The organism is Sinomonas halotolerans, assembly GCF_039615075.1.
Classification (GTDB): Bacteria; Actinomycetota; Actinomycetes; order Actinomycetales; family Micrococcaceae; genus Sinomonas; species Sinomonas halotolerans.
In genome coordinates this window covers 119553-176028 of record NZ_JBDFRB010000004.1, presented here as the reverse complement: position 1 = coordinate 176028, position 56476 = coordinate 119553, and the positions used below count along the sequence as shown (strand labels likewise).

Genomic DNA, 56476 nt, shown 5'->3' with positions numbered 1-56476 from the left:
CGGGACGGGATGATCTTCGCCGTGAAGATGTCCTTGTCGCTCGTCTTGTCGGCGGTGCGCTCGAAGTACGCGCCCGGGGAGCGGACGAGCTGGGAGACCACGACGCGCTCGGTGCCGTTGACGACGAACGTGCCCTTGTCGGTCATGAGCGGGAAGTCGCCCATGAAGACGGTCTGCTGCTTGATCTCGCCCGTGTTGTTGTTCATGAACTCGGCCTTGACGTACAGCGGGGCCGAGTAGGTGGCGTCGCGGTCCTTGCACTCTGCGACGGTGTACTTCGGGTCGGCGAACTCCGGCTCGGAGAAGCTCAGGGACATGGTGCCCTGGAAGTCCTCGATCGGGGAGATCTCCTCGAAGATGTCCGAGAGGCCGGACGTCGTGGCCACGCTGTCGTCACCCTCGGCCTGGGCCTGGGCCACCCGGGCCTGCCAGCGCTCGTGGCCGACGAGCCAGTCGAAGCTCTCGGTCTGGAGGGCGAGAAGATTCGGAACGTCGAGCGGTTCGTGAATCTTGGCGAATGAGAGCCGGCGGTTCGCACCGTCGGTGCTAGCGGTTTGGTAGTCAGAGGTGCTCGAGGCGACCAAGAGGGATCCTTCCACAGACCTTCAGGATTGTCCGCACCCTCCCGACACGCGGCCGCCCACGTACTTCTTGAGGACCGCCGCCCACGAGCCCACCGCTATATGAAGGCTGGAGGTGACAAGGGAGAACGCAAAGATCCAAGATACCCCAAACGGGCGCGCGTGTCTAGCGCACGGTGAGCTGCCGGTCAAGTGCCGGGTGGAAGGCCGGCAGGGCCCGGGACGCCGCGAGCGCCCTGCCGAGGGCTCGGCCGGAAAGGCGTCCCAAGAGGCTCGGGCGGAACCGCAGCATCACTCTACACCGGCGGGCGCGCCCCGGGCTGGCCGCGCGCAGAGACCCCCGGTGCGTGAGACCCCCGGTGCGTGGGCCGCCCCGCCGGCTGTAGCCTGTGTCACAGAGAACCTAGGCGCACAGATGGTACGCACAAAGGAGAGATCCCCATGCCCTCAGACGCCAGCGACGTCGTCATCCTCTCGGCAGCACGCACGCCCCAGGGCCGGCTCAACGGCCAGCTCGCGCCGTTCACCGCGGTGGAGCTCGGGGCGCACGCCATCACCGCCGCGATCGGGCGCAGCGGCGTCGGCGCAGATGCGGTCGATGCAGTGATCATGGGCCAGGTGCTGCAGGCCGGCGCCGGCCAGAACCCCGCCCGGCAGAGCGCCATCGCGGCCGGCGTCGGCTGGAACGTGCCCTGCGTGACCATCAACAAGGTGTGCCTCTCGGGCCTCACCGCGGTGATCGACGCCGCCCGCATGATCCGCGCCGGCGACGCGACCGTCGTCGTCGCCGGCGGGCAGGAGTCCATGACGCGCGCGCCGCACGTGCTCCCCGGCTCGCGCCAGGGCTGGACCTACGGCACGGTCGCGGCGCTCGACGTCGCCGCGCACGACGGCCTGACGGACGCCTTCGACGGCCAGTCGATGGGCCTCTCCACCGAGTCCCGGAACCTGACCCTCGGCATCGACCGGACATCGCAGGACGAGGTGGCCGCGGCATCCCACGTGCGCGCCGCGGTCGCCCAGAAGGAGGGCGTCTTCGAGGACGAGATCGTCCCCGTCGAGATCCCGCAGCGCAAGGGCGAGCCGCTCACAGTCTCGGAGGACGAGGGCGTCCGCCCGAACACGAGCCTCGAGACCCTCGCGCCCCTCAAGCCGGCCTTCGCCTCGGACGGCACCATCACGGCCGGCAACTCGTCGCCGCTCTCCGACGGCGCGGCGGCGCTCGTCCTGACGACCCGCGCCTACGCCGAGGAGCACGGCCTCACGTGGCTCGCCGTCGTCGGACGCCCCGGGCAGGTGGCCGGACCGGACAACTCGCTGCACTCGCAGCCCTCCCGCGCCATTGCGGACGCCCTCGAGCGCGCCGGCTGGACCACCGCGGACCTCGACTTCATCGAGATCAACGAGGCCTTCGGCTCGGTGGCCGTGCAGTCGCTGAAGGATCTCGGCTACCCGCTCGAGAAGTGCAACATCCACGGGGGCGCGATCGCGCTCGGCCACCCCATCGGCGCGTCGGGCGCACGGCTCGCGGGGCACGCGGCGCACGAGCTCGCCCGGCGCGGCTCGGGCCGCGCTGCCGTCGCGCTGTGCGGCGGCGGCGGGCAGGGCGAGGCGCTCCTGCTCTTCCGGGACTGACGGACATGGCTCGGGAGGCGGGGGCGCACGACGCCGGCACGCACCAGGACGCGGACGGCCACGCGCGCTTCCTCGCGGCTGCGCGCGAGCACGGGATCCGGGTCGAGGTGGCTGAGCGGGCGGCCGCCCGGACGCTCGAGGAGGCAGCTGCCATCCTGGGGATCACGCCGGGCGAGATCGTGAAGTCCCTTGTGGTCAAGCACTCGGACGGGTCGTTCCTGTTCGCGCTCATTCCCGGGGACCGCCAGATCTCCTGGCCCAAGCTGCGGGCGCTTCTCGGGGTCAACCGGCTCTCGATGCCCGCAGCGGATGTGGCCCTCGCGGCCACGGGTTACGAGCGCGGCACGATCACCCCGCTCGGCTCGTCCACGGCATGGCCGGTGGTGGCGGACGCCGCGATCGCCGGCCGCGTGTCGATGGGCGCGGGGGCACACGGGCGCAGCGCGTTCCTGGACTCCGGCGAGCTCGTGCGGGCCCTCGGGGCGACGGTCGCGGACATCAGCGACCCCCTCTGACGATACGGGGTCCCTGCCACCGCGATACGGGGTCCCTGCCACCCCCACACGGGGTCCCTGCCACCGCGGTACGGGGTCCCTGCCACCGCGATACGGGGTCCCTGCCACCCCCACACGGGGTCCCTGCCACCGCGGTACGGGGTCCCTGCCAGCGCGATACGGGGTCCCTGCCACCGCTGGCGGCCAGGGACCCCGCAACGAGCGGCCAGGGACCCCGCAACAGCGAAGGGCCCCCGGTTCCAGACGGAACCGGGGGCCCTTCGTGCACGCGGTGCAGGCGCGGAGCCTGCGTGCGGGGGGGAACTACTTGAGGGTGACCGTGGCGCCGGCGGCCTCGAGGACCTCCTTGGCCTTCTCGGCAGTCTCCTTGTTGGCGCCCTCGAGGACAGCCTTCGGAGCGGCGTCGACGAGGTCCTTGGCCTCCTTGAGGCCGAGCGACGTGAGGCCACGGACCTCCTTGATGACCGCGATCTTCTTGTCGCCAGCAGCCTCGAGGATGACGTCGAAGGAGTCCTTCTCCTCCTCGGCAGCAGCCTCGCCGGCACCGCCGGCCGGGCCCGCGACGGCAACGGCAGCAGCCGTGACCTCGAAGACCTCCTCGAACTTCTTCACGAACTCGGAGAGCTCGATGATGGTGAGCTCCTTGAAGGCCTCGATCAGCTCGTCCTGGGTGAGCTTCGCCATGGTTGGCGTCCTTTCGCTAGGTGATGCCCGCCGTCAGATCGGGCGGGGCATCGAGAATGTGGGTTGGGGAAGAGGATCAGTTCTCTTCGGCGGGGGCCTCGGCCGGAGCCGCAGCCTCCTCAGCGACGGCCTCGGCCGGAGCAGCATCAGCCTCAGCAGCGGGAGCCTCGGCGGCCGCCGGAGCGCCACCCTCCTCCTCGAGCTTGAGACGCAGGGCGTCGATGATGCGCGCAGCCGCGGCCATGGGCGCCTTGAGGACGCCGGCAACCTTGGCGAGCTGCAGCTCGCGGGACTCCAGGGCTGCCAGGGCGGCAACCTCGCTCGCGTTGAGCGCCTTGCCCTCGAAGTAGCCGGTCTTGATGATCAGCTGCTTGTTGTCCTTGGCAAAGTCGGTCAGGCTCTTGGCGGCCGCGACAGCGTCACCCTTGATGAACGCGATCGCGGTCGGGCCGGCCAGCTGGCCGTCGAATGCCTCGACGCCGGCCTCCTTCGCCGCGATGGCGGTCAGGGAGTTCTTGACGACCGAGAACTTGTTCTCGGTGCCGAGCGAACGACGCAGCTGCTTGAGCTGGGCGACGGTGAGCCCGCGGTATTCGGTCAGGACTGCAGCGTTCGACTCCTGGAAATCCTTGGTGATCTCCTCGACTGCTGCCACCTTGGTAGGCGTTGCCATAACCCTCCTTCCGGGGAATTGAGCGCCGGAGGGGGCAGGTCCGCTACAGAAAACGCCCCGCGCAGATGCACGGGGCGTGGCGGTCATGGCCGTGGGCCAGAAGCGTTTCGCTCAGTTCACCTGCGCAGGCCGCCCCGTTCGGGGACCTTCAGCTGGAGCAGCGCGCCGCCTTTCGGCACACAGCATCCAACGACCGGCGGTCTTTGGTCCTTCCACTGTACGGGAGGGGGCGCGCCCGGACAAATCGAGGTGCGCACGACGCCGGGTTCCCGGCCCGCGCGGGTCGGGACCCCGCCGTCGTGCGCGCCGCCCCGACGTGCCTGCGCATCAGTCCGGTCGCGATCCGGCCGCCCTCCCGTCCTCGACCGCCGCCGCGACGTTCCGCGTGAGGAACACGAGCCACACGAGGATGACCCCGGCCACGACCAGCTCCATCCCGGTCATGTTGTAGTAGCCCAGCGGCCACCACAGGAGCACAGAGAGCACTGCGGCGCCGAGCATGGCGTAGCCCACCGCGTAGAACGTCCAGCCGAGCCCGGGCAGCCAGGCCCGGGCCCCGAGGACGAGGGCGATGTAGGCGGCGGTCATGGCAGTGGCGAGCGAGTTGTGCACCGGCATGAGGACGTCCACGGGCACGAGGCCGGATCCCGCGAGGAAGATCCCCGTGAGGGCCACGCACACGATGATGGGCCGCTCGCGTGTCGGGGCCGTGCCGCCGCCCGAGCGGGCCCGGTACAGGTCCAGGGCGCGGAGGTCCCGGGTCATGTACTCCGCGAGGAGTGCGATGACCGCCCCCGCGGTCACGAGGGTCCCATTGAACGTCCAGGCCACCCCGTGGTCGGCCGCCCCCAGGACGCTGAAGTTCACCTCCCACCAGTCCGACCGGCTCGTGGTGACCATGGAGGTCAGGACCCCGGCCGCGAGCAGTGCCGCGAGCAGGTTCGAGAGGGCGTAGCTGTCCATACGGGAGCCCGACTGGAAGCCCCCGTACGCGGCGAGCGCCGCTGCGACGGCGACGAGCAGCGCCCCGGCGAACGCATCGAGGGCCACCCCGCGGAAGACCCCCTGGAAGATCTGGAAGCTCGCCCAGGCCACCATGAACGCGATGGATGCATGAGCGAAGGACATCGCCACGAGACCGAGGACGCGGCGCCAGAGCGGCCGTTCGGCGAGCCAGCGCCGGTCCGGGTCCGCGTAGGAGCGTCGGTAGGCGAACCCGAAGGCAGAGAGCGCGGCCACGCCGGCCACGAGCGCCGCGAGGTCTCCCACCCCCTGGTCCCCCGAGAGCTGCGGCCGCCGCCCCGCGAACGCCGAGAGCGCCACCGCGAAGCCCACCGCGGCCGCCACTGCGCCCGCGTGGACGGCCTGCGCCTCGGTCGCGCTCGCCGAGGCGCGTGGACGGGGACGCGGGGGCGGACCCTGCCTGCCGTCGTCGGCCTCCCCGAGCCGAGCCCCCGCCCGGCCGCTCATGCGAGCCTCCTGAACCACTCGCCGTCGTACCCCGCCGGCCGGAACCCGATCGCCTCGTTGATCGCGAGCATGTGCGCGTTCTCCGCGGCGTTGAACGTCACGACCTTGCGCGCCTGGGGGAACCTCTCCCGGTAGGCGCGGATGTTGGCGAGCTTGATCCACAGGCCGAGGGAGCGTCCGCGGTGGCCGGCGCGGACGAGCGTGTCGTCCTGGTCCGCCACGTCCTCCTTGCCGCCGCGCACCCACAGGGCCGTGTACGCCGCGAAGGCCCCGCTCGCGCGGTGCCGCGCCACCGCGTAGAGCGGCACCGTGTCCGCCGCGGCGAGCATCGCGTCCAGCGCCGCCACCCGGTCCGCGTCCCAGTGCTCGGGCTCGTAGCGGTCCTCGCCCTGTGGGGCGTCCGTGGACATGCGGGCGAACAGCGCTGCCATGCCCTCGCGGTGCTCGGGCGGGACTCCCTCCCAGAGGAGCAGCTCGTAGGCCCCGGCCCCGCGCGCCGCCGCACCCTCCTCGAGCGCCGACCACGCGCCGTCGTCCGCCCATCCCCCGGCCGGGCTCCACGGCGGGAGCACGAGCTCGCTGAAGCGCGTCACCTGGCTCAGCGAGAACCCCGCGGCGCGTGCGAACCGCACCGAGCGCGCGTCGCCGGGCACCGCGCCCGTCCCGGTGGAGGGCACGACGGCGAATGGCCCGCCGCCCGCCGGCACGGTCTCCGCCGGGTGCTCGGTGAACGTGTCCAGCACCGTCCTGCCGTGCGCCCGGGCCTCTTCCACCGCGGCAGCCAGCAGGAGCCGGCCGATTCCCCGGCCCGCGTGGCTGTCGAGGACTTCCGCGCGCACCTGCGCCCTCGCGAGGTCCTCCTTGAGCGGCATCCGGCACCACGCGCGGCCCACCATCCGCCCGGCCTCGCGGACGAAGAACAGGGAGGTCGAATCGTACGGCGACTCCCGCCACACGCGCAGGCGGTAGGACGGCGGCGAGCACCGGTCCTCGTGGCCCCAGATCTGCCGCTGGACCGCGTCCGTGAGCGCGCTGAACTCGAGGAAGTCCACGGCGTCCGCGCCGTCGGGCGACTCCGGCAGGCGCAGGCGCTCGACCCGCAGGCCGCCGGCAGGCGCGGCGCCGACCGCCCTCGCACCTGCAGGGCGCGTGCTGCTCGCTGTCGCTCGGCTGTCGGAGCTCATGGGCCGAGTGTACTTCCGCCTCTCCCGCCCGGAGCCGGACCGCGATGACGCCGGGGGCGGCAGCAGCAGGGGCCCGGACGCACGAGTGCCCCCGCCCGGGAACCGGGAGGGGGCACTCGCCAGGACCGTGCAGCACTCACGCGCGCACCTTCCTCAAGGCCATAAGGGCTTCAGACCCGTGCGGGCCTCACGCGTCGAGGATGACCTTCGTCGCGTTCGGGTCCACGGGGATGCCCGGGCCGAACGTGGTGGCGACGGTCGCCTTCTGGATGTAGCGGCCCTTCGACGCCGACGGCTTGAGGCGGAGGATCTCCTCGAGCGCTGCGGCGTAGTTCTCGGCCAGCTGGCGCGCCTCGAAGGACGTGCGGCCGATGATGAAGTGCAGGTTCGAGTGCTTGTCGACGCGGAAGTCGATCTTGCCGCCCTTGATGTCGTTGACGGCCTTCGCGACATCCGGGGTCACCGTGCCGGTCTTCGGGTTCGGCATGAGGTTGCGGGGACCGAGGACCTTGCCGAGACGGCCGACCTTGCCCATGAGCTCCGGCGTCGCGACCGCGGCGTCGAAGTCCGTCCAGCCGCCGGCGATCTTCTCGATGAGGTCGTCCGAGCCGACGAAGTCCGCACCCGCGGCCTCAGCGGCCGCAGCCTTGTCACCGGTCGCGAACACGACGACGCGGGCGGTCTTGCCCGTGCCGTGCGGGAGGTTCACGGTGCCGCGGACCATCTGGTCCGCCTTGCGGGGGTCGACGCCCAGGCGGAAGGCAACCTCGACGGTCGCCTCCGACTTGGACGGGTTGATCTCCTTGGCCAGGGCGACGCCCTCGGCCGGGGCGTACAGCTTGCCAGCCTCGATCTTCGCTGCGGCGGCCTCGTATGCTTTGCTGCGCTTTGCCATGCTGCTTCCGTTTCTCCTTGTGCAGTTGTGGTCACTGTGGGCCGCGCTCGGCCCTGCCACGGACGACGGCGGGGATCGCCGGCGTCATTGATGTTCTGGTGTCAGCCCGGAGGCGACGGGGGTGAGGGCCTCAGCCCTCGAGGTGCCTCAGCCCTCGACGTGCTTCATCTTCCGAGGGCCTGCGGTGCTTGCTGCGGGCGAGTCCTTGTTCCTCGGCCTCACCCTTCGCGAGCTCCTCAGCCCTCGACGGTGATGCCCATCGAGCGGGCCGTGCCCGCGATGATCTTCTTCGCGGCCTCGACGTCGTTCGCGTTGAGGTCCTCGAGCTTGGACTTCGCGATCTCCTCGACCTGCGCGTCGGTGAGCTTGGCGACCTTCACGGTGTGCGGGGTCGCGGAGCCCTTCTGGACGCCCGCAGCCTTCTTGATGAGCTCAGCGGCCGGCGGGGTCTTGGTGATGAACGTGAAGGAGCGGTCCTCGTAGACCGTGATCTCCACGGGGATGACGTTTCCACGCTGGGATTCCGTCGCGGCGTTGTACGCCTTGCAGAACTCCATGATGTTCACGCCGTGCTGACCGAGCGCAGGGCCGATCGGCGGGGCCGGGTTGGCGGCGCCTGCCTGGATCTGCAGCTTGATCAGGCCGGTGACCTTCTTCTTGGGAGCCAATGTGGGTCCTTCTTTCCAGTGCTTCCTGGGCAGCAGGAGCGCCGCCCAGGTGATGACTGCCCTGGCGAGGCAGTCGGCCGCCCCGGCACCGGCAAAGCATCCGGTGCCGGGGCGAAGTCTTCAGTTGTGCACCCGTCGGCGCGGCCCCTCGGAAAGGGACGTCAGATCTTGGAGACCTGGTTGAACGCGAGGGTCACCGGGGTCTCCCGCTCGAAGATCGAGACGAGGACCACGAGGGTCTGGGATTCCGGCTTGATCTCGGAGATCGTGGCCGGCAGGGTCTCGAACGGGCCCTCCTTGACGATGACCGACTCGCCGACCTCGAAGTCGACCGCGACCGGCGCGGCAGAGGCCTTCTGGCCGGCCTTGCCCGCAGCCTTGGCCTCGGCAGCCTGCTCCTGCTCGAACACCGGCGCGAGCATGGAGAAGACCTCGTCGAGGGTGAGCGGGACCGGATTGTGGGCGTTGCCCACGAAGCCCGTGACGCCGGGCGTGTGGCGGACCGCGCCCCACGAGGCGTCGGTGAGGTCCATCCGCACGAGCACGTAGCCCGGGATGCGCACGCGGTTGACCACCTTGCGCTGGGCGTTCTTGATCTCGACGACTTCCTCCATCGGGACCTGGATCTCGAAGATGTAGTCTTCCATGTCCAGCGTCTGGATGCGGGTCTCGAGGTTGGCCTTCACGCGGTTCTCGTAGCCCGCGTAGGAGTGGATCACGTACCAGTCGCCGGGCTGGCGGCGGAGCTTGGCCTTGAACTCCTCGGCGGCAACGGCCGGATCGACCTCCTCGGCAGCGGCAGGCACGGCTTCTCCGGCCTCGTCGCCCTCGACGGCGGGCTCTGCCTGCTCGCCGTCTGCCTCGTCGGCCGGCGCCGCCTCCTCAGCGGACTCGAGGTCCTCGTCAGCCGGCGTGGCCTCTTCTGCGGACTCGGACTCTGCCGCATCGGCGAAGGAGGGTGCAGCCTCAGAGGACTCGACGTCCGAGAACGCCGGCTCGAACGCGCCCTGGTCCTTCGGCTCCTCGTGCTCGGTCCCGCGATCCTCGAGCTCGTGCTCAGACACTTAGTCTCCTGCTTTCCTCAATGCGACTTAAATGAGTCATCCGCACACCCTGCTCCCGCCTGGAGAATCTCCGTTGGCGGTCCTCGGCTGCGCGGACCCCGGCCTAGCTGTCGGTGGACGACCCTCCGAAGAGCCAGCCGACGCCGAGCCCGAAGAGGAAGTCAAGGGCGAAGACGATCACCATGACCACTGCCACGAAGGCCAGCACCACGGTCGTGTAGGTCAGAAGCTCCTTACGCGTGGGAGTGACGACCTTGCGGAGTTCGCCGACCACCTGCCGGATGAAGAGTGCGATGCGTCCGAAGAAGCCGAGCTTCCTGGCCTGCTTGGGGCGGCCCGCCGAGCTGCTGGCAGCTGTTTCGGTCACCGATTCCTCGCTCATCCGTCTCGCCCGCAGGACTTCCCCGCCGGATCCGTTCTGTGGGTGCCGGAATGGCCCGGACATGCCGGGCCTTCCTTGCGCAGGGCAGACAGGACTCGAACCTGCAACCTGCGGTTTTGGAGACCGCTGCGCTACCAATTGCGCCACTACCCTTCGGTGCGTCGGACACCGCTGGACAACTCTACCAAGGATCCGCAGCACTCTCGTCGAGCCCCGGTCCACGGCAGGCGCCATCGGCGTTCCGATACCGAGGATCAAGTCTACGCACATTCGGGCCCGACGTCGAACCGGGCTGCGCGCACGGCTCGGGCGCCGCCCTTCATGGCGGGACGTGCGCCTAGAGTAGGAGGGTCATCGCCCCCTCTGCAGACAGGACTGCCCATGACCTCCGCCCGTGTCTCCCAGCGCATCGGATCCATCGCCGAATCCGCCACCCTGGCCGTGGATGCGAAGGCGAAGGCGCTCAAGGCGGCAGGCCGCCCGGTGATCGGCTTCGGCGCGGGCGAGCCGGACTTCCCCACGCCGCAGTACATCGTGGACGCAGCAATCGAGGCCGCGCGCCAGCCCAAGTACCACCGCTACTCGCCGGCGGCCGGCCTGCCCGAGCTGCGCGAGGCCATTGCCGCCAAGACGATGCGCGACTCCGGCTACGAGGCCGCCGCCTCCCAGGTGCTCGTGACCAATGGCGGCAAGCAGGCCGTGTACAACTCCTTCGCGACCCTCCTGGACCCGGGCGACGAGGTGATCGTCCCCACCCCGTACTGGACCACGTACCCCGAGGCCATCCGGCTCGCCGGTGGGGTCCCGGTCGAGGTGTTCGCCGGCCCGGAGCAGGGCTACCTCGTCACGGTCGACCAGCTCGAGGCCGCACTCACCGAGCGCACCAAGATCCTCCTCTTCGTCTCCCCCTCCAACCCGACCGGCGCCGTGTACTCGCCCGAGCAGGTCAGAGAGATCGGCCAGTGGGCGGCGTCGAAGGGCCTGTGGGTCATCACCGACGAGATCTACGAGCACCTGACCTATGACGGCGTCCCCTTCACCTCGATCGCGACTGCCGCCCCCGAGCTCGGCGACAAGGTCGTCATCCTCAACGGCGTGGCGAAGACCTACGCGATGACCGGGTGGCGCGTGGGCTGGATGATCGGCCCCTCGGACGTCATCAAGGCAGCGACGAACCTGCAGTCCCACGCCACGAGCAACGTGGCCAACGTCTCCCAGATCGCCGCGCTCGCCGCCGTCTCCGGCCCCCTCGACGCGGTCGACGAGATGAAGGTCGCGTTCGACCGCCGCCGCAAGGCGATGGTCACGGCGCTCAACACGATCGACGGCGTCGACTGCCCGACTCCGCACGGCGCCTTCTACGCCTACGCGGACGTGCGCGGGCTCCTCGGCCGCGAGATCGGCGGGATCCGCCCCGCGACCTCGGCCGAGCTCGCCGCGCTCGTGCTGGACAAGGTTGAGGTCGCGATCGTGCCGGGCGAGGCCTTCGGTCCGAGCGGCTTCGTCCGCCTCTCCTACGCCCTCGGCGACGAGGACCTCGCAGAGGGCGTCGGCCGTCTCCAGGAGTTCCTCGGGACCGCCCGGTAGCGTCCGGCGGAGGACCCATCGGCGGCGCCTGCCCCTCAGGGGCGGGCGCCGCCGTCGTATGCCCGGTCCCGGACGGGGCTTTCGTCCGTAGCGGCGGCTGAGGGGGACGCGAAGCATGGAGGCATGAGCACCGAACCAGTCCCCGGGGGCGGGGCACGTCCCGGCCCGTCCCCTCTGGGGCCCGTCCCGGCGGGCTCCGAGTTCTTCAGCTGGGTCAGAGGACTCGGCATCGTCCGCGGCCGCGACCGCTGGGCCGGCGGGGTCGCAAGCGGCCTCGCCCACCGCTGGGGCGCAAGCCCAGTGCTCGTCCGCGTGCTGTTCGTCCTCGCGGGCGCGCTCGGCGGCATCGGGCTGCTCGCGTACGGGGTCCTGTGGATGATCCTGCCTGAACCGGACGGAAGGATCCACGTCGAGAGCGCCCTGCACGGCCGCTGGACCGCCGGGATGACGGGGGCGCTCGTCGCCGCCGTCCTCGGCCTGGGCGGCACGCCCACCACCGTATGGTTCGGCGACCAAGGCTGGGCCGGGCCGCTGTGGGCAGTCGTCTGGGTGTCCGCGCTCGTGCTGGTCGTCTACGCGATAGCCGTCTCGCGGCGCAGCCCCGTGGCGGCCGGCGCCACGCCTCCCGGTGCCCCCTCGCACCCCGGCACCGCAGACACGGCCGCCGCCAGCGCCGGGCACCCCAGCTCCCCCGCTCCGCTGCTGGCGCCTGCCGCGCCCGCCCGGCGCGGACCGAGTGGTCCCTACACGGCCGTTGTCGTGGGCGGGGCGATCGTCGCGGTCGCCCTGCTGCTCTCGTTCGAACGCGCCGGGAGCATCTGGGCCGGGGCGGGCCCGGCGACGCTCTGGGCGGCCGCTGCGGCGGTGGTCGGCATCGGCATCGTCGTCGCGGGCCTCCGGGGGCGGACCGCCGGCGTCCTGTCCCTCTTCGCCGTCGTCGCACTGGCCTCGGGAGCCCTCACACAGCAGGTCTCGCGGTGGGGCCCGCCCCAGGGCCCGACCACGTCGTCACCGGCCTCCGTGCAGGAGGCCGCGCAGGGGTACCGCCTCACGGGCGCCTCGGCCGAGCTCGACTTCCGCGCGCTCGACGACGCCGGTCCGCTCTCCGCCGAGGCAACCATTCCCGTGGAGACGGCGATGAGCAGCGTGCGCATTACGGTCCCCGAGGGCGTCCCCGTCCGCGTGACGGTCGAAGGCGCCATGAGCAGCGTCGACTTCGGCGGCAGGACGGCCTCCGGCCTGGCCCTGGGCGACTCGCAGGCCTACAACGCCGGGAGCCCGGGCCAGACCCTCGTCATCGCCTTGGACGCCGCAATGAGCAGCATCGAGATCGAGCAGGAGCGCTGAGATGAGCGAGCACAACCCCGGCCGGGACACACAGCCGCACGCGCCCGGAGTGCCGGACACCAGCACCGTCGGCTGGGGCACGGTCGTCTGGGGCGCCGTCATTGTGGCGCTCGCAGCCCTCCTCCTCGTCGCCGACGCTGGGTGGCTGGTCGTCGACCCGCGCACGGCCGCGATCACCTTCCTGGTGGTCCTCGGCGTTGGGCTCATGGTCGGCGGCGGCCTGGCCTCGCTGCGCCGGAGGGGTCCCCGCCAGAGCTAGAGGATCCGGCGGTCGGCGGCCCAGCGCGAGAGCTCATGCCGGTTCGCGAGCTGCAGCTTCCGCAGCACGGCGGACACGTGCGTCTCCACGGTCTTGACCGAGATGAACAGCTCCTTCGCGGTCTCCCTATAGGTGTAGCCCCGCGCGATGAGGCGCATGACGTCGAGCTCGCGCGCCGAGAGCTTCCCGAGCTCGTCGTCGGCCACGGAGGCGGTGCCGAACGCGTCCAGTACGAAGCCGGCCAGCCGCGGCGAGAACACGGCGTCCCCCTCGGCCACCCGCAGGACGGCGTCGGTGATCTCCCGGCCCGAGGCGGTCTTCGTGACGTAGCCGCGCGCGCCGGCGCGGATGGTCGAGACGACGTCCTCGGCGGCGTCGGAGACGCTCAGGGCGAGGAACCGCACCTCGCCGAGGAGGGCGGTGGAGCGCGTGAGCACCTCGCGCCCCCCGCCGCCCAGGCCCCCGGGGAGGTGCACGTCGAGGAGCACGACGCGCGGCCGCAGTGCAGCGATGGCGGTGACCGCCTCCTCGACCGTCCCGGCTTCCCCGACCACCCGGACGCGCTCGTCGAGGTCCGCCTTGAGGCCCGAGCGGAAGACGGCGTGGTCGTCCACGACGACCACCGTGACAGGGGCGCCGGGCAGCGGTGCCTCGCTCATGGTTCCTCCGTTCCCGGCATCCGCAGGCGCACCTCGGTGCCGTCCTCGCTGCTGACAATCACGGCCTCGCCGCCGTGCCGGCGCATGCGGCCGATGATGGACTCGCGCACCCCGAGCCGGTCCGCGGGGACGCCCTCGGGGTCGAACCCGGGGCCCCGGTCGCGCACGAACAGCTCGATCCCGCCGCCCCGCGCCTCGGCGTACACCGAGACGGGCCCCCCTCCCCCGTGCCGTGCCGCGTTGAGCATGGCCTCCCGCGCGGCCTGGAGGAGCGCGTCCTGCCGCTCGAGCGCGCCGGGGGCATCGGCGTCGTGCGCCTCCCCCACGAGCACGACGTCGATCGGGGCACCCAGTGCGCCCTCCAGCTCCGCCGCGAGCGCCGCGAGCCGGTCGCCGAACGAGCCCGCCGCGGACCGGGAGTCCCGGTAGAGCCACTCGCGCAGCTCTCGCTCCTGGGCGCGGGCGAGGCGCGTGACGTCGGCCTCGCTGCCCGCGCGGCGCTGGATGAGCGCGAGGGTCTGGAGCACCGAGTCGTGCAGGTGCGCCGCGATCTCGGCGCGTTCCTCCTCCCGCACCCGGGCAGCCCGCTCGGCGCCGAACTCGCGCCAGAACTTCAGGCCCCACGGGAGCAGCACCAGGGCAACTCCGGCGAGGACGGCGAACGAGGCCAGCAGGGCCGTGCCGAGGACGTCCCACTGGGTGCCTGAGACCGCGAGCGCAACGCCGGCCACGACGAGCACGAGCCCCGCGCCCAGGCGCAGCCATCCCGTCCACCGTTCGGCGCCCGCACCGCGGACGAGCCGTTCGCGGCGGGCCTCGTCGAGCTGCATCCACGCGAGCGCGGCGCCGCCGAGGATCGCGGCCGCGGGCACGACCGTGTCCAGCGGCACGTCGATGCCCACGAGGGAACCGCCGAGCGCGAGCGCGCCCAGGAGCAGGACGATGCCGAGGAGGATCTCGCGGGCGTGGCGGGGCACCAGGCTCGTCCGGGGCGCGCCGTCGGCGGCGGCTGGCGCGCCGGGGGCTCCAGCGGCGCGCGGGTCCGCGCTCACGGCGGGCGCGATGGACGACGCCGGCCGCTGGGCTGAGCGGCGCGCCGCCTCTCCCGCCGTGGGCACGAGGGCCCACAGCCACGCATAGAGGACGAGGCCCGCGCCGCCGAGCAGCGCGGAGGCGGCCATGGACCAGCGCACTGTCTCCACGCGCAGGCCGAGGTGCCGGGCCAGGCCCGAGCAGACGCCCGCGACGAGCCGGTCCTCGCCCCGGACGAGCGGCGGTCGGATGGGCGGGGCTTGCATGCTCCTATCCAAGCACTCCGGGGCCGCCTCGGGGCCCCTCCGGGGCGCATCCCCGGGTCAGTTCAGGGTCCGTTCAGGGTGTCCCCCCATGGGTCGGCGCCGGACGGGCCGGAAGGATGGAGGCATGAGCACAGAGAGCACCCCCGGCGGGGCCGAGCGCCCCGCGCCTGACCAGTCCGGCCCCACAGCGCCCGGCCCCACGGGAGCCAGCCGGCCCGGCCCACCTCCCCCTCCCGAGCCCGGCAAGCCGGGCCCGCCGCCGTCGGACTTCTTCAGCCGCATCAGGGCCACGGGCCTGGTGCGGGGCTCCGACCGCTGGGCGGGCGGCGTGGCGAGCGGGCTCGCGCACCGCTGGGGCGTCGACCCGGTCCTCGTGCGCGGCCTGTTCGTCGTCGCTGCCCTGTTCCTGGGCATCGGCGTGCTCGCCTACGGCCTCGCGTGGCTGTTCCTCCCCGAGCCGGACGGACGGATCCATGTCCAGGAGGCCGGCCGCGGGCGGTGGACCGCCGGGATGACCGGGGCGCTCATCGTGACGTTCCTGGGCCTCGGCGGGGGCCGCGTCGGGTTCTGGTTCGGTGAGGACGGGTTCGGCGCGACCTTCTGGGGCCTGTTCTGGCTCGGGGTCATCGGCCTCGCCGTCTACAGCATCGTGCGCGGCAGCCGGCGCAGGGGCCAGCTGCCCCCAGAACCGGCCAGGGCCGACTCCGCCTCCACGAAGCCGACCGGGACGGCCTCCAGCCACGCGGGGCCGGACGCAGGCGCCTACGGCGCGGGGTACGCCGGCAGCCAGCCCGACGCCGGCGGGCCGTACGCTTCTGGGCCGTACGCTGCTAGGCCGTACGCCGGACCGGTCCACACCACCCAGCCGTACCCAGAGGGCCCGTACTCAGCAGGTCCGCCCTCGGTCGGCGGGACTCCCGCGGGACAGCCGCGCCGGGCCGGCGTCCCCGGGTCGTTCACCGCGGTCGTCGTGGGCGCCGCCGTCCTGACCATGGGCGCCTTCATCGTCCTCGGGATCACGGGTGCCGGGGTGCTCGGCACGGCGGCCTGGGCCGCTGGCGCCGTGGTCCTCGGAGCCGGCATCGTTGCCGCCGGGTTCCGGGGGCGCACGGCCGGGATCCTGACGTTCGTCTCGATCATCGCCCTCGTGGGCGCCGTGACGAGCCAGGGAATGAGCCGGTTCGCCGACCGGTGGGACGGACCCGGGCGCTCCGGCGAGCGCGTGGCACTCTCCCCCGCGAGCGTGGGCGAGGCCAGTGCCGGCTACCGGCTCACAGGCTCGAGCGGGAGCCTCGACCTGACGCGGCTGGACGACGGCGGCCCCCTCGCCGACGATGCGACCGTCACGGTGGACACGACCTTTTCCTCCCTCGCCATCCGCATCCCGGACGGCGTCCCGGTCGAGGTGCGGACCGACGCGACCCTCGCCGACGTCCGCTTCGGGAACCGCTCGGTGAACGGCATCTCCCAGCGCGACACCCAGACCTACAACGCGGACCGCCCCGGCGGGACCCTCGTCGTCGAACTCGACGCGACGATGAGCAGCATCACGATCGACGAGGAGGACTGACATGAGCACGAGCGGCGCACAGGAACACGGCACGCACGGGCGGGCAGGGCACGGGACGGCTGCGCAGAAGGGCGCCGTGGCACAGAGGCCGGGTCCGGCCGTGGGCACGATCGTCTGGGGAGCAGTGGTGATGGCGGCAGGGGCGCTCATGCTGGCGGACCGGCTAGGCTGGTTGGACGTGGAACCGGGGTACGCGGCGGCAGGGATCCTGCTTCTCGCGGGGGTGGGGCTCGTGGTCGGGGGCCTCCTCTCCGCCCGCCGCACGCGGCCGGCGGCGCACGACGGCGATGCCTCGGCGCCGGGCGACGGCGGCCCCGGACGCGCACCGACCGTGACGGACTGAGCAAGCGGACACAAAGCCATCCCAGGAGGAAGACACCATGGACAAGTTCTTCTCGGCCATCCGTTCCAGCGGCCTCAGGCGCGGCCCGCGGCGCATGCTCGGCGGGGTCCTCGCAGGGCTCGCGGCCAAGGCGAATGTGGACGTCGCATTCGTCCGCATCGGCTTCCTGCTCCTGTGCCTGCTGCCCGGGCCGGCCTTCGTCGCCTACCTCGCCGCGTGGATCCTCATCCCGGCCCAGGACGGACACATCATCCTCGAGGACTTCCTCGCAAAGCGCAGCATCGGCAGGGGGCCCGGGCCCACCGCCTGACCAGGCTCCCGCCTGGTCCTCGGCCCCGCAGCGACCGTCGCGACGGGGCCTCGCCCATGGCAGATGACGGGCGCCCACTGTGGTGTGAATCACGGCCCGGTGGCGCGTGGCTAGAATACCGGTGGGCTCAAAGGGGCGCTCGTCACACATCCACCGGTCGCGCACCCACCTGGCACTGTCAGGCCGCCTGGCACGCACGCGACCGTCACGCGAGAAGGGCCTCCATGAAGATCGGCATCCTCACCTCCGGCGGCGACTGCCCCGGCCTCAACGCCGTCATCCGCGGCGCGGTGCTCAAGGGCATCGCCGTCCACGGCCAGTCGTTCGTCGGGTTCCGCGACGGCTGGCGCGGCGTCGTGGAGGGGGACATCGTGGAGATCCCCCGCACCATGGTGCGCGGCATCGCCAAGCAGGGCGGAACCATCCTCGGCACCTCGCGGACCAACCCGTTCGAGAACGGCGGGGGCCCCGACGTCATCAAGGGCCACATGGAGCGCCTCGGCATCGACGCGATGATCGCGATCGGCGGCGAGGGCACGCTCGCGGCCGCGAAGCGCCTCACGGACGCCGGGCTCAAGATCGTCGGCGTCCCGAAGACCGTGGACAACGACCTCGACGCGACGGACTACACCTTCGGCTTCGACACCGCGGTGGAGATCGCGACCGAGGCGATCGACCGCCTCCGCACCACCGGCGAGTCGCACCACCGCTGCATGATCGCCGAGGTCATGGGCCGACACGTCGGCTGGATCGCGCTCCACGCCGGCATGGCCTCGGGCGCGCACGCCATCCTCATCCCCGAGCAGAAGGCCAGCATCGAGCAGATCTGCCATTGGGTGGAGCAGGCCCGCGACCGCGGGCGCGCGCCGCTCGTCGTCGTCGCCGAGGGCTTCGTGCTCGAGGGCATGGACGAGCCCCACTCCGAGCGGGGCCTGGACACCTTCGGGCGCCCGCGGCTCGGCGGGATCGCCGAGCAGCTGGCCCCGGAAATCGAGGCGCGCACCGGCATCGAGACCCGGGCGACCATCCTCGGGCACATCCAGCGCGGCGGCGTCCCCACCGCCTTCGACCGCGTCCTCGCCACCCGCCTCGGCATGGCGGCGATCGACGCCGTGGTCGAGGGCCGCTGGGGCCGCATGGTCTCGCTCAACGGCACCGAGATCGTCCACGTCGGCTTCGAGGCGGCCCTCGGGCGGCTCAAGACGGTGCCGCAGCACCGGTACGACGAGGCTGCGGTCCTCTTCGGCTGAGCCGGGACCGAGGACACATGGCAGCAGGGGACGCGGAGGGCACCTTCCATGAGGGCAGTCGAGGGATCGTCCGCCTTGCCTGGGCCCGCCGGCTCGGCCTGCCGGACCTGAGCTTCTCGGACGACGGCGGGCGCCTCCTGGGGTGCGACGACGACGCGGGCCGGCTGGTCGCCGTCGAGCTCTTCGGCCAGCTCGCCCTGTGCGGGCCGACCGCGATGGTCGAGGCCGGGGCGGAGCTCGACGACGATTCGCTCCTCGGGGGCGGCGCCCTCCTGCGGCTCGCGGGGCCCGGGGCGCACGGCCTCGAGACGGGCGTGCTCGGCTTCGCGGACCACCTCCCGCTCGACCAGCCCGAATCCGAGCCCGAGGTCTCGAGGGCGGGCCCCGAGGCCGTGGAGCTGGAGATGCAGTGCCCGCCGGACGATGTCAGCTCAGCTGGCCTCGCTCGGCGGGATCAGCGGTTCACCCTCATGGTGGACGGCCGGGCCGCCGCATGCGCCGCCTACGCCGAGCGGGAAGGCCTGCTCGCGGACCTCGGCGTGCTCACCGCTCCGGCGCTCCGGCGCCGAGGGCTGGGCAGGCTGATCGCCTCGATCGCTGCCCACGAGGCGCTCGCCGAGGGCCTGATCGTCCAAGTCGAGGCGCACACGCACGACGCCGCGGCGCTCGCCCTCGCAGACTCGCTCGGGATCGTCCCGTCGGGCCGGTTCGCGGAAGTCAGGCTCCCGCGTCCCGGGGCGCGCTGACCTCCTGCGACGCGCTTGCCTCCGGGACCGGGCCCGTACCCGGAACCGGCCCGGCGTCGCGCGGCGCCGTGGCGCTCTGGGGCGCCCTCACGAAGAAGAGCGCGACCGCCGCCCCCGCCACGACTACCGCTGCGGGCAGGAGGACGGACTGGCCCATGGCGGCGGCGAAGCCCGCGTGGAGTTCCTCTGGCAGCGCCCCCACGGCGAACTCGCCCGAGGGCGCCGCTCCGCCGGCCGCAGGCAGTTCCGCGGCAAGCCGAGCCTGCATGAGGGCCGCGATCGCCGCGCTGCCGAGGACCGAGCCCACCTGCCGGGTCGTGTTGTACACCCCCGCGCCGGCGCCGGCCTGGTGCGGGGCGAGGTTCCGCGTCGCGAGGGTTGCGAGCGGCGCCCAGATCCCCGCGTTCGCCAGACCCAGCACCGCGCCGGGGACCAAGAGCAGCCAGATGGGCGTCTCCGGGGTGAGGAGCACGGCGTAGAGCGCGAGCGAGAGGGCGAACAGGAGCATGCCGGCGACGTTCATGGGCTTCGCGTGCCCGCGGTCCACGACCTTCCCCGCGAGCGGTGCGAGCACGAGGGAGAGCACGGCCATGGGGATCATCATGAGGGCCGACTGCGTGGGCGTCATGCCCCGCACGAGCTGGTAGTAGAAGATGGTGGGCAGCCCGAACGAGGTGACGGCGAAGCCCACCGTGGAGATCCCGAGGGTGGCCAGCGAGAAGTTCCGGTCGCGGAACAGGCCCAGCGGGAGCAGCGGCTCAGCCCGGTTGAGCGCCTGCCACACCACGAACGCGGCCATCACCGCGATGCCCGCGATGATGAGCCCCCATACCGTGACCGGGCCCGCAATGGGGCCCCAGTTATAGGTGTTCCCCTCCTGGATCCCGAAGACGAGCAGGAACATGCCGACGGCGCTGAGCACCACGCCGAGCACGTCGAACCGGTGCGCGTGCGTCGAGAGGCGGGGGACGTACCGGAGCGCGGCGAGGAAGCCCAGGATCCCGATCGGCACGTTCACGAAGAAGATCCACTCCCAGCCGAGGCCGTCGACGAGCAGCCCGCCCAGGATGGGGCCCACGAGCATCGCCACGCCCGCGGTGGCGCCCCACAGGCCCATCGCCGCGCCGCGGCGGTCCGGCGGGAAGATCCGGGTGATGACGGCCATGGTCTGCGGCGTCATGAGCGCTGCCCCGAGCCCCTGCACGGCGCGGGCGGCGATGAGGGAGCCGATCGTCGTCGAGAATCCGCACCACGCCGAGGCGAGGGTGAACACCACGAGCCCGGCGAGGTACAGGTTCTTGGGACCGTACCGGTCGCCGAGCCGTCCCGTGATGAGCAGGGGCACGGCGTAGGCCAGGAGGTAGGAGCTCGTGGCCCAGATGACGGCGTTCATGTCCGCGGCGAGGCCGCGCATGATCGCGGGGTTCGCGACCGAGACGATGGTCGTGTCGATCAGGATCATGAAGAACCCGATCACGAGCGACCACAGCGCGGGCCACGGCCGCTCCATCGCCTCCGGCTGGGCTGGCAGCGCCTGACCGCCTGCAGTCACGCCCGTCATCCGCCCATGCCCGTGGTCACCACGAGCACCGCGACCACGAGCACCGTCACCATGAGACACGGTTCGACTCCACAGTCACCGAGCCGTCGCTGGCCGTCACCCACTGCTCGGTCCAGAGGTTCCCCGAGAGGGAGCTCTTGCCGAGGAAGCAGTTGTCGGTGTTGCGGAAGTAGCCGTTGCCGTCGGTCTGCCGCGTGAACTGGGCGAACACGTGGGCCCCTTGCCCGTTGTTCCAGCACTTGACCGTGACGGTGCGGTTCGGGTGGAAGTTCCGGGCCGTCACGTCGAAGTAGAAGCACTCGTTCGTGTAGCAGCTGTCTCCCGCCTTCGCCGGGACCTTGGGGCCCTTCTGGAGGTTCACCGACGCGGACGCGGTGCGCGCCGAGTCGGAGGTGCTCGTGCAGTTGGTCGGCTCGATCTCGACGCAGGCCGTCACCCGGATGGAGTGCGCCTGGTCGGGGCCGTCGCCCACGGTCTGGGCGCCGTCGTTCTGCGTCCTGCTGCCGTCGATCGTGACCGTGACGACCGTGTTGCGCCCGTTGTCATACCCTCCCGTGTTCCAGGCCATGTTCACGCGGATGCCATCCGAGGACGCGGACACGACCGGGGGCTTGGGCTGCCCGTACGGCCTCGCCGAGTCGGCGTTGCTCGCCGGGCCCGGCCCGGCCGAGTTCACGGCGCGCACGGCGAAGCTGTACGCGGTTCCGTTGGCGAGCCCCCGGACAATCCGGTCCGCGGCGAGGTTCTCCCATGTCCCGCCGTTGAGCGCGTACTGGTAGACCGTGACGGCACTGCCGTTGTCCGCGGCCTGGCCGAAGGAGAGCTGGACCTGCTCGCCCGCGTTCCTCGTGTTCGTCGGGGCCGCGGTGAGGTTCGTCGGCGCACCGGGACGTCCGTACGGGGTCACGGCATTGCTCTGCGTGCCCTCGGGCGAGGGCCCGACGACGTTGTGGGAGACCAGCGAGAACGTGTAGCTCGAGGAGCTGTCCAGGCCGGTGACCTGCTGGGATGTCCCTGTCACGCCGGTCACGGTCTTGGCGAGGGTGCCGTTGCGGTACACGTGCACGTCGTACGAGGTCACCGGCTCTCCGTTGTTCTTGAGCGGCTCCGAGGCCCACGTGACGTCCACGACGCCGCCGTTGACTGCGGAGGTCGTGCGCGTCGCCGAGGGCGCCGCCGGGGCGAGCGGCGCGCCCGCGGGCTTGGCGGCCGCGGAGAGCTCAGACCACTCCGACGGGTCCTTGGCTCCGTTCGCAGCCTGGATCCTCGCCCGGTACTCGACCCCGTTCGTGAGGCCCTCCCAGACGAGCTTGGTGACATTTCCGACCGTCCGCGTCTCGAGGCCCTGCGCCGACGAGAGCTCGAGGGTGTAGCCCTTGATCGGGGTGCCCTCGTTGGCCGGCGCCGTCCACGCGAGCGTGATCTTCCCGTCGCCGCGCGTGAGCACCGGCGGTGCGGGCTGCTCGGGCCGCGCGTCGGGGGTCACGGGGGCGGAGGCGGGGCTCGGAGCGGACTCGCCGACCCTGTTGGCCGCGACCACCGTGAAGGTGTACTCGGTGCCGTTGGCGAGCCCGGTGACGGTGCACGTGTTGGTCGGGCAGGCCTGGCTTCCCCCATTGAAGAGGACCTTGTACCCCGTGATCTCGGAGCCGTTGTTGGCCGGCGGCGTCCAGTGGAGGACCACCTGGCGGCTCGCCATCGAGTCCACGACCGGGGCGCTCGGGGCGTCCGGCGCGTCCTGGACCGTGACCGTGAACGTCCCCTCGACCTCGCGGTCGCCGTCCCCGGTCGCGTCCTGGACACGGTAGGACCCGGTCAGCTGGCCGTGGAAGCCTGCGGCCGGCGTGACCACCACGCGGTCGCCCTCGACCCGTGCCGTGCCGGAGCCGTTGATGGACGCGCGCAGGACTGCCAGCGGCGCGTCGGGGAACGGGTTGGCGTCGTTCGCGAGCACGTCGATCTCCACGGGCTCCCCGGCGGCCGCCTCGGGCACCGAGTCCGGATTGGCGACGGCGAGCGGCCTGGTCGAGCCGACGACGCGCAGCGTCACCGCTCCGGTCACCTTCTCCCTGCCGTCGTCGACCTCGACAGAGACCTGCCCGGCAGTCCCCTTCGCCGCGCTCCCGGCGCTGGCGGTGAGCACCGAGCCTTCGAGGCGGACCTCGATCCCCGCGGGGGCCGGAGACGTGAGCCGGTAGGACATCCGGTCTATGTCCCCAGGGTCCGGGTCACGGGTCGCGGCGCGCAGGTCGAGTCGCGCCTCGCCCTCGCGCTGGGCCACCTCGAGCACGCTCGTGGCGAACGTGGGGGCGCTGTTGGGCTTGTCCGCGGTCGGCTGGACGTCGATCGGCACGGTCAGGATGCTCTTGAGGCCCTCGGGGTCGTCCGGGCCCGCGCCGTCAGTGACCTCGAACGTGACCGAGGCCAGTCCCCCGTACTCCCGCAGCGCCGTGTAGACGAGGGTCTTGGCGTCCTTGACGAGCGGCGAGCCGTCCGAGGCGATCGCGGAGACCGAGCCCTCGGTGGTGATCCGCGGGGCCCGCCCGGGCCGGACGGCCACGTGGTCGGAGAGCCGCAGCTCGAGCGGCTCCCCCGCCGTGGCCTTGACGGGGGCGAGGGTCTTGAGCACGGGGCGCTGGTCCTTGAGGCCGGGCACCCACAGGATCGCGGTGGCCGAGAGCCCGTCCGCGTCCCGGACCGTGTAGGGGATGACCTGCGCCTCCTGCGCGAGCGCGACATTGACGGTCTGTCCGCTCACGGTCGTCCCCGCGCCCACCGCGCTGGGCGGGACGGTGACGGAGAGGCTGCCGGCCACGCCGTCCGGATCCTCGTCGTTGGCCAGGACGTCGACCGCGAAGGTCGTCCGGCCCGCGACGTCCATCGCGTTGACGCGGTCGTCGCGTGCGATCGGCGCCTTGAGCTCGGCGTCCGGAGTGACCTCGACGACGATGCTGCCGACCGCGCGGGCGCCCCGGCCGTCGTCGACCGTGTACCGCACGGTCACGGTGCCCGCGGCGCCCGGGGGCGTGACGACGACGCGCCCGGCGTCCACCCGCGCCTCGGCACCCTCGGGCACCTCGAAGCCGTCCACGAGCCGCACCGTGTCCCCGTCCGGGTCCGTGTCATTGGCGAGGACGTCGACTGAGACGGGCCTTCCGGGGCGCACCGTCACCTTGTCGTCGCCCGGGAGGGGCTTCTGGTTCGAGTTGGGCACCGCTGCGATGCCGACCAGGACCGTCGCGACGCCCCGCCCGCCGAACCGGTCCTCGACCACGTAGGTGAAGGTGTCCTTGCCGCTTGCGTTGTTCGCCGCGCTGTACTCGAGGTAGCCGTCCCTGACGATCGCAGTGCCGCGCTCGGGGGCCTTCTCGATGCCCGTGACCGTCACGGAATCGCCGTCGGGGTCCACCCCGTCCAACGGCACGGCGACCTTGGCCGTGTGCCCGGCGAGCACCCGCGCCGTGAGGTTCTTGGGCACCGGCATGGCGTTCTGCTCGGGGTCCGCGGCGCGGACCGTGATGGTGACCTTGGCGGAGTCCTTCTGCCCGGACGGGTCGGCCACCTCGTAGATGCCGTAGACGGTCCCGGCCGTGGGCCCGGCGGAGAACCGCAGCCGGTCCTGGTCCACGAAGAGGTGGCCGGCGGCCGGGTCCGGGACCTCGACCAGGTCCGGGTCGAGGCTGATCGGTGCGCCGTTCGGGTGCGTGTCGTTGGCGAGGACGGGGATCGTCACGGTGTCCCCCGCGCGCACCACCACCTGGTCGTTCTTGGCCACGGGCGGTTCGAGCTTCTCGGGTGCCGGCACGGGGGTGACGGTCACAGTGGAGCTGGCCGTCCGGTCCCCGTTGGAGACCACGTAGCCGATCGAGAGGGGCTCGGTGAGGCCCTGCGTGTCCGTGATGCGCAGCACCGCGTGGTTGATGATGGACACGCTCACGGGCGCGCCGGAGGGCAGGGAGACGGACTGCACCACGAGCACGCCGCCAGCGGGGTCCGTGTCATTGGCCAGGGGGTCCACGAGCACGTTGCCGCCAGCGGGCAGGAGACCCACGTCCCGCACCGCGATGGGCGCACCCGTGTCCTCCGTGCTGGGCTCGACGTCGATCCGCACGAGCCCCTGCGAGGTCGCCGAGCCGTTGGACGCGAGGTACACGGCGTAATAGACCTTGGGTTCCGCTGCCTTCGCCGAGAACGTGCCGTCCTCGGAGTTCATGACGACGTCGAGCCCCGCCACGGGTTCCACCTTGAGCAGCCGCAGGCCCGTGCCCGAGGGGTCGACGTCGTTCACGAGCGGTGAGACCACGATCGGCTCGCCCACGCCTGTGCGCACGTGGTCGGGTGTGGTCTGCGGCGGCAGCGTGCCGCGGGGCCGGACGTCGACGGCGATCGTCGCCTCGGTCGTCTCGCGCCCGTCCGAGACCCGGACGGTGAGCTCCTTCTTGCCCACGGACTTGCCGCCGTCCTGGAAGATCACGGTGCCGTCGGCCTGGAAGCGGGCGGAGTCGCCGTCGCCCGCCGTGGCGGCCCCGGCGAGGAACAGCTCGTCCCCGTCGGGGTCGACGAAGTCGCCGAGGATGTTCTGCGAGACGGTCGTGCCCTGCTCGGCCGCGATCGTGTTGACGCGCACCTGCCGGGGCGCCGAGTTCGCGGTGCTCTCCTTGACCGAGAGGTTCACGCGTGCGGTTGCCGTCCCACCGCGGCCGTCGGAGACCTCGTACTCGAAGGACTCCGCCCCCGAGGCACCGGCCGCGACCACCACTTGGAGGGCCGCGCCGTTGAAGATGGGCTGGACCTGGCCCACCCGGGGGTCGCCGAGCGCCCGCACGGTGAGGACGTCGCCGTCCGGGTCCGTGTCGTTGAGCAGGACGGGCAGGATCACGGTCCGGCCGGGCCGCACGCCGAAGTCGTCCGCGGCGGCCGTGGGCGGTTCGTTCTCCTCGGACCGGTCCGGCAGCTCCTTCTGGAGCATGATCTCGGCCGAGTCCTCCTGGTCCCCCGTCTTGGTCTGCTTCTGGGGGACGATCTCCTGCCAGTTGTCCACGAGCTGCATCTGGTCGGTCACGAGCCACACGTTGCCGCCGCGGACGTCGTTGAGCACCACGAGGTCGCGGTTCGTGCGGAACACGAGCTCGGAGTCCGCCCGTGCGGAGGGGATCTCCTTGGCCTCGGGCCCGGCGTCGCCGCATACCCGCAGGTAGACCGACGTCCCGGCCCACGCGCCGTGGACGCAGCCGCCCTGCTGGACGGGGGCAGCTGGCACGCCGCTGCGCCCGCCCGCCGCCTCGAGGACGCGGGGCTCCCCGCCGCCGAGCGGCTGGAGGAGAAGGCCCTCGGCCGTCCCGACGGCCACTGCGCCGGCCTCCGGTCCGCTCTCCTGCAGCCGGGCGCCGCGCAGGTCCTCGCGCGTCACGCGCGCTCCGCCGGGCAGGTAGAGGGTGCCGGCAGCGGGGTCGAGCACGACGGCGTCGCTCCCCACCGTGGTGAGCTGCGGCTTCGCGGTGGTCGGCAGTCCCTCGACCGTGGCGAATTCCGGCTGCCCGGATTCGGGGACCCGCACGATCTCGCTGCGGGCGGCGGAGATCCCCACCACCTCGTTGGCGCTCGTGACGGTCGCGACGATGCCGGGCACGTCCTGCACGGTCGGCTCGGTGGTCTCAGGGTTGAATCCGCTCAGGCCGGAGAGGCCGAGCGCCCACAGGCGGCCCCGCCCGGGGTCCGCGAGGGCTGCCGTGGTGGTGCCGAAGGCGGTGGTGCCGGTGCCGCCGAACGAGAGGTCAGCGGTGAGGCGGACCTCGGCGGCATCGACCGGGCTGAGCGTGCCCACGCCCCGGTCCTGCACGGCGACCGAGCGGCCCTCCTGGACCACGTCGAAGTCCGCCGATCGGGCGGCCACTCCGCCGTCGAGGACCTTGGAGGAGAAGTTGAGGTGCCCCACCATGTTCAGGGAGCTGTTCGTGACCCACACGCCGCCGTCGTTGAGCTCGGCGGAGACGGACCTGAATCCCGGGTAGACGACCGCCGCCGCGATGAGGACTGCCGCCGCGAGCACGAGGGCGGTCCCGGCCAGGGCCCTGGCTGTCACCGCCCTTGCCGCAGCGCCTGCCCATCGTGCCCACGCCTCGCGGCCCGGCCCCTGCTGGTGGTCTCGCCCCGTCTGGCGCCTGTTCCCCCCGGATCGCACGTCAGTTCTCCCCACTTCTCCTCGGCGCGCAGGAGCGGGCGCACGGCAGTGCCCGCCCTCTCTGATCTCTGCGCTGTCCGGGCCTCCCCGAGAGGCTCATCGGCACCACGAGGCTACCGCAGGGTCGCATGGTGGGCCCAGTCCGAGGGGAGTCCTCCCCATCGGCACAGGGGCGCCGCGCCCGGTCCAGCCGAAAGCCGCGCCGGCCGGCTCAGCCGGCTGCCCGGCCCCACCCCCGGGCTCAGCCGGCGGTGCCGAAGAGGTCCAGGATCTCCGAGCGCGCGAACATGTGCGCCGCCTGCCGGGCCGTCGGCGTTCCGGCATCCGGGTCGGCCCCCAGGGCGAGGAGCACCTCGACCACGTCGGTGTAGCCCTTGAAGACGGCACCGGCGAGAGGGGTCTGGCCGCGGTCGTTCGCCGCCTCGACGTCCGCGCCGTGCTCCCCGAGCACCCGCACGGTGCCGGCATGCCCGTGGTAGGCGGCGAGCATGACGAGCGTGTCCCCGGCCTGGTTCGCGAGGGTCGCCGGCGCTCCGGCCCCGAGGTAGGCGCCGAGCACGGCGGCATCCCCGGCCCGGGCGGCATCGAAGAGCTTCGCGGCCAGCTCGAGGACGTCCTCTCCCGGTTCGTCGTGGCTGCTCATGCGTTCCTCCTGAGGAATCCGGTGGGGCGGCTGACCACGGAGCCTGCGTCCGGGGCGACGATGGGCTCCTGGCCGGCCGAGTAGAGCTCGCCGTCGTCGGCGCCGCGGACCACGAGGGTGGCCGCAGGATCAGTGCTGCGCTTGAGGACGGCGAGCGCGATCGGCCCCATCTCCCAGTGCAGCGCCGCGGAGGTGACCCTGCCGACCGGCCGCGCACCGGCGTCGGGCGTCCCGTCTTCTCCCCGCGGGAAGACCTCGCTGCCGGCCGCCGGCAGGGTGTGGGCCGAGCCGTCGAGCTGCAGGAGGGTGAGGCGCCGCGGCGGATGCCCGAGGTTGTGCACGCGCGCCACTGTCTCCTGGCCCTTGTAGCAGCCCTTGGAGAGGTGGACGGCGGTCCGGAGCAGGTCGAGCTCGTGGGGAATGGTCTTCTCGTCCGTCTCGGCGCCCCAGCGAGGCCTCCACGCAGCGATCCGCAGCGCCTCGGCCGCCATGGTCCCGGCCAGGCCGATCCCATCCGCGGCGAGGGCGCCGGCAGCCTCGGCGAGGCGGGGCTTCTCCACGACGTGCTCGCACCAGGGACGGTCCGCACCCGGGTGATGGGCGTCGTCGACCGCCGCGTACGAATAGCCGCCGGGGGCGACGTGCGGCCACGGGTCCTCCCACACGAGGGCGGAGCCGGCCGGGCCGAACGGGGCGAGGACCTCGAGCCGGCGGGTCGCAGCGAGCACCCCGTAGGTTCCGGAGACGTCCTCCACCTCGACGCGGAGCATGAACTTCATGGAGGTGAGCCAGGCGGCGAGCGGCGCGGCCTCGGCGGCCTCGACGAGGAGCCAGGCCCGCTCGCCGTCGTCGACGATCCGCGCGTCGAACTCGATGCGCCCCTGGACGCTCAGGAGGAGGAGCTCGCTCGACTCGCCCGGGCCGAGGCCCGCGACCTGTTGCGAGGACAGGGTGGTGAGCCAGGAGAGCCGGTCCGGACCGGCCACGGTGACGATCCCGCGCTGGGAGAGGTCGACGGCGGCACGTCCCGCAGCGAGCTCGCGCTGCTCGCGCAGGGGGTCGCCGTAGTGGGCCGCGACGCCGGAATCGGGGCCGCCGCCTGCGACGGCGCCGGGGCGGTCCAGGAGTTCGGACGAATAGGTCATGTCTCCTCCAACGCCGCGGGCGCCGGATTCACTCCCTCGCCCCGCAGCTGTGCTCTCCAGTTCCGCGGTCCTCACGTCCCGCAGCCCTCGTCTCCAGGCCCGGAAGGGCTCAGTCGGCGTCCCCGCCCTCGGCAGGCGGGTGGTCTGCCGCAGGGGCGTCAGACCCGGCTGAGGATGGCCGAGGCGTGGGGGGCCAGCGGCGCGTCGCCGACTGCGACGTCCCAGCGCCAGAAGAGCGAGCCATTGACGAGCCCGAGGATGCGGGTGGCGCTCTTGTAGTCGCGGGAATGGGCACCGCGCAGCACGGCGTCGGTCGCGAGCTGGATCTGCGGCCCCTTGATCTGGCCGTAGTAGAGCTCGGCGATCCCTCCGGGCTGGAGGATCGTCACGGCGATGTCGAAGCCGTCCTGGCCGTTGCGCAGCGCCTCGACCTCTTCAGCGGACTTGTACGCCGGGACGATGTCCGCGGGGACGAGCCCCGGTCCACCGTCCGCGTCGTGCAGCGGGCGGTCGATCTGCCAGAAGCCCATCTCCGAGGAGAGGGGCCGGAGGCGGTTGCCGTGCTCGTCTGCGAGCCAGCTCTCCGCCGTGTATGTCAGGTAGGGGAAGCCGTTGTGCGCGAACACCACGCGCTGGACGAAATGCTCGTCGTCGGCCTCACCGGCGCCGAGCCGCCCAGAGCCTTCCCACTCCCCGATGAGCCACGACAGTGGGACGAGTTCGGGGGTCAGACCGGAAGGGATCTCGATCGGCACGGCTCAGCGCTGGCCCTTGAACAGCTTCCAGACCACGAGGCCGGCGAACCATGCCATCGCCACGCTGGCGATCGCGAGGAGGACGAGGAAGAAGATCTCGAAGGCAACAACGCTCATGGCGCCATCCTAGCGCCTCGCAGGAGGCCCAGCCTGCCGACTGCGTCACACCCCGTGAGGGGATCGGCAGCCAGGAGACCGGCGGTCAGGAGGTGGGCACTCAGGGGACGAGCATGCGGTCCACGAAGTACGCGAGCGCTCCGACAGCGAAGGCCGGCGCGAGGCCGAGCGCCACGAACCCGAAGGGCGGGAGCACCCCCCCGCGCATGCTGTTGAGCCGTCGGAAGGCCGCGAGCACAGCGCCGATCACGACGCCGGCCGTCGCCGCAGGGACCACCGCAACGTCATGGAGCACGAGCGCCGTGAGCGGCGCCGCGAGCCCCGCGAACGCGATCGCGAGCGGCGCCACGATCGTGTCAGGCCACCGGATCATGCCCACGAGCAGCGCCACCACGGTGCTGATGCCCGCCACGAGCAGCATGGATCCCGCGCCGGTGAGCCTCGCCGTCGCGATCCAGCCGGCGCCGAGGCCGCACAGGAGCACGCCCGCGCTCGCGCCGAACGCCGATTCGAGACGATGGCTCTGTCCCGTCCCCCGCACGAGCTGGACCACCGTGACCGCGATGAAGCCCGCCGCCATCGCCGGCCCTGTCCACACGAGGTAGCCGGGGCCGGGCGCAACCGCCGCGCCGGCCGCGGAGGCGGCTCCTACTGCGGCGATGATGGCCCCGTTGGTCTTGCGTGCCGGGATCCCGAGGAAGTGCGGCCAGCCGAAGCCCACGACGACGGCGACCGCTGCCACCGTGAACGCCTGCATGGCGCTCCCCGCCGCACTCGTTGCGACGGCCGCCGCGGTGCCTGCGACCGCGACCGCGGCTCCCGCTGCGGAGCCCGCTCCGGGCCTCATGCGGCACCGCCGCCCATGATCAGTGCCCTTCCGCCGCGCCGTGCCATCACAGGGCCATCCTGCCACGGGCGACCGGCACGCGGTGTCCGCTGTGTGACACGCATCCCCCCGGCGGAGAGGCCCCTGCCTATAATCGACGCCAAAGGTACCCCTGCCCGACGCCGTGCAGCCAGATCCTCGGGAGGAACCGTGTCGCATATCCTGCTGCTGACGAATGCCCCGGGCTCGTCAGTGGACATCCTCCCTGCACTCGAGCTCCTCAACCACCGCGTCCACATCCTGCCGGCCGAGCCGACCGCCCTGCTCGACGCCGAGCCGAGCGATGTCGTGTTCCTGGACGCCCGCAAGGACCTTGTGGGCTCCCGATCGCTCTCCCAGCTCCTGCGTGCCACAGGGCTCAGCACCCCACTCCTGCTCATCCTGACCGAGGGCGGCATGGCGGCCGTGTCCTCTGCGTGGAGCGTGGACGATGTGGTCCTGGACTCGGCGGGACCCGCCGAAGTGGAGGCGCGCATCCGCCTCGCGACCTCCCGCGCCACGGTCGCGGAGGAGCCCGAGACCGAGATCCGGGCTGCCGGCGTGGTGATCGACGAGGCCTCCTACACGGCCAAGGTCAACGGCGAGGCACTCAACCTCACGTTCAAGGAGTTCGAGCTCCTCAAGTACCTCGCCCAGCACCCGGGCCGCGTCTTCACGCGGCAGCAGCTCCTCACGGAGGTGTGGGGCTACGACTACTACGGGGGCACCCGCACTGTGGACGTGCACGTCCGACGCCTGCGCGCCAAGCTCGGCGCGGACCACGAGGGGCTCATCGGCACCGTGCGCAACGTGGGCTACCGCCTCACCCTCACCCGGCTCAGCGAGGACGAGCTCAGCGACGCGTGATCCGGGCCCGCGATGGGCTCATCGGCATCGTGCACACCGGGCGCGGGGCCACGGCCTTGACCTGTGCGGGCAGCAGCCTCGCTGCCGTCAGCAGGCCTCGTTCCGCTGGCGAACGAGGGCGGCCGAGCGGCCCACACGGTTCTCGATGCTGAAGTTGGTCAGCGCGGGCAGGTAGCGGTCGTCCGAGTACTCGACCGCGCGCCCCCCCGAGTCGAAAGTCGTGCGTCGCTCGCGCAGGAGGGGCGAGCCGCCGGCGACGCCGAGGATCTGCGCGTCCGCCGTCGAGGCCGCGATCGCGTCGATGGTGTGGTGGGCCCGGTCGAGGGAGACCCCCCGCCCGTGGAGGAACTCGAAGACGGAGTCCGACTCCGCGTCGAAGTCGAAGAGGAGCCGGCCCACGTCCGGCACGAACGAGCTGCGCTCGAGCATCGCGGGTTCACCGTCGAGCAGCCGCAGCCTCAGGACGTCCACCACGAGGGCGCCGTCCGGCAGTTCGAGCGCGCAGCACGCCTCGGCATTCGCCTCGCGCCGGGCCACCTCGAGCGTCCGCTGGCCGGGCTCCAGGCCCAGGCTGCGGGCCCATCCGGTGAAGGAGAGGAACGTCGAGAAGGACTGGGACTTCGCGCCCGACCGGACGACGGGCCTCCGCCCGCGGCCGCCGAACAGGAGGCCATCGTCGCGCAGGCCCATCAGGGCCTGGCGCACCGTGCCACGCGAGACCCCGAACTCGGCGCTCAGCGAAGCCTCGCTCGGGAGGCTCGTGCCCGGCCGCCAGCGGCCGGAGGCGATCCGGGCGCGGATCTCGTCCTCGAGCTGGCGGTGCAGGGGCAGCTGTCCGCCGGGCTCAGAACTCATAACCTGAGCGTACAAGTGGCGGATCCCCGTCCTGCGCGGATCAGGCGGTTCTGCGGGTGAACATTGGGCGAACACTCAGGCCGCAGGATCCGGCGGCAGAAAGCCTGTATGTACAGGTTGTCCACGGCGGGCATAACCGAGAGCGAGGCTGGAAAGGGATGAGGGCCCCGCGCGGTGCGCGGGGCCCTCATCTGGACCGGAGCGTTGAGCCCCAGAAGTGCGCCTCTGAAGCACGCGCTGGCGCTGTGCTTCGGGGACGCGGTGCACGGAGGCACTGTCCGTGGAGGACATACGGGTCGAACGTATCGAGGCCACCCCACTGGTGGATCCCCCCGGCAGCGGCGGGCCGCTGACAGGACCAGAACGCTACCCGAGGGGATCCGGGCCGTCAAACCCGCGCGGACACCCCCCGGCGCGCCGGCGGTTCGCTAGCCTTGCGTGCATGACGAGCGCATATCCGCAGGACTGGCCCGCCACCGTCGTCGAAGGCCGGCTTCCCCAAGCACTCTGGTCGGAGGCCCGTGCCCTGCTCGACGCGGCCGAGGAGGCAGACGGCAACCCCTCCGTCTCGGAGCAGACGACCCTCCTCATGCGGTCGTCCCAGACGCGCTCCGAGGAACTGCTCACGGTGGCCGTCCACGCCCTCGACGACACCTCCGGCTCCCCCGCCCCCGAGGACCTCGCGGGCTTCGCGGCGATCGCGTTCGCGCCGGACGGCACTGGGGTCGCGGAGCTCGCCGTCCACCCCAACTACCGGAACCAGGGGGTCGGCGCGCGGATCGTGGAGGCGCTCCGGGACCTCCGGGGCGGGACCGGCTTCGCGGGCCTCAAGGCGTGGTCCCATGGCAACCACGAGGCGGCTGCCGAGCTTGCCGCGGCCTACGGTTTCGTGCCCGAGCGACATCTGTGGAAGATGGTCCTCATCCGCCATCCCCATGAGGAGGCCGGGCCCCTGCCCGCGGGAGTGCGGCTGCGCGAGTTCCGGCCCGGCCACGACGAGGACGCCTGGCTCGCGGCCAACAGCGCGGCGTTCGCGCAGCACCCGGAGCAGGGCGCCCTGCGCCGCAGCGACCTCGAGGCGCGCATGGCCGAGGACTGGTTCGACCCCGCAGGCTTCTTCCTCGCCGTGGACGACGACGACCGGATCCTGGGCTTCCACTGGACCAAGGTGCACCCCGCCCACGGCGAGCACCGCGCGATCGGCGAGGTGTACGCCGTCGGCGTCGTTCCCGAGGCCCAGGGGCGCGGGCTCGGGCGGGCGCTCACCCTGCACGGGATCGACTACCTCCACGGCAGGGGGCTCGGCACGGTCATGCTCTATACCGATGCGGACAACCGCGCCGCGGTCGCGCTGTACCGGAGGCTCGGATTCACGCTGTGGGACCAGGACATCCTCTACGCCCCGGCGCCCGCCGCCGACTAGGCCAGACGCGGGGGCAGGGGCGGAACGGGGGCAGTCTGGGGGGCGCGCAGCCGCATCCGCACGAGTAGGGTTGAGGCAGTACCACGAGCTCCTGCGGAGGAACCATGACTGAAGCCGTCCCCCATCAGAGCAGTGCCGCAGCCCAGAGCAGTGCAGGTCCCCAGAGCAGTGCAGAGACCACTCCGAGCAGCGCGGGCGCCCTGACAGCGTCCGGCCAGACAGCGCCAGTGCAGTCCGCGCCAGTGCAGACAGCGCCCGGGCAGTCCGCGCCGCCGGCGGGCCTCTCCACGGACGGTGCGGCAGCAACGGCGTCGGACGGACGGAGGGCGGCGCGCACCCTGCCGGTCTTCGGATCCACCGAGGTGCCTGCGTCCCGGGCGACGCAGGACCGCATCGACATCCCGGACTTCGCGCCCCGGCTCGAGCCCGAGGGCGACATGGTGCGGCCGGACCGGTTCCTCGACCGGGAGCTGAGCTGGCTCGCCTTCAACGCCCGCGTCCTGGAGCTCGCCGAGGACCCCTCGCTGTACCTCCTCGAGCGGGTCAGCTTCCTCTCGATCTTCGCCTCCAACCTCGACGAGTTCTTCATGGTCCGCGTCGCCGGGCTCAAGCGGCGCATCGCCACGGGCCTCGCCGTCCCCTCACCCGCCGGCCTCAGCCCGATCGAGGTGCTGGACCAGATCTCGGAGGCCGCGCACCGGCTCCAGGAACGCCACGCCCAGGTCTTCGCGAAGCAGATCCGGCCGGCGCTCGAGCAGGAGAACATCCACCTCGTGCACTGGGACGGGCTCGACGACGACGCCCGCGCGCGGCTGAGCCAGATGTTCGCCGAGCAGGTGTTCCCGATCCTGACCCCGCTTGCCGTGGACCCCGCGCACCCGTTCCCCTACATCTCCGGGCTCTCCCTCAACCTCGCAGTGGTGGTGCGCAACCCCGTGAGCGACAAGGAGCTGTTCGCGCGCCTCAAGGTCCCGGACCAGCTCCCCCGCCTCATCTCGATCGACGGTCCCCGCGCGGGCACGGTGGTCGGGCGCACGGCCCGTTTCATCGCGCTCGAGGAGCTCATCGCCGTCCACCTCGACCAGCTCTTCCCCGGCATGGAGGTGCTCGAGCACCACACGTTCCGGGTCACGCGCAACGAGGACCTCGAGGTCGAGGAGGACGACGCCGAGAACCTCCTGCAGGCCCTCGAGAAGGAGCTCCTGCGCCGTCGGTTCGGCCCGCCTGTGCGCCTCGAGGTCACGGACGACATCAACCCGAACATCCTGGCCCTTCTCGTGCGCGAGCTCGGGGTCGAGGAGAGCGAGGTGTACCAGCTCCCGACTCCGCTCGACCTGCGCGGCCTGAGCGTGATCGCCGGGATAGACCGCGCCGACCTCCACTACCCCAAGCACGTGGCCCACACGTCCCGGTTCCTCAACGAGTCCGAGACGTCCAAGGCCGCGAACGTGTTCGCCGCGATGCGCCGGCGGGACATCCTCCTGCAGCACCCGTACGACTCGTTCTCCACCTCCGTCCAGGCCTTCCTCGAACAGGCCGCTGCGGACCCGAAGGTACAGGCGATCAAGCAGACCCTGTACCGCACCTCGGGCGACTCCCCGATCGTGGACGCGCTCATCGACGCGGCCGAGGCGGGCAAGCAGGTCCTGGCCCTCGTGGAGATCAAGGCGCGCTTCGACGAGCAGGCCAACATCTCGTGGGCCCGCAAGCTCGAGCAGGCGGGCGTGCACGTGGTGTACGGGATCGTCGGCCTCAAGACGCACTGCAAGCTCTCCCTCGTGGTGCGCCAGGAGAACGACGGCCTGCGCCGCTACTGCCACATCGGCACCGGCAACTACCATCCCCGCACGGCGCGCTACTACGAGGACCTCGGCCTGCTCACGTGTGACGAGCAGGTGGGCGAGGACCTCTCGAAGCTGTTCAACCAGCTCTCGGGCTACGCGCCCAAGTCCACGTTCAAGCGCCTGCTCGTCGCGCCCCGCTCGGTCCGCTCGGGGCTGATCGACCGGATCGAGACCGAGATCCGCAACGCCCGCGCCGGCCTGCGCGCACGCGTCGTGATCAAGGTCAACTCGATGGTGGACGAGGCCGTGATCGACGCGCTCTACCGGGCCTCCCAGGCGGGCGTCCGCGTGGACGTCGTGGTCCGCGGGATCTGCGCTCTGCGCCCGGGCGTGCCGGGGCTGAGCGACAACATCACCGTGCGCTCGGTCCTGGGCCGGTTCCTCGAGCACTCTCGCGTGTTCGCGTTCGCCAACGGGGGCAACCCGGTCGTGTACATCGGCTCGGCAGACATGATGCACCGCAACCTCGACCGCCGCGTCGAGGCCCTCGTGCAGCTGCGGAACCGGGACGACATCGCGGAGCTCATCGGCCTCCTCGACCGGTACCTCGATGCCGGGACCGCCTCGTGGCACCTCGACGAGGCCGGGCAGTGGACCAGGCACCACCGCGATGAGTCGGGCCAGCCGCTCCAGGACATCCAGTCGTGGCTGCTCGCCTCGCGGGCACGGCAGCGCGCAGCGAGCCGCCGCTGATGGCAGGGCATCCCATCGACGGCCTCGTGGACGGCGTCCGCGGGGACGTCGCCGTGCGCGCGGCGGGGGCGGTTCCGTGGCGTCGCAGCGGCGCCCAGCTCGAGGTGCTGCTGATCCACCGGCCGCGGTATGACGACTGGTCGTGGCCCAAGGGCAAGCTCGACGACGGCGAGACGCTCCAGGAGTGCGCGCGCCGCGAGATCCGCGAGGAGATCGGGCTCGACGCGCGGCTCGGCATCCCGCTGCCCACCGTCCACTATCCCGTCGCCGCGGGGCTCAAGTCCGTGAACTACTGGGCCATGCAGGTGGTCAACGGCGCTCCCCTCCGGCCGGACGGCGTCGAGGTGGACGCCGTGCGGTGGTGCGAGCCCGCGGATGCGGCGCGGCTCCTGAGCAACGCGGACGACGCCGAGCCCCTGGACGCGCTCCTCGCTGCGGAGCGCAGCGGCGCACTCGCGACACGTCCCCTCATCCTCCTGCGGCATGCCAAGGCGAAGCCCCGCAGCTCCTGGACCAAGGCCGAGGGCGACAGGACCCTCGCCGCGACGGGCGTGCGGCAGGCCCAGGCCGTGGGGCGGCTCCTGCACGCGTGGACCCCGGAACGGGTGGTCACGAGCCCGTGGCGCCGCTGCGTGGACACGGTGCTCCCCTACGTGAGGGCGTCGACCGGGAAGGTCAAGGTGCGCCTCGTGGAGGACCTCACCGAGCACCGGCACGCGCGCCGCCCCCGGAAGGCCGCGGCCGCCGTCGAGCGCCTCTTCGACAAGGGCAGGGCTGCGGTGCTGTGCACCCACCGGCCCGTCCTGCCGACCATCCTCGAGGCCTTCTCGCGCTACCTCGAACCTGGACTCGCCGAGCGGCTGCCGTCGTCGGACCCGTACCTCACGCCCGGCGAGATGATCGTGTTCCACGTGGCCACCTCAGGCCGTGCCCGTGTCGTGGCCCTCGAGCAGGTCAAGCCCTACGACGACTGATCCCCCGCCGCTCACGCCCATCCCACCCCCAGGCTCGGCTGTGATGTGGATCACTTTTAACCCTTGTGATGTGAACCACTTGTTGCAAGGATGGCGGAGCGTGCCCCTCACGGGACCCGCCACTCATCCGCATCTCGAAGGGATCACCTGATGCAGCGAAATACCCTGAGGGGGCCCGCCTTCGCGGGCGCCCTCGCTCTGACACTCATGGGGTTGGCAGGAGGACCGGCGGTCGCCCACGAAGCGATCCTGGATGACGGCATCATCGACAATGCCGGCGCCACCCATGGGCACCACGAAGCCCAGCACGGCGGCGACGAAGGGCACCTCCCGGCGGGGAGCGAGAACGTCGGCCTGATCAGCAAGCTCGGCCTCAAGAACGTCGAACCCGGCAAGATCGCCGACGTCGGCGTCCACAACGGCTACGCCTACCTCGCCGCCTGGGGAGGCGAGACGTGCAAGTACAACGGCGTGCACGTCGTCGACATCCGCGACGTGGACAGCCCGAAGGAAGTCGCCTTCATCCAGTCGAAGGAAGGCAGCGCCCCGGGCGAGGGCATCCAGTCGATCCACATCGACACACCCGCATTCACGGGCGACATCCTCGTGAGCAACAACGAGGTCTGCAAGGTCAACGGCGGCAAGGCCGGGAGCGTCGGCTTCGGCGGCATGAACATCTACGACGTCACCAATCCCGCTCACCCCACCTTCCTCGCCGAGGGGGCAGGCGACGAGAACGTTTCAGGCCAGGGCAAGAAGGCCGCGCACTCGATCCACAGCGTCTTCGCCTGGGACGCCGGGGACAAGGCCTACGCGGTGATCGTGGACAACGACGAGGCCGCCGACGTCGACATCATGGACATCACCAACCCGCGCAAGCCCGCGCTCGTGGCCGAGTACGACCTCGCGAAGGACTTCCCGCAGATCCTCCAGGAGAAGCCGGCCAGCCTCACCTCGGTCTTCCACCACGATGTCGTGGTCAAGCAGATCGACGGGCGGCAGGTCATGCTCATCTCCTACTGGGACGGCGGTTATGTGACCCTGGACGTCACCGACCCGGCGGCTGCCGCGTACATCGGCGACTCGGACTTCGCGCTCCAGGACCCGCAGATGCTCGAGGTCAACGGGGTGGCCGTGGCGCCCGAGGGCAACGCACACCAGGCCGAGTTCACCGGAGACAGCCAGTTCATCCTCGCCGCGGACGAGGACTTCTCGCCCTTCGGCGCCCAGGCCCGCAATGAGGACGACGGCACGCCGATCACCGCCGGCCAGGGGGCGGGCCCTGGCGGGACTACAGTGACCGGACCGTCAGTGTTCGTCGGCCGCGCGTGCGACGGCGACCCGGCCGTACCGGCGGGCGACCCGGGCGCGGTCGACATCGCCGTCGTCGAGCGCGGCGTGTGCACGTTCACGGAGAAGGCGCAGAACGTCGAGGCCGCGGGCGGCTGGGACGGCATCCTCGTCTTCAACCGCACGGGCTCGGACCCGGGGGCCTGCAGCGGCTCGTTCGGCATGAGCGTGGAGAGCAGCCTGCCCACCTACGGCGTTGCGCCGCGTGCCGAGGGCTACGCGATCTTCGACGTCGAGAGCGAGTACAACGAGGCCGCGTGCGTCGCGGGCAATGGCACCCAGCTCGCGCCGATCGCCGTCGGCACGGTGGGCGACACCCTGACGCTCGCCTCGACGTTCGACGGCTGGGGCTACGTGCACCTGTTCGAGAACAACGGCGGGAAGCTCAACGAGCTCGACACCTATGCGATCCCGGAGGCCATGGACCCGGCGTACGCCACGGGATCCGGCGACCTCTCGGTGCACGAGGTGGCCGTCTCCCACGCCCAGGACGACCTCGCCTACGTCAGCTACTACGCCGGCGGCCTGAGGGTCATCCGGATCGTGGACGGGGAGATCGTCGAGGTCGGCAAGTACATCGACGAGGGCGGCAACAACTTCTGGGGCGTCGAGACCTTCACGGGCTCCGACGGCAAGGAGTACGTGGCCGCCTCGGACCGCGACGCGGGCCTGTACATCTTCGAGTACACCGGGCCGTGACCGGGCGGCCCTGAGCCCCCTGCGGAACACCGTGGGGATGCCCGCCCCGCTGGAAGGCCCGGCCGCGCCGGCCGTGGCTAGACTGGCGGGGTGAGCATCCCCACCCCGTATGAAGACCTCCTCCGAGACGTCCTCGCCAACGGCGCCCGCAAGGGCGACCGCACCGGCACGGGAACGCGCAGCGTCTTCGGCCGGCAGATCCGCTTCGACCTCGCGGCGGGATTCCCGCTCGTGACGACCAAGCGGGTGCACTTCAAGTCCGTGGCCCTCGAGCTCCTGTGGTTCCTCCGCGGCGAGTCCAACGTCCGCTGGCTGCAGGAGCAGGGGGTCACCATCTGGGACGAGTGGGCGGACGACGCCGGGGAGCTCGGCCCCGTCTACGGCGTCCAGTGGCGCTCGTGGCCCGCGCCGGACGGACGGCACATCGACCAGATCGCGGCCGTCATGGAATCGCTGCGCACGAGCCCGGACTCGCGCCGGCACATCGTCTCGGCCTGGAACGTCGCAGAGATCGAGGACATGGCGCTGCCGCCGTGCCACACGCTCTTCCAGTTCTACGTGGCCCCGCCCGCCGAGGGCGAGGACGGGCCGGCGAGGCTCTCCTGCCAGCTGTACCAGCGCAGCGCGGACATGTTCCTCGGCGTCCCGTTCAACATCGCCTCGTACGCGCTGCTGACCCACATGGTCGCGGACCAGCTCGGGCTCGCCGTCGGGGAGTTCGTCTGGACGGGCGGCGACTGCCACATCTATGAGAACCACCTCGAGCAGGTGGCCGAGCAGCTCTCCCGCGAGCCGTACCCCTACCCCACGCTCTCCATCTCCCGCACGCCCGAGAGCATCGACGGCTACCGGTTCGAGGACTTCGCCGTGGCGGACTACCGGCACCACCCCGCGATCAAGGGATCGGTCGCCGTATGACGGGCGGCATGGGCGGCCGCGAGGGCGGCACGGGCACCGGCAGGAACGCCGACGGCGGGCCCCTGGGCGCGATCGGGCTCATCTGGGCGCAGACGCAGGAGGGCGTGATCGGGCGAGGCGGGACGATGCCGTGGCACGTTCCGGAGGACATGAGGCACTTCGCCTTCACCACCACCGGCCATCCCGTGGTCATGGGACGGCGCACGTGGGACTCGATCCCCGAGGAGTACCGGCCCTTCCGCGGGCGGACCAACATCGTGGTCACCCGTCGCGAGGACTGGCGGGCGGACGGCGCGATCGCCGTGCACTCGCTTGAGGATGCGCTCGCAGAGGCCTCGCGTGCCCCGGGGGGCGAGCTCGTGTGGGTGATCGGCGGCGGGGAGATCTTCGCCGAGGCGATGCCCCTCGCAGACCTCGCCATGGTGACGATCCTCGACCACGACGCCGACGGTGACACGTTCGCGCCGCCGCTGGACTCGGGCTGGCGGCTCGCGGCGGTCCAGCCGGACGACGGCGGGTGGCTCACCTCGGTCTCGGGCGTGCGGTACCGCATCGCGGAGTTCCGGCGGCGCTGACCTCCGGGCCGGCGGCGTTGACGGGTGGGCCGGCGGCGTTGGCCTCCGGGCCGGGCAGCTGCGTGATCCGCACATGGGGAGCTATCCCCATCGCGGCGGCGCCCGGCTGGCGCATAGTGTGGCTGCAGGGACGCCGGGAGGCGCGATGATCGAGGGGGAACCGTGACAATCCAGCAGGGCGCCAATCCGGAGCAGCTCCGTGCTCTGGGGCGGCAGTTCACCATCAAGTCGTCCTCGATCAAGAACGTCCAGAGCTCGATCGACCAGCTCGCGGCCCGTCTGCCGCAGGTGTGGGCCGGCAAGGACGCCGAGGAGTTCCTCCAGCAGTGGACCCGGCAGCACCGCCCGGCCTTCGCACAGCTTGCCGCCGCGCTCGGCGAGAATGCCCGGACGCTTGCGGCCAACGCCGAGGCGCAGGAGCGCACGAGCGCCGAACTGGCCGGCGGCTCCGGAACCGACGGCACCGGGACAACAGGGACTGGGACGGCGGGTGCCCCGGGCAGCGGGCCGGGCGGCACCGACTCGGACAACACGGCGTGGATCCCGGACTGGCTCGAGTACAGCCCGTTCTTCGGCGGGTGGGACGCCTACAACGCCATCAAGGCGTTCCCCAACATCCGGTTCGGCCTCACGGACCTCTACCTGGCCTACAAGGGCCTGGACACCCTTGCGGATTCGGATGCGCTGGCCGTGCAGTTCCGGAACGCGTTCAAGGTCTCCTCGGACCTGTTCGACGGCTCCTTCGCGGACATCGCCAAGATGTCAGGGCTCGCGGAGTCATCGCGCTGGATGACCGCGCTGGACGTGGGCGGCAAGGGGCTCGGCGTGCTGGGCGTCGGGATTGACACCTTCCAAGCGGTCGACAGCTTCTCCGACGGGGAATACGGCGATGGCGCGTACTCCCTTGTCAAGGCCGGGCTCGGCGCCGGCTCCTTCCTTCCGCCCCCGGCGGGCACGGCCTGCATGGTTGCGAGCGGCGCGCTGGCCCTGTACGACAACGTCCCGGTCATCCACGACACGGTCAACGCCATCGGCTCGGGGATCACCGACGCCGCCGAAGGCGCCTGGGATGGCGCCAAGGACTTCTTCGGATTCTGACGGCTTGAGGAGGCCATGAGATGACTCAGACCGCATCTTCCACCGACACCGCGCCCCGCGAGGACCTGCCGGACTCGCTCGGCTTCGGGTTCGCCGAGATCGCCGCCCTCCTGCGGATCTCCGGCGGCCCACAGGCCGAGGCGAGCGCCAAGGTCCTCCACCTCGAACGGGAGCTCGCGGATGCGCGCTGCGTCTCAGCCGGCGCATCCTCGCTCGTCGCCCGCGGGCTCGCGACGGCGGACGCCGACGGCGGCCTGTCGGTCGCCGGCGCCGTCGCCGCGACCGCGCAGACACTCGGCTCCGCCGTGCGCTGGATCCAGATCGACCTCGTGACTCCGGACTCCACGGACAACGTGTTCTCGATCGAGGGCAGCGACTACGCCATCCTCGCGCAGCCCCGCGCTCACTTCAGCTGGTTCGTCATGGCGCGCAACCCCGGCCTGACAGGCGCCCAGGCCGATTTCGCCGTCGTCAAGGCACACCTCGATGCCCATGCCCAAGCCGGCGCCTCCCTCCTCAATCACCAGGACCCGGGACACCGGCTCCTGGTCAAGCGCGCGGGGGACGCGTACACGGTGGGGCTGCTCCCGGCCGGCGCCGAACGCGCTGAGGAGGAGGGCCCGCTCGACGAGGCCGCCGTGACTGCGCACATCGAGCGATTCCGGGCGGCCTGAGCCATGGCAGACATGAGCCCCGAGGAGCGCCGCCGCCGGGACGAGGCCGTGATCGCCGAGTTCCGGCGGCTGCGGGACGCCGGGGACCGCCGGCGGCTCGCCCGCGCCGAGACCGGGGAACTGGTCATGTACCGGCCCGAGGAGATCGGGTTCGTCCGCGGGGGCGCTGCCAAGACGGTGCGGACGCTCGCTGGCCTGCGCGTTCTCGGCCTCGGCCTTGGGGCCCTTGCCGTCCTCGCGCTCGTCGCCCTCGCCGTCACCGCGGCCGGCCCGTCCGGTCCAGCGTGGCCTTTCCTCGGTCCCGCCCTCCTCGCCGCGGCAGGCTGCGCGTGGGCGCTCATGCTCGTCGGCCGCGAGCGCAGGGCGGCTGCGCTCCGGCGCGAGCGCGGAATCCCGGACCCGGCGAAGCACCCCTCCTGAGGCAGCAGGCAACGTGCGTCAGGTGATGAGCCGGCACGCGGGCACACGAGGGGACCAGAGCGCCGGGTGACCGGGCCGCGACAGCGAGGACACGGCGTCGGGCCCCTGTCGCCGCTGACGGCGCCGCTGTCCCTCCGCCAGCGCTTGCCCTCTCACCGCGCGCTGCTCTCGATTCGCGCCGTCCCCCCACTGTCCGTGAGACGGACACCATATGGGCCGCCGGGGGCCGGTCCGTAGAATGGAACGCATGACTTCTTCGGTAGGCTTCGTTGGCTGGCGCGGCATGGTCGGCTCCGTCCTCATGGAGCGCATGCAGGACGAGGGGGATTTCGCCTCGATCAACCCCGTGTTCTTCTCGACGTCCAACGCGGGCGGCAGGGCCCCCTCCTTCGCAGAGGGCGCCGGCGCACTGCAGGACGCGTACGACATCGAGGCGCTCAAGAAGCTTCCCATCATCGTCACCGCCCAGGGCGGCGACTACACGAAGCAGGTCCACCCGCAGCTGCGCGCCGCCGGCTGGGACGGCCTCTGGATCGACGCAGCCTCGACCCTGCGCATGAACGACGACTCGATCATCGTGCTCGATCCGGTGAACCGCCGGGTCATCGACGAGGGCCTCGCGTCCGGCGTCAAGGACTTCGTCGGCGGCAACTGCACCGTCTCGTGCATGCTCATGGGCCTCGGCGGCCTCTTCCGCAACAACCTCGTCGAGTGGGGCACGTCCATGACGTACCAGGCCGCCTCGGGCGGCGGCGCGCGCCACATGCGCGAACTCCTCACCCAGTTCGGCACGCTCCACCGCGAGGTCGCCGCGGAGCTGTCCGACCCGGCGTCGGCCATCCTCGAGATCGACCGCAAGGTGCTTGCCGCGCAGCGCGGCGGCGTCGACGCGACCCAGTTCGGCGTCCCGCTCGCGGGCTCGCTCATCCCGTGGATCGACGCGGACCTCGGCAACGGCCAGTCCAAGGAGGAGTGGAAGGCCGGCGTGGAGACCAACAAGATCCTCGGCACGGCCGCGGGCGCCGCGATCGAGCCCGTCGTCATGGACGGGCTCTGCGTGCGCATCGGGGCCATGCGCTCCCACTCGCAGGCCCTCACGCTCAAGCTCCGCGAAGACCTCTCCGTAGCCGAGATCGAGAAGCTCATCGACGCCGACAACGAGTGGGCGACCGTGGTGCCCAACGAGAAGCAGGCGTCCATGGACCGGCTGACGCCCGTCGCCGCGTCGGGCACCCTCGAGATCCCCGTGGGACGCATCCGCAAGCTCGAGATGGGCCCGCAGTACATCTCCGCGTTCACGGTGGGCGACCAGCTCCTCTGGGGTGCCGCCGAGCCGCTGCGCCGCATGCTCAAGATCGCCACCGGCGCGCTCTGACGCGATGGCCGGCGGCCGGCCTCATCGACGATCGGCCCGGACCCGCATGATCGGTGCTGGGCAGCACCGATCATGCGGAGCCGGGCCGATCGTGTCTGCCCTTCGAGCCAGACTGCTCATCCGGCCAGTCGCATCTGCTCATCCGGCCAGTCGCGCAGCCCGCGCGAACGCGGTCATGACCTTGGCCACGATGACCTCAGGCGTGGCCAGCTCAGCCCAGCGGGTCCGGACGATCACCCAGCCCGCGGCGGTCAACGCGTTCTCGCGCATGCGCTCGGCCATGAGTACCGCCGCGGTCGGAGCGTAGTCGACGTACTTCGCGTCGCCGTCGAACTCGAGGATCACCTTCGGCGAAGGCCATGCGAAGTCCGCCCTGAAGTTCCCCGCCTCTGTCATGACCTCGAACTGGAGCTCCGGCACTCCACCAGCCTTCAGGGCGAGCCGCGTCCGCGTCTCCCCCGCCGACTCCGAGCGGCCATCCAGTGCCTCGAGCAGCCGCTCCACGCGGCGTGCTCCGCGGACCAGGCCCGAGCGCTCGGCCGCTGCGGCGATCCCCTTCACGGTGGCGCCCATTCTCAGGGCGTGGTCACCGATGACCGCCGCCCGCTCCACGTCGAGCACCCGGGCGCAGTCGGCGACCGTCCGTTCGAGAGCTGTGAGGCGCAGCAGCCTCCCGCTCCGGACCACGGTGACCAGGTCCTCGTCGCTGACGGGCACGCGGTGCGCGGCGACATCTGCGCCGTGGCTCGTCGCCGAGGAGGCATAGGGCACGCTGATGTGGATCCGTTCCCCCGCGTCCCAGACGCTGCAGCCCAGGAGGCGGGCGGCTGAGACATGGCTGTAGACGGCTGGGATGGTTCGGGATGCGGCGTGGGCATCGAGCTGGAGCATGGCGCGTTCCCAGGGCTTGGCCTGGTTCCATACCTTCCCCAGGACGTACGCTCCCCGACGGACCCGGTGGACGCACTTGGCCCGAACCGCTGCGGTCAGGGTCCTGTCCGTGATCCCGGCGGCGGCCAGCGCCTCCGTGGTTGCGACGTGAGTTGCCGGCCAGCGTTCCTCGACCAGTGCTCGCACAGTGGCTTGCTGCATGGAGCCAGTCTGCCGCCCCATGCCAGTTCCTGGGACCGGAAGCCGCTGGCCTGTGGACAACTGCGCCTGCCGCCGAATCAGCCTGTAGTCGGGCATCGGGCAGAGACGCGGGACGATCGGCTCTGGCCCGCATGATCGGTGCTGCCCGGCACCGATCATGCGGGCCAGGGCCGGTCGTGAGGGCCACCGGCGATCGCGCGGGGCGGGGCGGCCGTGCGGGCGGGGCAGTCGGCGGGGTGGGCCGAATCAGCTGCCCCAGTAGGCCTCGATCCGCCCAAGGGCAGCACCCAGCCGCACCTCGGCGGCGGGCCCGAACGCCTCGAACAGTTCCGGCACGGGCCGGGGCGCGGAGGCCGTCCCGCCCTTGGTCCACGTCCCGACGGCCCGCCCGCCCACCGTCACCATGGCCTTGAAGACCCCGTTGACTCCCGGGATCACCCGGTCCAGGTGCTCGGGCGGGATCGCGACAGAGCGGTCCGGGTAGCCGATCGCGAGCTCGTCGAACGCCGGGACGGCCACGACTGCGCGGGCCCCGGCCGCTCCGGAGGCGAGCGCCGCGACAGGCGCCGTGCAGAACAAGGGGGCATCGCCGTCGTCCATCCTCTCCGCGCGTGCCGCAGCTGCCGCGAACGGCCCGCGCACCCGGCCGAGCGGCTGTCCGAGCCACCACGCGAAGTCGCGCTCGCCCACCGGCCCGTGCCCCGCGATATAGCGGCCGGCGAGGTGTTCGAGGGCCTCGTCGCCGGAAAGCCCCCCGCCCGCCGGCAGCCACTCCTCCGCGAGCCGGAACTCCTGCTGCTTCCCCCGCACCGGGCCCTGCACGAGGACGAGGCGGTGGCTGAGGATGGACAGGAGGTGGATTCCGCGCTGCGCGGCGGTCGGCTGCCCGGCGGCCTCGAAGGCCTCGAAGAGCTCGGCGCGCGTCAGGCCCTTCCCGCCTGCGAGGCGGTCCTCGGCGACACGGCGCACGACGGCGACGTCCTCCTCGCCGATCTCCAGCTCGCGGTGGCGCGGCGCGGCCGTGTGCATGACCCGCTCCGCTGCGAGACCCACGAACGTCCGGACATCCTCGGCGGCGACGGTGAAGAGGGTGCCGCGCATGGTCCAGGTGCGCACGACGGCGCCACTCGCCAAGGCGTCCGCCACACCGGAGGCTGTGGCGCGGCCCGTGCGGAGCCCGACCGCGAGGAGGCCCGACTGGAGGTCCTGGCTCTGCAGGGCGCCCATGCGCCGGACGGCCGCAAGCGGCGTGGCTGCCCGGCCGAGCTCCCCGCCCACGGATCTGGAGGGCAGGAGGCCCTGGGCGGCAAGCCGGAGGCGCGCGAGCGTCGCCGTGCGTACGGGACCGGCGGAGCGGGAGTTGGCGGTCATCGCCGGCTCCTCAGGCGAACGCGCCGACGCCGGTGACATCGCGGCCGATCAGGAGGGCCTGGACGCTCTCGGTGCCCTCGTAGGTGTGGATCGACTCGATGTCCATCATGTGGCGGATCACGTGGTTCTCGAGCAGAATGCCGTTGCCGCCCAGGAGGTCGCGCGCGGTCTGCGCGATGATGCGGGCCTTGCGGGTGTTGTGGTACTTGGCCATGGACGCCTGCGTAGGCCGCAGCGTGCCCGCGGCGTCGAGCGCGGCGAGGTGGACGCAGTGCAGCTGCATGCTCGTGAGCTCGGCGAGCATCTGGGCCAGCCGGTCCTGGACGAGCTGGAACGCCGCGAGCGGCCTGCCGAACTGGACGCGCTGCTTCGCGTAGTTCTCGGCCGCCTCATAGCACGCGGTCGCGTGGCCGAGCGCGGACCAGGCCACGCCGAGCCGGGTGGCGACGAGAACGCGGGAGGCATCCTTGAACGTCCTCGTTCCGGGCAGCACGTTCTCGGCCGGGATGCGGGCACCGGTGAGGCGGATGCGTGCCTGGTGGACCGCGCGCAGGGACCCCTTGCCCTCGATCACCTCGGCCTCGTAGCCCTCTGTGTCCTGCTCGACGAGGAATCCGCGCACGCTGCCCTCGTCGTCCCGGGCCCACACCACCGTCACCCCTCCCGAGGCGCCGTTGCCGATCCATTTCTTCTCGCCGTTGAGGACCCACTGGTCCCCGTCGCGGCGGGCTGTTGTCTCGAGGGACACGGAGTCTGAGCCGTGGTCCGGCTCGGTGAGCGCGAAGGAGCCGAACTCCTCGCCGCGCGCGAGCGGGCCGAGCCAGCGCTCCTTCTGCTCCTCGGAGCCGTGGAACGCGATCGAGCGGAGCGCGAGGCCGCCCTGGACGGCCACGACCGTGCCGAGGGAGCCGTCGCCGCGGGAGACCTCCATGTTCACCAGACCCGCCGCGAGCGGGCTCATGGGCTCGAGGCCGGGGACCTCGATGCCGTCTGCGAGGAGGTTGAGCTGACCCATGCGCTTGACGAGGTGCAGGGGGTACTCGGCGCGGTCCCAGTACTCGTTCATCTGCGGCAGGGCCTCGTCGACGAAGGCGCGGGCGCGGTCCCAGTGGGCGCGGTCCGCGGCGGGGATCCCGGCGAACACCGCGTAGTAGTCGGTGTCGAGGGCGGCGGAGACGTCGTAGTCGGGCATATCGGCCTTTCCGGGCGGGTCAGGGTTTGCGGTTCAGCGGGCCAGCAGCGGGGTCAGGCCGCCCGCCGGGTAGTTGGCGCCGAGGACCATGCAGCGGTCGATGTCTTCCTCGGACGCGACGACGCCCTCGGCGAGCATGATCGCCACCTCCTCGGCGAGGGCGGCGCGGACGCGCTCGAGGACTCGGGCTGTGTCCGTGCCCGCCTCCGCGCGTGCGCCGTCGCGCTGGTGGCCTCCCGCGGGCTGTCCGGCTGCCGCCGCCGCCCGCGGCAGGAGGGCCGCCGCCTCGGGTGAGAGCCCGCCGTCGTCCGCGCGGAGCCGGCGCACGCCGGACTCCGACGCCGCGGCGAGCCATGGCGAGAGCGGGAACCGCTCGGGATACGCGGCGTGCATCGTGGCACAGATGTGCTGCTGGACCGCCGTGCCGATGTAGTCGATGAGCGTGAGCGGGGTCATGGGGAGGCCCCAGGGCTCGAGGGCACGGTCGACGGCGAGCGGGTCGCCTCCCGTGGCGGCGGTCGCCTCGATCTCGGCGAGGACCTCCGCGAAGAGGCGCGTGAGGAGGCGGTTGACGACGAAGCCCGGGGCGTCCGCGACCGGGACGGCCGTCTTTCCGAGCGCCGAGGCGAGGTCCAGGGCGCGGGAGACCGCGGCGTCGGACGCGAGCGGCGTCCGGACGAGTTCGAGCAGCGGCAGGACCGCCACGGGGTTGAAGAAGTGGAAGCCCACCACGCGCTCGGGGCGGGCGAGGCCTTCGGCCATGGCCTGGACCGAGAGCGAGGAGGTGTTGGTGAGCAGGAGCGCGTCGTCGGCGATCGCGGCCTCCGCGGCGGCGAAGACCTCGCGCTTGACGCTGAGCTCCTCGAAGACGGCCTCGATCACGGCGTCGCACCCGGCGAAGTCCGCCGGATCGGTGGTGCCCGTGATGAGTGCGGAGATCTCGGCGGCCTCGCCGGGGGCGAGGCGGCCCTTGGCCTCGGCGCGGTCGAGGCGGGCGCGGATGCCCGTGAGGGCTGCCCCGACCCGTTCGGCGGAGAGGTCGCTCATGGTGACGGGGACGCGGAGCTGCTGCGCGAAGAGCGTCGCGAGCTGGCTCGCCATGAGGCCCGCGCCGACCACGCCGACGGCGGCCAGGCTCCGGACAGGCGCGGCGGGCTGGGGACTGGCAGAGGCGGCAGCATCGGCGATGTGGGGCACGTCCCACATTTATAGTGAAACCGAGTGTCACGTCAAGTGAAACGCAGTATCACTCCGGAGGTGACCTCCGCGAGAGGGCCTCCTCGATGCGCCGGGCGACCTCCGACGCAGGCGTCGAACGGGCGAACACCGTCACCACGACGTCGTCCGCCCGACTGCCCGCGGCGCGCAGGCCGGCGTCGTCCGCGCCGCCCACCCCGGCCTGCGCCCGCGCGTCGGCGGACCGCAGGACCCCGAAGAGCCGCCGGACGGCGTCGAGCTCCGCCCGCAGCCGTGCCGCATCGAAGCCGGGCTCGCCGCGCATGAGCGCCCGGAGGCAGAAGTTGTGGGTGGCGATCACCGTCGAGGCGAAGCGCACCGCGGCGAGGGGGTCGATGCCGGGGACGGCGTCGCGGAGGGAGCGGCGGAAGAGCCGCTCGTAGCGGAACGTGGTGACGAGCTCCTTGTCGCGCAGCGCTGGCTCACCGTTGACCACCTGGTAGCGCAGCTGTGCCAGATCCCCGAGCCCTGCGAAGTGGGTGAAGACGATCTCGGCCGCCTCGCACACGGCGAGCCACGGGTCCTGGTGTGGGCGGGCGAGGTACTCCTCGGCCTCCTCGAGGAGCGCGTCGTGGTCGGCGAAGACCACGTCCTCCTTGCCGCGGAACTGGCGGAAGAACGTGCTCCGGGACAGGCCCACGGCTGCCGCGATCTGGTCGGCGCTCGTGGCCTCGTACCCCTGCTCGGCGTAGAGGCGGACGGCGGCCGCGGCCACCTCGAGACGGAAGGCCGCCTGGCCGGAGGCAGGCCGAGGGTCGGCCGGAGGCCGCGGGCCGCTCACAGCTCGAGCCCGATGAGCAGCGGCTCGTTGTGCAGCTCGATGCCGAACCGCGCCTGCACGCCGTCGCGGACCTCGCGGGCGAGGGCGAGGAGGTCCTTGGCGGTCGCGTCCCCACGATTGGTCAGGGCGAGCGTGTGCTTCGTGGAGAGCGACGCGCGGCCCCCGGTGACGCTGCCGGCGTCCAGCCCGTAGCCCTTGGGGAAGCCCGCACGCTCGATGAGCCAGGCCGCGGACGTCTTCACGAGCCCCTCCCCGGCCGGGTAGCGCGGGGCTTCCGGCGGCAGCGCCGCGGCCTCGGCCTCCCCCAGGATCGGGTTGGTGAAGAAGGATCCGGTGGACCACGTGTCCGGGTCCCCGCCGTCCAGCACCATGCCCTTGGACGCCCGCAGGCGCAGCACCTCGCGGCGGACGTCCAGGGCGCTGGCCCGCTCCCCCGCCTCGACGCCGAGGGCGCGGGCGAGCTCGGCATAGCGGATGGGCGCGCTCATGCGGCCGAGCGGGAGCTGGAAGTCCACCCTGAGCACCACATAGCGCGGCGACCCGTTGACCGTGGTGCGCTTGAGGAGCGAGTCCCGGTACCCGAACGCGAGCTCACCGGGCACGAACGTCCTGACGGCCCCGGCCTCGCGGTCCCACGTCCGGACCTGCCAGATGGTCTGCGAGACGTCCGCACCGTACGCGCCCACGTTCTGCACCGGTGTGGCGCCGGTGGAGCCGGGGATCCCGGAGAGCGCCTCGAGGCCGCTGAAGGCGTGGTGCACGGCGTAGTCCACGAGGTCGTCCCAGGTGTGGCCCGCCTGGACCGAGACCGAGGCACCCCCGCACGCGTCCGCGGTGTCCACGGCGATCCCCTCCGAGGCGATCCTCAGCACCGTTCCGGGGTACCCGTCGTCGGACACGACGAGGTTGGACCCGCCTGCGATGATGAGCAGCGGCTCGCCTGCGGCGTCCGCAGTGCGCACGGCCTCGATGATCTCGGCCTCGGTGCGGGCCTCCTCGAAGCGCGCGGCCGGGCCGCCCACATGGGAGGTGGTCAGGGAGGACAGGAGGGTGGCGCTCACCCGTCCAGCCTACCCGCGCCCGGTTGTGGGGTCCCTGCCACCCGGTTGTGGGGTCCCTGCCACCCGCCAAGGACCCCACAACGCACCGGCAGGGACCCCACAACGCACCGCCAAGGACCCCACAACGCACCGGCAGGGACCCCACAACGTGCCGGCAGGGACCCCACAACGGGTCAGGCCCTGATCTCCGCCACCGACCGCGGGGCCGCCTGGGCGGCGAGCGCCACCGAGCCCGCGACGAACGCGAGCACGACCAGGAGCGAGTACCGGACGCCCGTGAGCTCGGCGACGAACCCGAGCAGCGGCGGCCCGCACAGGAACGCCCCGTACCCGATGGTGGAGACCACCGAGACGCGGGCGGCGGCGTGCACCGGGTCGTCCGCGGCCGCGGACATCCCCACGGGGAACCCCAGCGACGCCCCGATCCCCCACAGGGCCAGCCCCGCGAACGCGAGCCACAGGCTGGGCGCGAAGACGAAGAGGCCCAGCCCGAGGATCGCGAACGCCCCGCACGCGCGCAGGGACGTGACGCGGCCGTGCCGGTTGAGCACGGGCGTGCCGAGGAAGCGGCCCGCGGCCATGGCCGTCACGAACACCGTGTACCCGATGGCGCCGGTCGTGTGGGAGACGCCATAGCCGTCCGCGAGCGCGATCGCCACCCAGTCGCCCGCGGCGCCCTCGGCGAGCGCGAGGCCGAGCACCATGAGCCCGAGCAGCACCGTGCGCCGGTCGCGCCACGCGGCGGCGACCTGCGCGCGCCCGCCGGGCCGGACGGCGTCGTGCGCTGCCCCCTCGTCTCCCGCGCCCACTGGGACGCCCGCAGAGTGGGTATCCGCCCGCAGGAACGCGGCCGTGCCGACGACGGCGGCAGCCACCACCGTGCCCGCCACGCCCAGGTGCCACGCGAGCGGGAGCGCGGCCGCGGCGGCCCATGCCCCAAGTGCCGCGCCCGCCACGGTGCCGATGCTGAAGGAACCGTGCAGCGCGGGCATGATGAACCGGCCGAGGGCCCGCTCGAGGGCTGCCCCCTCGACGTTCGAGGCGGTGTTCCAGCTCGCTGTCCCGAGGCCGATCACCGCGAAACCGATCGCCGTGACCAGGGGCGAGCGGAACAGGCTGGCCCCCGTACCCATCAGCACGAGTCCCACCCCGAGGAGCGCGGCCCCTGCCCGGATGGTGCGCGCGGAGCCGAGGCGTATGACTATGAGCCCGGACGCCGAGACGGAGACGAACGAGGCCAGGGTCATGCACAGCAGCAGCAGGCCCACGCCGCCGGGCGAGAGCCCGAGGTCCTCCCGCATCGCGGGCAGGCGCGTGACCCAGCTCGAGAAGGCCACGCCGCTCGCGGTGTAGGCGGTGACGACGGCCAGACGCCAGTGGCGGATGACGGGCGGGACGTCCGCGGCCCGCCACTGGCGCCCGGCCGTCAGACGCAGGCGGAGAGCCATGGGGCCGCTACGCGAGCCGGACGACGGCCTGCGCCTTGGTCAGCACGCGCTGCCCTGCACAGGTCACGGCGAGGTCGATCCGGGCGGTGCGCGCCTCGGCGTCGAGCGCCCCGACGGTGCCCACGACCTCGAGCACCGCGCCCGGGGCGTCCGTCCCGGTCGTGTCGGCAACGGGGACCGGCTTGGTGAAGCGGGTCTGGTAGTCGACGACCGCGCCCGGGTCCCCGGCCCAGTCGACGACGAGCTGGACCGCGGCCCCCATCGTGAACATGCCGTGCGCGATCACGCCGGGCAGCTCGACCGATTCGGCGAAGTCGCTGTTCCAGTGGATCGGGTTGAAGTCCCCCGACGCGCCGGCGTACTTGACGAGGTCCGCGCGGGTGACGGGGATCTCGCGGCGGCCGATCTCGGCGCCCTTCTCGAGCTGGTCGAAGACGGGCATCACCGCCGTGGCGGCGCTGGTGTTCTCGGCGGTCACTGGCCCTCCCCCCTCACGAGGATCGACGACGTGGTGGTGGCGACCTTCTCGCGGCTTCCGTCCGCGGCGTCCCCGGCGCCGACCGCGGTGATCTCGGCGCGCGTCGTGATCATGGCGCCGCCACCCATCGCGCGGACAGTGTCCACGTGGAGCTCGGCCACGAGGCGGTCGCCGGCCACGATCGGGCGGTGGTGGATGAAGCGCTGGTCGGCGTGGACCACGCGGGAGAAGTCGATGCCGGACTCCGGGTCCTCGATCAGCTGAGCGTCGGCGCGCTGCGCGACGATGATCGCGAACGACGGCGGCGCCACGAGGTCCGCGTGCCCGAGGGCCCTCGCGGCCTCGAGGTCGAAGTGGGCGGGGTGCTCTGCCTTGACGGCGCGCGCGAACTCGCGGATCTTCTCGCGGGCGACGTCGTACGCCTCCGCGGGCGGGTACACGCGGCCCTGCAGGTCGGGGTTGATGGCCATGGGGAAAGCCTACTGGCTGGCCCAGTCGGCCCGCGAAGGGTGGGCCGCCGACCCGACGGGCGTGCCCCAGGCTCGGATCAGCGCGGGAGGCGGCGCTTCGCGTCCCGGACGCGGATGCCGATCCCGGCCAGGTGCGTCAGGAGCCCGATGGCGATGATCGCCATGGACGCGAACAGGAGCCACTGGATCCTGCCGAGGTTCGCGACGATGTTGAGCAGGATCCCGACCCCCAGGAACGCCATGCCGGAGAGCACGACCTTCCGGTAGAGGGGCGAGGCGTTCTCCCAGAAGTCGTTGAGCACGCCTTCCAGTCTAGGGTCCGGGCGCCAGCGCGTCCGCGACCTCCCAGATCCGGAGGGCGGGCTCGACGCCCACCGACCGGAAGAGGCGCAGGGCCGCCGGCGGCTCGGGAGCGGCCCGCATGGCCTCGAGTGCCGCCCGGTCGCGCCAGAGCGTCTGGACCCTCCAGAGCCCGTCGGAGCCGCGCAGCAGCTCCGAGCGGAGGAGGCCTTCCGGGAAGGGGCCAGCGGCCATGGCTCGGTAGCCGGCGAGCACGAGGGCCTGCCGGTCCGCCGGGACCTCCGCCGACACCTCGGTGAGAACCTGCGCCTCCACGACGGCTCCTTCCAGGCTGCAGCACTGCTGCCAGACTGCACTGCTTCCAGACTGCACTGCGGGGCGCGGGCGCCCGGAGGCATCCGTGCCCCGCATGGTACAGGGCGGGAGCGCAGCGAAGAAGGCTAGAGCGCCGGCTGGACCCCGAACGCCGTGGCGAGCTTCATGATCTTCTCCGCCCGGCCCAGACGGGGCAGGTCCGAACCGTCGCGGATCACGCGGCCGTTGGCCTCGAAGTCGCGCATGAAGTCGGAGGCCCAGGCGACGTCGGACGGCGTCGGGCTGATGACCTCATTGATCACAGTGGTCTGGTCGATCGCGAGGCACAGCTTGCCGGTCATGCCCATCATGACGGTGATGGCGCTCTGCTCGCGCAGGATCGGGTGGTTCGTCCCGACGGTCGGGCCGTCGATCGGTCCCGGCAGGCTGCCCACGCGGCTCGCGACGACGAGCTTGGCGCGCGGGTAGGCCATGGCCTCCTGGGTCGCGGCCATGCCGGTGTCGCGGCGGAAGTCGCCGGAGCCGAAGGCGAGGCGGAACGCGCCCTGGGCCTTCGCGATGTGGTTGGCCTCCTCGATGCCCACGGCGGACTCGACGAGGGGGATGACCGGGGTCTTGCCGTCCATGCGGTGGAAGCTCTCGGTGACCTGGTCCGCGGACTCGGTCTTGGCGAGCATGATGCCGAGCAGTCCGGGGTTGCCGCGAAGGCCCGCCAGGTCATCGGCCCAGAAGGGGCTCGTGGCGTCGTTGACGCGCACCCAGGCCCGGCCGCCGTCCGCAAGCCAGCGGGAGACGTTCTCACGCGCCGCGTCCTTCTGGGACGGGTCCACCGCGTCCTCGATGTCGAGGATGATCGCGTCCGCGCGCGAGGCCGCGGACTCGTCGAAGAGCTCGGTCTTCATCGCGTTCACGAGGAGCCACGAGCGGGCGATCTCGGGACTGATCGAGCGGGGGGTCCGGCCCTCGCGCGCGGGGAGGGTCGAATCGGCGGCGGTCGTTGACGTCATGGTTCAACGGTATCGCCCAGCGCGCCCCCCTCGCACACCGGGTCGCCGGGCGCCCTCCGGGTGTCAGGGCGCCAGGTAGACCTGGCGCCCGCTGAGCCTCTCGGGGCGGATGCGCACGAAGAGGTCCCGCACGCCCCCCGCCCAAGGCTCCTCCGCCGCGAGCCCGAAGAGCCGCGTGAGCTCCGCCTCGTCCTCCACGGCCTCGGCGGTGCCGTTGACGAGCACGCTCCAGCCCGCCTTGACGGCGGGCTGGAGCGAATCAGTCTCGAGTGCAGCCCCCTGCGAAGGGAGGCTCCTCGCGATCGTCCCCTCCCGGGACGTGCGGACGAACACGGCCCCCTGGGACACGATGTAGCCGACCGGGTACACCGCCACGCGGCCCTCGTGCACGAAGCCGAGGCGGCCGATGCCCGAGGACCCGAGCAGCGACCAGCACTGCTCCTCGTCCAGCTCGTGGTCGGCGTGGCGGGCCCCCGGCCCATAGCCCATGTTCACCTCGGACATGACTCCTCCTGACGACGCGCACACGGTTTCCTCCCCTCAGGCTTCCATGTGCGCGCCGACGGCGGAAGGGGCATCCGCTAGGAGGTGGCGAGCACCCACGCGGTGGAGTTGCCGGGCAGCTTGGAACCGTCCGTGCCGGCGCTCGCGAGGAGCACCTCGCCCTCGGGCAGGTCCACGGGCGCCTCGCCGAAGTTCGCCACGACGTGCCACCCGCCGGGACGGGCGAAGTGCAGCACCTCGCCCTCGGAGTCGAGCCACTCGAGGTGCTCGTCCGCCTGCAGCCCGCGCCGCAGCGAGAGGGCGCGCCGGTAGAACGCGAGGGTGGACTCGGCGTCGTCCTCCTGGTGGCCCGCCGCGTACTCGGCGAACCACGCCGGCTGCGGGAGGTGCGAGCCGTTGCCGCCGAACCCGAACGAGGAGCCCTCGGCCGGCGCAGGCTCCCACGGGAGCGGGACACGGCAGCCGTCGCGGCCGATCTCGATGCCCTTGTTGCGGAAGAACGTGGGGTCCTGGCGCTCGGAGTCCGGGATCTCCCCCGCCTCCTGGAGGCCGAGCTCCTCGCCCTGGTAGATGTACGCCGAGCCCGGGAGCGCGAGCATGAGCGCGGTCGCGGCCTTGGCGCGGCGCAGGCCGAGCTCCGCGTCCACCTCTGCCGGGTCCCCGCCGCGCAGGAGCCAGTCCTTGCCGTCCTGGCCCAGGCCGCCGCGGCCGCCGCCCTTGGGCAGGCCGTAGCGCGTGGCGTGGCGCACCACGTCATGGTTCGAGAAGACCCACGTGCTCGAGGCGCCCGTCGCGGCGGCCTCGGCGAGGTTCTTGGCGATGATGTCCCGGAACTGGCCCGCGTCGAAGTCGGCCTGGAGGAGGTCGAAGTTGAACGCCTGGCCGAGGCCCTCCGGGGAGGCGTACTTGGCGCGGCGGTCGGCGTGGACCCACGCCTCCGCCACGGCAGTTCGCGGCGGGTTGTACTCGTTGAACACCCGCCGCCACTCGGCGTAGATGGAGTGGACCTCGTCCCGGTCCCACAGCGGGTGCTCACCCATCGAGAACAGGTCGGCGCGGTGGATCGTCT

At 72.1% G+C, this 56476-nt stretch carries 53 protein-coding genes and 1 tRNA gene (2 of these 54 only partly in view); 21 read left to right on the top strand and 33 right to left on the bottom strand.

Annotated features, from left to right (window positions below; translation table 11 throughout):
- A protein-coding gene (gene rpoB / locus ABCQ75_RS06470; protein ID WP_345884040.1) for a DNA-directed RNA polymerase subunit beta crosses the window boundary here: on the bottom strand, positions 1–584 show its 5' portion. The gene continues 2917 nt to the left of window position 1, outside the view; the window shows 584 of its 3501 coding nt (coding positions 1–584); the start codon lies at positions 582–584; the stop codon falls past the left edge of the window.
- 438 nt (positions 585–1022) lie between these two features.
- On the opposite strand from rpoB, the gene ABCQ75_RS06465 reads away from it, so the two are divergent.
- Together ABCQ75_RS06465 and ABCQ75_RS06460 are read left to right on the top strand one after the other, a co-directional pair.
- Positions 1023–2216: an acetyl-CoA C-acetyltransferase gene (locus ABCQ75_RS06465; protein WP_427916056.1), complete on the top strand. Its 1194-nt coding sequence runs from the start codon at positions 1023–1025 to the stop codon at positions 2214–2216.
- Positions 2217–2221: 5 nt separating this feature from the next.
- On the top strand, positions 2222–2731 hold the full coding sequence (locus tag ABCQ75_RS06460) for an aminoacyl-tRNA deacylase (RefSeq protein ID WP_345884038.1): 510 nt from the start codon (positions 2222–2224) through the stop codon (positions 2729–2731).
- A 303-nt stretch (positions 2732–3034) separates the two neighbouring features.
- Here the strand turns inward: ABCQ75_RS06460 and rplL are convergent, their stop codons facing one another.
- The 9 genes from rplL to ABCQ75_RS06415 all read right to left on the bottom strand — a co-directional run bounded on the left by rplL (position 3035) and on the right by ABCQ75_RS06415 (position 9904).
- Complete coding sequence (gene rplL, locus ABCQ75_RS06455; protein WP_345884037.1) at positions 3035–3415, bottom strand: 50S ribosomal protein L7/L12; 381 nt, start codon at positions 3413–3415, stop codon at positions 3035–3037.
- 76 nt (positions 3416–3491) lie between these two features.
- Positions 3492–4088, bottom strand: coding sequence for a 50S ribosomal protein L10 (rplJ, locus tag ABCQ75_RS06450; RefSeq protein WP_345884035.1), 597 nt, complete (start codon positions 4086–4088; stop codon positions 3492–3494).
- A 327-nt stretch (positions 4089–4415) separates the two neighbouring features.
- The gene (locus ABCQ75_RS06445) at positions 4416–5558 is read right to left on the bottom strand and encodes a DUF998 domain-containing protein (RefSeq protein ID WP_345884033.1); all 1143 of its coding nucleotides are present in this window, start codon (positions 5556–5558) and stop codon (positions 4416–4418) included.
- Positions 5555–6742 carry a GNAT family N-acetyltransferase gene (locus ABCQ75_RS06440; RefSeq protein ID WP_345884032.1) on the bottom strand — a complete coding sequence of 396 codons (1188 nt, stop codon included), beginning with the start codon at positions 6740–6742 and terminating at the stop codon, positions 5555–5557. The genes ABCQ75_RS06445 and ABCQ75_RS06440 overlap by 4 nt, the downstream gene beginning before the upstream one ends.
- 187 nt (positions 6743–6929) lie before the next feature.
- On the bottom strand, positions 6930–7637 hold the full coding sequence (gene rplA, locus ABCQ75_RS06435; protein ID WP_345884031.1) for a 50S ribosomal protein L1: 708 nt from the start codon (positions 7635–7637) through the stop codon (positions 6930–6932).
- Between the two features lie 236 nt (positions 7638–7873).
- Positions 7874–8305, bottom strand: coding sequence for a 50S ribosomal protein L11 (rplK, locus tag ABCQ75_RS06430; protein WP_345884030.1), 432 nt, complete (start codon positions 8303–8305; stop codon positions 7874–7876).
- 161 nt (positions 8306–8466) lie between these two features.
- Complete coding sequence (nusG, locus tag ABCQ75_RS06425) at positions 8467–9369, bottom strand: transcription termination/antitermination protein NusG (RefSeq protein WP_345884028.1); 903 nt, start codon at positions 9367–9369, stop codon at positions 8467–8469.
- A gap of 103 nt (positions 9370–9472) precedes the next feature.
- Positions 9473–9736, bottom strand: a complete 264-nt coding sequence (gene secE / locus ABCQ75_RS06420; RefSeq protein WP_345884026.1) for a preprotein translocase subunit SecE — start codon at positions 9734–9736, stop codon at positions 9473–9475.
- 95 nt (positions 9737–9831) lie between these two features.
- Positions 9832–9904 (bottom strand) — tRNA-Trp (locus tag ABCQ75_RS06415).
- Positions 9905–10132: 228 nt separating this feature from the next.
- Between ABCQ75_RS06415 and ABCQ75_RS06410 the strand changes: the two genes are divergently transcribed.
- From ABCQ75_RS06410 to ABCQ75_RS06400, 3 genes are all read left to right on the top strand, one after another.
- Positions 10133–11338, top strand: a complete 1206-nt coding sequence (locus ABCQ75_RS06410; protein WP_345884025.1) for a pyridoxal phosphate-dependent aminotransferase — start codon at positions 10133–10135, stop codon at positions 11336–11338.
- A gap of 123 nt (positions 11339–11461) precedes the next feature.
- On the top strand, positions 11462–12685 hold the full coding sequence (locus ABCQ75_RS06405) for a PspC domain-containing protein (RefSeq protein ID WP_345884023.1): 1224 nt from the start codon (positions 11462–11464) through the stop codon (positions 12683–12685).
- Between the two features lies 1 nt (position 12686).
- Entirely contained in the window at positions 12687–12944 is a 258-nt protein-coding gene (locus tag ABCQ75_RS06400) for a hypothetical protein (RefSeq protein ID WP_345884022.1), read from the top strand.
- Here the strand turns inward: ABCQ75_RS06400 and ABCQ75_RS06395 are convergent.
- Both ABCQ75_RS06395 and ABCQ75_RS06390 read right to left on the bottom strand, forming a co-directional pair.
- Positions 12941–13603 (bottom strand): LuxR C-terminal-related transcriptional regulator, encoded by a 663-nt coding sequence (locus ABCQ75_RS06395; RefSeq protein WP_345884021.1) that lies wholly within the window; start codon positions 13601–13603, stop codon positions 12941–12943. The two genes, ABCQ75_RS06400 and ABCQ75_RS06395, sit on opposite strands and share 4 nt — an antisense overlap.
- Complete coding sequence (locus ABCQ75_RS06390) at positions 13600–14901, bottom strand: ATP-binding protein (RefSeq protein ID WP_345884020.1); 1302 nt, start codon at positions 14899–14901, stop codon at positions 13600–13602. The genes ABCQ75_RS06395 and ABCQ75_RS06390 overlap by 4 nt, the downstream gene beginning before the upstream one ends.
- A 124-nt stretch (positions 14902–15025) precedes the next feature.
- Here ABCQ75_RS06390 and ABCQ75_RS06385 point away from each other — a divergent pair, with 124 nt between their 5' ends.
- From ABCQ75_RS06385 to ABCQ75_RS06365, 5 genes are all read left to right on the top strand, one after another.
- On the top strand, positions 15026–16471 hold the full coding sequence (locus tag ABCQ75_RS06385; protein WP_345884018.1) for a PspC domain-containing protein: 1446 nt from the start codon (positions 15026–15028) through the stop codon (positions 16469–16471).
- A 1-nt stretch (position 16472) separates the two neighbouring features.
- The gene (locus tag ABCQ75_RS06380) at positions 16473–16814 is read left to right on the top strand and encodes a hypothetical protein (RefSeq protein WP_345884015.1); all 342 of its coding nucleotides are present in this window, start codon (positions 16473–16475) and stop codon (positions 16812–16814) included.
- Positions 16815–16851: 37 nt separating this feature from the next.
- Positions 16852–17124 carry a PspC domain-containing protein gene (locus ABCQ75_RS06375; RefSeq protein WP_345884012.1) on the top strand — a complete coding sequence of 91 codons (273 nt, stop codon included), beginning with the start codon at positions 16852–16854 and terminating at the stop codon, positions 17122–17124.
- Between the two features lie 224 nt (positions 17125–17348).
- Positions 17349–18374 (top strand): 6-phosphofructokinase, encoded by a 1026-nt coding sequence (locus tag ABCQ75_RS06370; RefSeq protein WP_345884010.1) that lies wholly within the window; start codon positions 17349–17351, stop codon positions 18372–18374.
- Between the two features lie 17 nt (positions 18375–18391).
- A complete protein-coding gene (locus ABCQ75_RS06365; protein WP_345884008.1) occupies positions 18392–19120 on the top strand; it encodes a GNAT family N-acetyltransferase in 729 nt (242 codons plus the stop codon).
- Here the strand turns inward: ABCQ75_RS06365 and ABCQ75_RS06360 are convergent.
- The 6 genes from ABCQ75_RS06360 to ABCQ75_RS06335 form a co-directional block, all read right to left on the bottom strand.
- Positions 19092–20681 (bottom strand): DHA2 family efflux MFS transporter permease subunit, encoded by a 1590-nt coding sequence (locus ABCQ75_RS06360; RefSeq protein WP_427916055.1) that lies wholly within the window; start codon positions 20679–20681, stop codon positions 19092–19094. The two genes, ABCQ75_RS06365 and ABCQ75_RS06360, sit on opposite strands and share 29 nt — an antisense overlap.
- A 46-nt stretch (positions 20682–20727) precedes the next feature.
- Positions 20728–26763 carry an Ig-like domain-containing protein gene (locus ABCQ75_RS06355; RefSeq protein ID WP_345884006.1) on the bottom strand — a complete coding sequence of 2012 codons (6036 nt, stop codon included), beginning with the start codon at positions 26761–26763 and terminating at the stop codon, positions 20728–20730.
- A gap of 340 nt (positions 26764–27103) precedes the next feature.
- On the bottom strand, positions 27104–27505 hold the full coding sequence (locus ABCQ75_RS06350; RefSeq protein WP_345884005.1) for an ankyrin repeat domain-containing protein: 402 nt from the start codon (positions 27503–27505) through the stop codon (positions 27104–27106).
- The gene (gene ygfZ, locus ABCQ75_RS06345) at positions 27502–28650 is read right to left on the bottom strand and encodes a CAF17-like 4Fe-4S cluster assembly/insertion protein YgfZ (protein WP_345884003.1); all 1149 of its coding nucleotides are present in this window, start codon (positions 28648–28650) and stop codon (positions 27502–27504) included. The genes ABCQ75_RS06350 and ygfZ overlap by 4 nt, the downstream gene beginning before the upstream one ends.
- A gap of 158 nt (positions 28651–28808) precedes the next feature.
- On the bottom strand, positions 28809–29405 hold the full coding sequence (locus ABCQ75_RS06340; RefSeq protein WP_345884001.1) for a nitrobindin family protein: 597 nt from the start codon (positions 29403–29405) through the stop codon (positions 28809–28811).
- A 217-nt stretch (positions 29406–29622) separates the two neighbouring features.
- A complete protein-coding gene (locus ABCQ75_RS06335) occupies positions 29623–30369 on the bottom strand; it encodes a permease (RefSeq protein WP_345883999.1) in 747 nt (248 codons plus the stop codon).
- 189 nt (positions 30370–30558) lie between these two features.
- Between ABCQ75_RS06335 and ABCQ75_RS06330 the strand changes: the two genes are divergently transcribed.
- Positions 30559–31254: a winged helix-turn-helix transcriptional regulator gene (locus tag ABCQ75_RS06330; protein ID WP_345883997.1), complete on the top strand. Its 696-nt coding sequence runs from the start codon at positions 30559–30561 to the stop codon at positions 31252–31254.
- Positions 31255–31341: 87 nt separating this feature from the next.
- Here ABCQ75_RS06330 and ABCQ75_RS06325 read toward each other — a convergent pair whose 3' ends face one another.
- Positions 31342–32109, bottom strand: coding sequence for a GntR family transcriptional regulator (locus tag ABCQ75_RS06325; RefSeq protein ID WP_345883995.1), 768 nt, complete (start codon positions 32107–32109; stop codon positions 31342–31344).
- 442 nt (positions 32110–32551) lie between these two features.
- Between ABCQ75_RS06325 and mshD the strand changes: the two genes are divergently transcribed.
- The 10 genes from mshD (at position 32552) to asd (ending at position 44152) form a co-directional block, all read left to right on the top strand.
- Entirely contained in the window at positions 32552–33532 is a 981-nt protein-coding gene (mshD, locus tag ABCQ75_RS06320) for a mycothiol synthase (protein WP_345883993.1), read from the top strand.
- Between the two features lie 104 nt (positions 33533–33636).
- Positions 33637–36069 carry an RNA degradosome polyphosphate kinase gene (locus tag ABCQ75_RS06315; RefSeq protein ID WP_427916054.1) on the top strand — a complete coding sequence of 811 codons (2433 nt, stop codon included), beginning with the start codon at positions 33637–33639 and terminating at the stop codon, positions 36067–36069.
- Complete coding sequence (locus ABCQ75_RS06310) at positions 36069–37043, top strand: NUDIX hydrolase (protein ID WP_345883991.1); 975 nt, start codon at positions 36069–36071, stop codon at positions 37041–37043. Before ABCQ75_RS06315 ends, ABCQ75_RS06310 begins: the two co-directional genes overlap by 1 nt.
- A 213-nt stretch (positions 37044–37256) precedes the next feature.
- The gene (locus ABCQ75_RS06305) at positions 37257–39092 is read left to right on the top strand and encodes a PA domain-containing protein (protein WP_345883989.1); all 1836 of its coding nucleotides are present in this window, start codon (positions 37257–37259) and stop codon (positions 39090–39092) included.
- Positions 39093–39182: 90 nt separating this feature from the next.
- Positions 39183–40010: a thymidylate synthase gene (locus ABCQ75_RS06300; RefSeq protein ID WP_345883987.1), complete on the top strand. Its 828-nt coding sequence runs from the start codon at positions 39183–39185 to the stop codon at positions 40008–40010.
- A complete protein-coding gene (locus ABCQ75_RS06295) occupies positions 40007–40585 on the top strand; it encodes a dihydrofolate reductase (protein WP_345883985.1) in 579 nt (192 codons plus the stop codon). The genes ABCQ75_RS06300 and ABCQ75_RS06295 overlap by 4 nt, the downstream gene beginning before the upstream one ends.
- A gap of 162 nt (positions 40586–40747) precedes the next feature.
- Positions 40748–41683 carry a WXG100 family type VII secretion target gene (locus ABCQ75_RS06290; RefSeq protein WP_345883984.1) on the top strand — a complete coding sequence of 312 codons (936 nt, stop codon included), beginning with the start codon at positions 40748–40750 and terminating at the stop codon, positions 41681–41683.
- Between the two features lie 20 nt (positions 41684–41703).
- Positions 41704–42357 carry a hypothetical protein gene (locus tag ABCQ75_RS06285; RefSeq protein ID WP_345883983.1) on the top strand — a complete coding sequence of 218 codons (654 nt, stop codon included), beginning with the start codon at positions 41704–41706 and terminating at the stop codon, positions 42355–42357.
- Between the two features lie 3 nt (positions 42358–42360).
- A complete protein-coding gene (locus ABCQ75_RS06280) occupies positions 42361–42777 on the top strand; it encodes a hypothetical protein (RefSeq protein WP_345883981.1) in 417 nt (138 codons plus the stop codon).
- A gap of 247 nt (positions 42778–43024) precedes the next feature.
- Positions 43025–44152, top strand: a complete 1128-nt coding sequence (asd, locus tag ABCQ75_RS06275) for an aspartate-semialdehyde dehydrogenase (protein WP_345883979.1) — start codon at positions 43025–43027, stop codon at positions 44150–44152.
- A gap of 138 nt (positions 44153–44290) precedes the next feature.
- Here the strand turns inward: asd and ABCQ75_RS06270 are convergent, their stop codons facing one another.
- The 14 genes from ABCQ75_RS06270 to ABCQ75_RS06205 form a co-directional block, all read right to left on the bottom strand.
- Positions 44291–45244, bottom strand: a complete 954-nt coding sequence (locus tag ABCQ75_RS06270) for a hypothetical protein (protein WP_345883978.1) — start codon at positions 45242–45244, stop codon at positions 44291–44293.
- Positions 45245–45490: 246 nt separating this feature from the next.
- A complete protein-coding gene (locus ABCQ75_RS06265) occupies positions 45491–46615 on the bottom strand; it encodes a winged helix DNA-binding domain-containing protein (protein ID WP_345883976.1) in 1125 nt (374 codons plus the stop codon).
- Between the two features lie 10 nt (positions 46616–46625).
- Complete coding sequence (locus tag ABCQ75_RS06260; RefSeq protein ID WP_345883974.1) at positions 46626–47807, bottom strand: acyl-CoA dehydrogenase family protein; 1182 nt, start codon at positions 47805–47807, stop codon at positions 46626–46628.
- 33 nt (positions 47808–47840) lie between these two features.
- Complete coding sequence (locus tag ABCQ75_RS06255; RefSeq protein ID WP_345883973.1) at positions 47841–49004, bottom strand: 3-hydroxyacyl-CoA dehydrogenase; 1164 nt, start codon at positions 49002–49004, stop codon at positions 47841–47843.
- A 49-nt stretch (positions 49005–49053) separates the two neighbouring features.
- On the bottom strand, positions 49054–49758 hold the full coding sequence (locus ABCQ75_RS06250) for a TetR/AcrR family transcriptional regulator (RefSeq protein WP_345883971.1): 705 nt from the start codon (positions 49756–49758) through the stop codon (positions 49054–49056).
- A 62-nt stretch (positions 49759–49820) separates the two neighbouring features.
- Complete coding sequence (locus ABCQ75_RS06245; RefSeq protein ID WP_345883969.1) at positions 49821–50885, bottom strand: UDP-N-acetylmuramate dehydrogenase; 1065 nt, start codon at positions 50883–50885, stop codon at positions 49821–49823.
- Positions 50886–51058: 173 nt separating this feature from the next.
- A complete protein-coding gene (locus ABCQ75_RS06240) occupies positions 51059–52333 on the bottom strand; it encodes an MFS transporter (RefSeq protein WP_345883968.1) in 1275 nt (424 codons plus the stop codon).
- Between the two features lie 7 nt (positions 52334–52340).
- On the bottom strand, positions 52341–52775 hold the full coding sequence (locus tag ABCQ75_RS06235; RefSeq protein ID WP_345884236.1) for a MaoC family dehydratase: 435 nt from the start codon (positions 52773–52775) through the stop codon (positions 52341–52343).
- A 32-nt stretch (positions 52776–52807) separates the two neighbouring features.
- The gene (locus ABCQ75_RS06230; RefSeq protein ID WP_345883965.1) at positions 52808–53281 is read right to left on the bottom strand and encodes an FAS1-like dehydratase domain-containing protein; all 474 of its coding nucleotides are present in this window, start codon (positions 53279–53281) and stop codon (positions 52808–52810) included.
- Positions 53282–53358: 77 nt separating this feature from the next.
- Positions 53359–53583 (bottom strand): hypothetical protein, encoded by a 225-nt coding sequence (locus tag ABCQ75_RS06225; RefSeq protein WP_345883963.1) that lies wholly within the window; start codon positions 53581–53583, stop codon positions 53359–53361.
- Positions 53584–53593: 10 nt separating this feature from the next.
- Positions 53594–53896, bottom strand: a complete 303-nt coding sequence (locus ABCQ75_RS06220) for a hypothetical protein (RefSeq protein ID WP_345883962.1) — start codon at positions 53894–53896, stop codon at positions 53594–53596.
- A gap of 125 nt (positions 53897–54021) precedes the next feature.
- Entirely contained in the window at positions 54022–54903 is an 882-nt protein-coding gene (locus tag ABCQ75_RS06215) for an HpcH/HpaI aldolase/citrate lyase family protein (RefSeq protein ID WP_345883960.1), read from the bottom strand.
- 63 nt (positions 54904–54966) lie between these two features.
- Entirely contained in the window at positions 54967–55407 is a 441-nt protein-coding gene (locus ABCQ75_RS06210; RefSeq protein ID WP_345883958.1) for a pyridoxamine 5'-phosphate oxidase family protein, read from the bottom strand.
- Positions 55408–55484: 77 nt separating this feature from the next.
- A protein-coding gene (locus ABCQ75_RS06205) for a glycoside hydrolase family 13 protein (protein ID WP_345883957.1) crosses the window boundary here: on the bottom strand, positions 55485–56476 show its 3' portion. It continues 700 nt past the right edge of the window; the window shows 992 of its 1692 coding nt (coding positions 701–1692); its start codon lies beyond the right edge, outside the window; its stop codon occupies positions 55485–55487.

Excerpts from the sequence above, each read along its gene's own strand:
- ABCQ75_RS06465 (WP_427916056.1), top strand. The coding sequence starts at position 1,023 with ATGCCCTCAGACGCCAGCGACGTCGTCATCCTCTCGGCAGCACGCACG.
- rplL (WP_345884037.1), bottom strand. The coding sequence starts at position 3,415 with ATGGCGAAGCTCACCCAGGACGAGCTGATCGAGGCCTTCAAGGAGCTC.
- ABCQ75_RS06375 (WP_345884012.1), top strand. The coding sequence starts at position 16,852 with ATGGACAAGTTCTTCTCGGCCATCCGTTCCAGCGGCCTCAGGCGCGGC.
- ABCQ75_RS06405 (WP_345884023.1), top strand. The coding sequence starts at position 11,462 with ATGAGCACCGAACCAGTCCCCGGGGGCGGGGCACGTCCCGGCCCGTCC.
- ABCQ75_RS06395 (WP_345884021.1), bottom strand. The coding sequence starts at position 13,603 with ATGAGCGAGGCACCGCTGCCCGGCGCCCCTGTCACGGTGGTCGTCGTG.
- ABCQ75_RS06315 (WP_427916054.1), top strand. The coding sequence starts at position 33,637 with ATGACTGAAGCCGTCCCCCATCAGAGCAGTGCCGCAGCCCAGAGCAGT.
- ABCQ75_RS06270 (WP_345883978.1), bottom strand. The coding sequence starts at position 45,244 with ATGCAGCAAGCCACTGTGCGAGCACTGGTCGAGGAACGCTGGCCGGCA.
- asd (WP_345883979.1), top strand. The coding sequence starts at position 43,025 with ATGACTTCTTCGGTAGGCTTCGTTGGCTGGCGCGGCATGGTCGGCTCC.
- ABCQ75_RS06295 (WP_345883985.1), top strand. The coding sequence starts at position 40,007 with ATGACGGGCGGCATGGGCGGCCGCGAGGGCGGCACGGGCACCGGCAGG.
- ABCQ75_RS06310 (WP_345883991.1), top strand. The coding sequence starts at position 36,069 with ATGGCAGGGCATCCCATCGACGGCCTCGTGGACGGCGTCCGCGGGGAC.
- ABCQ75_RS06285 (WP_345883983.1), top strand. The coding sequence starts at position 41,704 with ATGACTCAGACCGCATCTTCCACCGACACCGCGCCCCGCGAGGACCTG.
- ABCQ75_RS06380 (WP_345884015.1), top strand. The coding sequence starts at position 16,473 with ATGAGCACGAGCGGCGCACAGGAACACGGCACGCACGGGCGGGCAGGG.
- ABCQ75_RS06385 (WP_345884018.1), top strand. The coding sequence starts at position 15,026 with ATGAGCACAGAGAGCACCCCCGGCGGGGCCGAGCGCCCCGCGCCTGAC.
- mshD (WP_345883993.1), top strand. The coding sequence starts at position 32,552 with ATGACGAGCGCATATCCGCAGGACTGGCCCGCCACCGTCGTCGAAGGC.
- ABCQ75_RS06325 (WP_345883995.1), bottom strand. The coding sequence starts at position 32,109 with ATGAGTTCTGAGCCCGGCGGACAGCTGCCCCTGCACCGCCAGCTCGAG.
- ABCQ75_RS06440 (WP_345884032.1), bottom strand. The coding sequence starts at position 6,742 with ATGAGCTCCGACAGCCGAGCGACAGCGAGCAGCACGCGCCCTGCAGGT.
- ABCQ75_RS06370 (WP_345884010.1), top strand. The coding sequence starts at position 17,349 with ATGAAGATCGGCATCCTCACCTCCGGCGGCGACTGCCCCGGCCTCAAC.
- ABCQ75_RS06235 (WP_345884236.1), bottom strand. The coding sequence starts at position 52,775 with ATGCCCGTCTTCGACCAGCTCGAGAAGGGCGCCGAGATCGGCCGCCGC.
- ABCQ75_RS06410 (WP_345884025.1), top strand. The coding sequence starts at position 10,133 with ATGACCTCCGCCCGTGTCTCCCAGCGCATCGGATCCATCGCCGAATCC.
- ABCQ75_RS06240 (WP_345883968.1), bottom strand. The coding sequence starts at position 52,333 with ATGGCTCTCCGCCTGCGTCTGACGGCCGGGCGCCAGTGGCGGGCCGCG.
- ABCQ75_RS06210 (WP_345883958.1), bottom strand. The coding sequence starts at position 55,407 with ATGTCCGAGGTGAACATGGGCTATGGGCCGGGGGCCCGCCACGCCGAC.
- ABCQ75_RS06365 (WP_345884008.1), top strand. The coding sequence starts at position 18,392 with ATGGCAGCAGGGGACGCGGAGGGCACCTTCCATGAGGGCAGTCGAGGG.
- ABCQ75_RS06260 (WP_345883974.1), bottom strand. The coding sequence starts at position 47,807 with ATGCCCGACTACGACGTCTCCGCCGCCCTCGACACCGACTACTACGCG.
- ABCQ75_RS06335 (WP_345883999.1), bottom strand. The coding sequence starts at position 30,369 with ATGAGGCCCGGAGCGGGCTCCGCAGCGGGAGCCGCGGTCGCGGTCGCA.
- ABCQ75_RS06265 (WP_345883976.1), bottom strand. The coding sequence starts at position 46,615 with ATGACCGCCAACTCCCGCTCCGCCGGTCCCGTACGCACGGCGACGCTC.
- ABCQ75_RS06460 (WP_345884038.1), top strand. The coding sequence starts at position 2,222 with ATGGCTCGGGAGGCGGGGGCGCACGACGCCGGCACGCACCAGGACGCG.
- ABCQ75_RS06215 (WP_345883960.1), bottom strand. The coding sequence starts at position 54,903 with ATGACGTCAACGACCGCCGCCGATTCGACCCTCCCCGCGCGCGAGGGC.
- rplJ (WP_345884035.1), bottom strand. The coding sequence starts at position 4,088 with ATGGCAACGCCTACCAAGGTGGCAGCAGTCGAGGAGATCACCAAGGAT.
- ABCQ75_RS06230 (WP_345883965.1), bottom strand. The coding sequence starts at position 53,281 with ATGGCCATCAACCCCGACCTGCAGGGCCGCGTGTACCCGCCCGCGGAG.
- ABCQ75_RS06360 (WP_427916055.1), bottom strand. The coding sequence starts at position 20,681 with ATGACGGGCGTGACTGCAGGCGGTCAGGCGCTGCCAGCCCAGCCGGAG.
- rplA (WP_345884031.1), bottom strand. The coding sequence starts at position 7,637 with ATGGCAAAGCGCAGCAAAGCATACGAGGCCGCCGCAGCGAAGATCGAG.
- ABCQ75_RS06280 (WP_345883981.1), top strand. The coding sequence starts at position 42,361 with ATGGCAGACATGAGCCCCGAGGAGCGCCGCCGCCGGGACGAGGCCGTG.
- ygfZ (WP_345884003.1), bottom strand. The coding sequence starts at position 28,650 with ATGACCTATTCGTCCGAACTCCTGGACCGCCCCGGCGCCGTCGCAGGC.
- ABCQ75_RS06400 (WP_345884022.1), top strand. The coding sequence starts at position 12,687 with ATGAGCGAGCACAACCCCGGCCGGGACACACAGCCGCACGCGCCCGGA.
- ABCQ75_RS06445 (WP_345884033.1), bottom strand. The coding sequence starts at position 5,558 with ATGAGCGGCCGGGCGGGGGCTCGGCTCGGGGAGGCCGACGACGGCAGG.
- ABCQ75_RS06350 (WP_345884005.1), bottom strand. The coding sequence starts at position 27,505 with ATGAGCAGCCACGACGAACCGGGAGAGGACGTCCTCGAGCTGGCCGCG.
- ABCQ75_RS06390 (WP_345884020.1), bottom strand. The coding sequence starts at position 14,901 with ATGCAAGCCCCGCCCATCCGACCGCCGCTCGTCCGGGGCGAGGACCGG.